Here is a 57671-nt window from a genome sequence, read left to right on the forward strand (position 1 = left end):
ACAGCTACACAATCACCGGAAATGCCGGCTTCCGCGTCAAGTGGTAAATCAATAAAATGCGCAACCGCTCAAGGCGGTTGCGCAATCGTTCAGGCAGGGTCTCGTTGTTTTTTTGGGCAGAACCGCTTGAGACCAAATTTCCTTGAAAGGCGGGCACCGGCTCGCTTCCTCTTGCCCAAAGGCAGGCTTGTTTAGACTTGATCTTCGCCGTTCCTTGTCGCAAGATGTGGCTTCGCAGCTCAATGCCATTATGAACACTCTTTCCGTGAGACGTCGGGAGTATAAGATGCCATTGTTCAGTATAACCAGCCAGATCTATTCCCCGGAAGAAGTCGACGAACTCCGGCACTGTTTCTCGCACGCCGCGATCATGCTTGCAGAGAAAGGCCGGGACTACGATGAAACGACATTGGCCGAGACCATCATCAGGCTTCACAAGAGCGGATTGCGTGATCGCAATCAATTGGCGGAGCTGGCTTGCCGTATGATCGAGAAGAAGCCTGGTCTCCAGTCAGAAGTTGATGGCGATATCGCTGCCAACACAAATAGCGGGACGTGTTAAAATTGGCCCGCGCGCAAAACTAGTGCACGAACTAGCATCGTTTTCCGCCTTTATCCCTGCGCGGAAATATGGAGCGCGTATCACCAGCAAATTTTTACCTTGGGCATCGCCCGCGCCCGGCAGACAGCCGGGCTTTTCTTTTTATCCGGCTTGAACTTTTCACCGCTCTGCGTGTTTAGGCGTCAGAGGACAAAACATGAGCTGGTTCATTGCTGCAATTTCCGCATCCTGGTTGATGGTCATCGCCTTCACGGCATGGACCGAACGTCACCGAAAGTAGGATTTGATCAAACAATGATCAAACCGCGCCTGCTCGAGCGCAGCAGGAAAATCAATGAAAGCAATTTATTCTGAACCAAACCTAAAGTCGTGCGTTGATTTACCAATCGTTAACTTTTTACTTGCTGTGGCAGAGAGGTGGATCGAAATGGATTGGATGAACGCAACTATGCTATGTGCAACACTTCTGGTTGTTGGCGCGGTGTTCTACATCACTTCTTTGGAGATGAGGAACCGATGATCGCCTTGATCTTGATCACCTGAAACCCCGGCTTCGGGTGGGGGCTTTCATTTTGGTGAATGCTCCTCGTCGCTCCGACGTCAGAGCAGCGGTTGAGACTTTTGGAGCCACGGCAGGGCGCCGTTTCGCGCTTTTGTTTAAAGCGTGCGAATAAAGCGAGCGATACCGATCACGGCGATCTCTGCTTGGCCGCATTATAGGTCTCCTCCCCCTGCACAGAACGTTTTGGGCCCTGGCTTGTCTTTTGAAAGCGTTGATAGGCATCGATCGTCTGGATGGCGATCCGCGGCCATGTGTAATTGTCACGCACAAGTTTAAGGCCTGCCTGCCCCATGCGAGCCGCTCGCTCGGAATCGTTTAGGACAGTTGCCAGTCCGGTCGCCACAGCCTGAGCGCTCAGCTGGCAGACAATGCCGGCATTGGCTTCGGCGACCTCAGGAAAATGACACGCATCGGTTATGACGACGGGAACACCGCAGGCCAATGCTTCGGTAATGGCGACGCTGAATCCTTCCTGACGACTGGGCAGGCAGAAACAGAGCGCTTGTCTCAGGGCTGCTATCTTTGTTGGCCCATAAAGAGCGCCGGTGAGGTGGACACGCGACTGCAATCCGGCTTGGCCGATCGCAGTGAGGAATGCGGTCTGGGCACCGCCGTCGGGACCTGCCACCACAAGGTCGATTTGAGGATAGCGGTCTGCAATCTCACAGAAGGCATCGGCCAGGATGTCGAGACCCTTCTTGTAATGCAACCGTGACAAAAACAGAATATAGGGACGATCCGGAAGAGTCTCGGCTTTGCTTCCGGGCGTCTCAACTTCCTCAAGAAATATGCCATTTCCTATGATCACCACAGGTGGTGTCAGGCGCAATGGTCGCATCAGATCGACTTCGTCCTCGTTCAGTGCCTGAATAAAGGCAGCGCCGTTAAGCATCCTGCGAAAGGCCAGATTGAAAGCGATCGCCTTCTTCCATCGTTTCTGTTTCAGGCTCCAAACATCGAGCATGCCACAGCAGCAGATGCAGTACGGGATATGATATTTTCGGCAAAGCATGGAGGCTCTCAGAAGAATGGTTTCCCAGACCCCATGCATATGCACGAAATTGGCGGAAGCAATCATCGCGGACAGAGCTTTTGCAGCCCGACTGCCGGTAAGCGTTTCGTATCGGTCAGGCATCGGCAGCATGAAGGTTTTCACGCGTTGAAAGGCGGGGATCGCTGCGGTTGCTTTCAAAGCGCGATCCTTGATGGCGTCATCACTGTAGCTTATGATTGTCACATCATGGCCCAATGCTGCCTGGGCTGCGGCGAGACGCACCACGACGGCCTGTGGCCCCCCTTTTGCGGGATCGAACGAACCGATGATATGGATGATTTTCATAGCCTGCGTCCGGTTTGATGGTTCGAGAGTGCTTCCAGCAGTCGCTCGCCATAGCGAGCGACGGTGAAATCGCGCGATCGCGCACGGGCATTTTCGCGCATCCCGGCGAGCAGGGACGGATTGCTGGAAAGTTGCTTCAACACATCTGCGGTTTCTGCCACGTCCCGGATTGGCACGATATAGCCATCAATTCCATGCCGCACGACGCTGCCGGTATTGGGCGTGCAAATCACCGGCAATCCGGCTGCCAGTGCCTCATAACAGGCTGTCGCTGACCCCTCGCACAATGAGGGAAGGAAGAAGAGATCCGCCCATTCAAACTGCGCGCGCATTTCGCTGCGCGGGATGGCGCCGATGAGATCGACAGCCTTCGCAAGCTGCGCGCGCACCGGCATTTCCACATCGATCGGTCCAACCATGCGGAACTCGACCTGTCCGGATAGTGCGCGTGCCACCGCGCCCACATAGGGGGATCCTTTTCTCAGCCCCACTGCGCCGACGGTCAGAACCCGCAGCGGACCGCCATGGGTGGCGCGTGCATCAATGCAAAACCGATCATCGACGCCATAGGGAACGACGACCACTTTTTCCGGGCAGCACCCTGCTGCGATGACATGCTCGGCCACAAATTGCGAGGGGCAGATCACCGCATCGGCAAGCGCCCATTCCGCCTGTTCGCGCGCCGCGAACGCCGCCGCGTTTTTATCATCCAGCCTAACCGACTGCCAGCCCGGGTGGAGAATGTCTTCTTCACAGACAAGCTGGTCGACAACCGTGCGCGGCGCGATCATCTGTTCAACCGCAGTCCAAAGTCCCTGGTTCTTTGCAGCAGTGAGCAGCTCAAGCGCTTCGCCACTGAACGCATAGACGCCGCTTGCCCCGTGAAAACCGCGCGAGGCCACAAGTTTACCGAACTTTTCTCCCGCCCAGATTGCATTGGCTGTGGATTGTGGCCCTGTCTGGTGGGCCAGTCTGCGCATGGCGGAGTGAAAGCCAAAGCTGGGAAACGTCGTCATTTTTTCCTTTGGAATACCCTGTGGCCGACGTCCCCCAAGACGCCGAACTGCACCGGGTAGAACGGCTGCAGGAAGAAGCTCGAGCAGCCGTGGCCACCCTTGTTCAGCACAGATGTCGGTATAGAAATGCGCCAGTTTTTGATGTTGCGCGAATATTTGCGGCACGGCGTAATGCATACGCGCGCCGAGCTGGCTAACAACAAAAGAGCCCATCATTGCAGTTTCTCCGCTTGCAATTGGCGATCCAGGACCGGCATGGCGGGGAATGGTTCTTTTCGCAGCAATCGACCCACGGCCGACTGCCAGACTGCGGCTCCAAACTCCCGCGAATAGGCGGTCTCCATGAGATACCGCGCATTGTTGCCCATCATTTTGCGATTGAGCTGCGAATTTCGAAGCAGCAGGATCGCACTGACCAACATCTCCACTTCGCCCGGGCACAGCGAAACACCGCAATGGAAATCCCGTATGACGGTGGCAATCTCGCCATCTGGATCACCGATGAAAATGGTTGGACGCGCGGCAGCGAGCACGCCATAGAATTTACTCGGGACGATGCAATGTTCGAGTTCAGGCTTAAGCGAAACGAGATGGACATCGGCCGCGCCGAGACTTTCGGACAGTTGGTCAACGGGTTGAAACGGCTTGAGGACAATATTGCTCAACCCGCGCCGCCTGGCTTCCTCCTCGACATAGCGACGCTGTTGCCCTTCACCGATCATCAAAAACACAATATCGGGATTGGCTTTCAACTGCTCTGCCGCATCAAGCACGGTCTGGAAGTCGTGCGCGCGGCCAAAATTACCCGAATAGCCGATGACGAACTTGTCCCCGAGCCCCCAGGCGTGACGCAGCGGATTCTCTTGCGGATCGACGGGTAGAATCTCGTTCTTGTCGGCCCAATGATGGACGACCGCCAGATTATCGGCGGCAATGCCTTGTGCGGACAAAAAGCGGGCCATTCTGTCAATCGGGCAGATCGTCAATGCGGATCGGCGCATCGACCAGTTTCGCAAGAAGAGGCTCACTTGTCCCGGCAGGGTCTTGCGCTTGATTAATCCGAGCTCGATGGCCGTCTCCGGAAACAAATCCATAACCCAGTTGACAAGATGGGCTCGGCGCAGGCGGATCGGCAGAATGGTCGATACAGAGAGAAGCGGCGGATCGGTGCACACCACACAAATATCATCTTTCCTTGCATGGGTGGCGAACCAAGCGGCTGCGCTCAGATGAAAGGTGGCGTAGTCGATCCCTCGCCCCAAAAGCTGGTTGCGGCCAAAACCGGAAGTCCGGAGCCGGTGCACATCGATCCCTGCAATCGTCTCGCGCGCCGGCAATCGCGACTTGCCCTTCTCATGATAGCTGCGGCTTGCAAGCACAATGGTCTCAATGCCCTCAGCCACCAATTGATGGGCAAGACTTGTCACCATCCGGCTTGTCGCCGACTGATCGGGATAGAAGTATCGGTTTGCAAGGACCACGCGCATGTCTTTGGCTTTCTATGGCTCGAGCCGGTTTTGCCAAGGATGGCTGCAGGCTGTCGCTCCTTGCAAGGAGTCCATTGGCATAGGGGGGGCGAACAGCGGGCGGGACGCCTACCACTTTGGTTGAAACACCGGCTAACGCGCAGCGACACTGCCTCATCCAAACAGGCATGGCCGGGGTGGTTTTCACCGTTTTGAAGCCGTTTCGATGCCCCGTCAAATCGCTATCATGCGGTGATCGAATTCTGGTCGGAGGGAAGACCTTGCAGGAAAAGACAGCATTGATCATCGGCGTGACAGGGCAGGACGGTGCCTATCTCAGTGAGCTTCTGCTCGCCAAGGGCTACCGTGTGCACGGTCTCAAGCGACGGTCATCCTCGTTCAACACCGCGCGCATTGACCACCTTTATCAAGACCCGCATGAAGAGGATATCCGTTTCAAACTGCATTTCGGCGACCTCACCGATGCGACCAATCTTTGTCGTGTCATCCAGGAAGTTCGACCGGATGAGATCTATAATCTGGGCGCACAGAGCCATGTGCAGGTGAGCTTTGAAACCCCTGAATATACCGCGAATGCCGATGCTCTGGGAACGCTGAGACTGCTTGAATCCATGCGCATTCTCGGCCTTGGCCAAAGCTGCCGCTTTTATCAGGCGTCCACTTCGGAACTGTTTGGCAACAGCTCCCCGCAGGCGCAGAGCGAACAGACGGCCTTTGCACCCCGCAGTCCCTATGCGACCGCGAAACTTTACGCTTATTGGACGACGGTCAATTATCGCCAGGCCTATGGATTTCATGCCTCCAATGGCATTTTATTCAATCATGAGAGCCCGCTGCGCGGGGAAACATTCGTGACACGCAAGATCACCCGCGCGGTCGCTGCAATCGAAAGAGGGCTTCAGGACAAATTGCGGCTGGGCAATTTGAATGCGCGTCGCGACTGGGGGCACGCGCGCGATTATGTCGAGGGCATGTGGCGTATCCTGCAACAAGATATCCCTGATGATTATGTCCTCGCCACCGGTGAAACACACACGGTCCGCGAATTTGTCGAACAGGCGTTCAGAGCCGTCGACAAGCAGATCGAATGGCAAGGCGACGGGATCGAGGAGATTGGATTGGACCGCAAGTCAGGTCACTGTCTCATTGAGATCGATCCGCGCTATTTCCGGCCAAACGAGGTCGATTTCCTGCTCGGCGATGCCTCAAAGGCCAGGGATCGGCTCGGCTGGCACCACACGACCGGATTTGAAAACCTTGTCACAGAAATGGTCGACTGGGATATGCGCAATATCATGCGGGAGGTGGGTCGCAATGACTTTTATGGCTGAAAACCGCCCCTCCCCGCTTTATTCGATCACCGGGAAGAAAATCTTTGTTGCCGGACACACGGGAATGGTGGGCTCTGCCATTCTCAGACGCCTGAAATCAGAGGATTGTGACGTTTTAACGATTGGCCATGCCGCGCTGGATCTCACCCGTCAGGCACCGACCGAAGCTTTCATCCAACAGCACAGGCCCGATATTATCATCGTGGCTGCAGCCAAGGTCGGCGGAATTCTTGCGAATGCGCAATATCCTGCCGAGTTTCTTTATGACAATCTCGCCATAGGGATCAACATCATTCGCGCCGCGCATCTTTGCGCCGTGGAGCGGCTGCTCTGGCTAGGGTCAAGCTGCATTTATCCGCGCGAAGCGCCGCAGCCCATGACAGAGAAGACGTTGTTGACGGGGCCGCTGGAGCCGACCAATGCCGCCTACGCGATTGCCAAGATTGCGGCTCTCAAATATGCGGAGGCCTGCGCGCGGCAATATGATCGTCACTTCATGACGGCAATGCCAACCAACCTCTACGGACCCAACGACAATTTCGATCCGCTCACCTCGCATGTATTGCCGGCGCTGATGCGGCGCATTCACGAAGCAAAGCTTGCCGGCAAGGATCAGGTCACATTATGGGGCAGTGGCACGCCATTGCGTGAATTTCTCCATGTCGATGATCTGGCGGACGCGCTCATTCATTTGCTGCGGTTCAGCAATCGTGTTGAACCGGTCAATATCGGCACCGGAGACGAAGTCTCGATCGGAGAACTGGCGCAGATCATTGCCAGGGTGGTCGGGTTTGAAGGCCGACTGGAGCATGATCTCAGTAAGCCCGATGGGACTCCGCGCAAGCTTCTTGATACCAGGCACATGCAGTCTCTGGGATGGAAGCCGCGGATTGGTCTCAGCGATGGGATCAGGGAGGTTTATCGGGACTGGCTGAAGGAACACACCCAAGATGCAGCAGCCTGAACCGACAGTGGAGCGCTCAAATTGATGACCATCTCATTTGGTGGCTTTCAGACAAACCAATCGGTCACGGAATCGATCGCGACAAGGATCACAGAATAGCCAAGCCGATTAAAAAGGGTGCCTGCATCAAGCAGGCACCCTTTTGGTTGTCGGCTCCCGCGAATAGCTGCTAGGCGGGGGAGCCGGTTAGTTTGCTCATATCGAGTTCGATGCGCAAAATGTCCCCAGGCCTGATCTTCGTGCGTTCATCGGCCTTGATCTCCTCGAATGTCCCGTTGACGTTCCGGCTGATTGTGAACAGGAGTTTCTGGCGCATATCGGAAGACGATATATTTCCGGATGATTTGGCGATTTCGGCCATGGTTTGCAGCTGTGCGTTGCTGCGCAGCTCCATGCGGGCGATATTGAGATCGAGTTCCTGCAGACTGGTTGCAGCTTCACTGCGGCGCGCCTCTTCGAGATTGGCGATCCGCTGCTGCACGGCAAGTTGGTTCTGCCGCGCCCGAGCCAGGAACGATCCCAGTTCAAGCGCGTCGCGCCGCGTGGCAGACAGATCGCGCTCCATGTCGCGGAGATTGGATTTGGCCGCCAGACCACGATCAACCAGCGACTTGCTTGAAGCGACATTTTCCTGAAGCAGTTGGATTTCCGCATCATGCAGTTTAATGCTTTGCTGCAAGGTCTGAATTTCATCACCGTAACTGGCCGATTGAGCATTCAGCGCATCGCGCTCGGCAGCCAGATTGCTGCGGCGGACATTGAACAACGTTTTTTCCCCATCAAGCATGTGCTGGCTGAGCGATGCTGCCTGGGCATTTGCCGGTGTTGACTGTGGCAATTGATAATCGAAGGCTGTGCCATCAAGTTCGGCCTTTAGGCGGACCCTGCGGATATTGGTCGTGGTGATCTGCATTTGCAGATCGGCATATTCCTGCTGTGCGCTGATCATCTGCATGCCGGCCGTAACAGCAGGCGCTTCGCCTTTGCCAGCCCCGCCGCCCAGCGCCATCAGTTCCAAAGCAACCATTCCGGGACGGAAATCGTATTTCCCGGGCGCCTTTACGTCGCCCATCACGAAGACCGGTGCATATTGGCTGATCGACGCTGTGACGGTGAGCCCGGGTATGTGTTGCGACAGCGTGTTGCTGATTTTCTCGCTGATCTGCGCTGTCGTCAGGCCCTTCATGCTGATCGTTCCAATCACCGGATAGCCGATATTGCCATCCACATCGATCGGGTAGACCCCGGTTAGCGAGGGCTGTCCATAGACGGTTATCTGCAGCACATCATTGGGGCCAACCTGATAGGGTTCGCTCTGCGTTTGGGGCAAGGTTTCTGGTTGAGCCTGGGCTGCGGTTTCAGCTGGCAACCTTGATTGTGCTGTGCCGATTGTCGGGCAAAAGGCCACACAGCTTGAGAGCAGCAACATAGCCAATTGGCGCCGAATGCGTGCGGTCGGTGTTTGAAGAACCATTTTAAGCCTCGTGCTGATTATGTCCAGACTGCGAAGCAGTCTGATGACGGCGCTTGAGCACCGCGCGGAACAACTGGCTTGCTTGCCGTGCATTGGGGCGCAACAAGGCGGTCATGCTCTCGAACCAGCTGCGATAGGAGGTCGAAAACTGGCTGACCACGGCGAGTGCCGGCTTTCGTCCCAAGGCAGCCATGGTTTGAATGAGCGCATGGTTTGCCTGCTGTTCGTTGCGATCGGGTTGCGCCACGAGAAGCGCGGTATCGGCGGCGCGCGACAGCAGCACTGACCGCTTATCATCAGCCACGGCCGGCAGGTCAACCAGGATGATTTTATGGTCGGTGCGAAGCTGTGCGATCAACTCTGAAAGCCATTCGCCCTCGACCTGCTGGCCCGGCGTAATAATATCGATCCCCGACCCATGGTCGTGATTAAGGGTGGCACCCGAGAGCTTTCGCCCCGTCGATGCCATCCCCTGTCCCGTCTCGGGCAGGCCGAGGGCTTGAGACAGTCGCGAATGTTGATTGGTGGCATCGATGACAGCGACCGCGACTCCTGATGCTGCAAATTGTTGGGCGAGTGCGGTGATTAGCAGTGCCTTGGTCTCACTGTCGCCGAGCGAAATAATGGCCAGAGAAAGCGAATCCCGGCCTCGGGACAAGAAGCGCAACCTGTCATGGACAGATTTGATCGCCCGCCCAAACGCGCTTGCCGGATCGTGGCCACGATTGACCAGCATGGGGACGGTGAGTTGAGGCGTGAGCGGCAGCAATGTCGCCGCTGGAATACCGGGAAGCATGAATGAGGCGGTCTGCGCGGGTCGGATCTTGTCAAAGGCTTCTCTTGAAACCGTTGCCAACAGCGACACAAGGCCCCCCAATCCCAGACCCAGCAACAACCAGTTTGCAAGATTGGGGCTTGCTTTGGCGGTGGCGGGCTCGGCAGCCGATATCATCTGCGCTTCAGGTATCGCGATCCCGTCCTGCTCAATCAGTTGTTTGTAGCGGGTCAGATAGCTCTCATAGACGGTGCGGCTTGCGTTGGCCTCGCGATCGAGCTGAACCGCCTGGACCTGGGCCTGATTGGCCTGTGCGAGGTCGGCCTCGGCGGCGTTGAGGGCTTGTTCGAGACCCGATCGTCGCTGCCTTGCGATCTTGATTTCATTGCTCAGGCTCTTGATGATTTCATCAACCTGCGCTGTGACTTGCTGCTTGAGCGCATCGCGTTCAGCGATCAGGACCGGGATGTCGGCACTTTTCAGCGCTCCATTGGATCGCAATTCGTCAAGTTGGCGTTCGACACGCGCCTGCTCATTGCGCAGACTCTGAATTGCCGGCGACGCCAGAACCTCGGTGAGTGCCGGTGCTTCATTATTGGACTTCAGCGACTCGGCCGTGCTCAGGCGCGCCTCTGCAAGGGACACCGCTCCAGTCGCGGCCACAATTTCTGTGTTGAGGGCCGCCACTTTTTGCGCCTGAAAACTGATCTGGCCGGGATCTCCGGCAAGCCGAGATTTTTGCCTGAAATCCTCGGCGGCGCGTTCCGCGCCCTCAAGATCACTGCGCAGGCTGACCAATTTCTCGCCCAGCCATTCGCTCACTCGACGGGCTGCAGATTGCTGCACATCAATCTGGTGATCGAGATAGGCGGTCACAAAGGCATTGGCGACCTTTGCTGCATAGACCGGGTCGGGGGCACGGTAGGAAATGAAGATCGTGTAGGAACGGCCATCATTGTTCACCCGCAAGCGCGAGAGCAACAGATCAATGCGTTGTCTTTCGCGCGCCGCCGCATCCACGTCGCGGGCCTCTCGCACTTGTCGTGCATTTTCGGCTGGCGCTGATAGCACTGTACCGGAACGAAAGGCGGTGGGAACGTTGACATTGTCGGCTTGAAGGATATCGATCACCTTGCGCGCCATCATGCGAGAGCTGATGATATCGAGTTCGGAACGAAGCACAGGACTATCCTGAGGCAGGGGTGTGATGGCGCTTTCGTTTGGCAGCGCCTGAACGCGGCGCATATCGAGGACCAGCACCGACTCCGACACATAGCTTAAAGGCGCCATCAGATAGCCGATAACCCCGATCGCTACTCCGGCAAGAAGGGGCGCGATGATCAAGGTTCTTCTGCGTTTGATAATATCGAGCAGGTCAGCCAGCGGCTGCCGCGCGTTTCCGGATGAAACGTCGGAGATAATCACAGAAAGTCTCCCTCATGCGAAAAGTTTCAGCGCGATCAGGCGCAAATTCATGACCCGAGGTTCGGGCTAGTGAATGTCGGAGAACGATGTTTCCGAGGGGAAGAGCTCATTGATAATACAGGCAACCTCTGTGCGGTTGGAGGCCTTGAGCTTCTTCATGATGTTGCGAATGTGAACCTTGACGGTGCTTTCACGCAGCTTGAGTTCATAGGCAATGATTTTGTTGGCCTTGCCGCGACGCAGCGCGTTGACGACTTCGGCCTGACGTTGGGTGAACATTCCGCCCAAAGGCTGCAATCGATGCGAATTCGGATCACTGGCATGGCGCAGAGCCAAGACACTGCTGGCCGGCACGAAGGTCCCCCCGGCCATCGCAAGTCGGAGTGCCTCCACGCAAACATTGACGTTGACCGATGTCGGAATATAGCCCCGGACGCCATAGTCGAGCGCTTTGAGGACTTGTGAAATTTCTTCCTTATCCGCCAGAATGATGACAGGCGACGGCGCGCAATCATTGACAATGCGGTTGAGGTAATTGCCGACCGCTGGGTCCGAAACTTTCTGGCCGCCAATGTTAAAGAGCACGGCACTGACGCTCCGTCCACGACGCTGATGCTGCCATTGCTCAAATGAGCTGAAGGTGGCGATCGACATATCGATACTGTGATTGGTCAGGCCATGCGCCAGACATTCACGATCCAACGCCCGGTTGTCAATTATGACAAGTAGTGGCAGGACTGCATTATTGGGCTCGTCCGACTTGAGTGAAGTATCTTTCGCCGAAATACGATTACTATTATTTATTTCACTGTTTCTGCTGTTGAACTGCGGAGAAATATTCATTTTGTCGCCCTCAAAACCGTCTCTTGCGCAGTTATCGCATTGCGAAACATTCGCAATGACTTAAGCGCAACGGCCGCCTTTTCGCTGTTTTCAGTGATTTTTATTATTAACCCCGTAATCAATGCTTGCTATTGCTTTTGTTGATCAGAAGATTGCCCGAATTTTGTTACAGTGTCATTAACCTAGATTAAGCAGTTGAGGGAAATATGGTTTAGTAAAAACTAAGACATCTACGCAATTAGTGGTAGAGATTACTACCTTGCCAAAATAAAGGGGCTCCCCGACACTCAATGGAGGCAGCGCACGACTGAAAAACCAAGTATCGGGCGCAAGGCACGAGAATCAGATCCATCCCCTTGATCGGGTCCAAAGTCAGGTGAGATGTCCATGGCGGTGAATGCTGACGACGCAAAGACGCTTCGCCATTTTCTGGCGAGTCCGCCGATCGGGGCGATCTTTGATGACGGAGATAATGAGCCCCTCAAGGCGCTGCCGGTCACCATCAAGAACTTTGCGCCCCATAGTGTGGTCAGCAGCCAGGGGGATTGGGCCAACTCGCTGCATATTATCAGAAGCGGCTGGGGATGCACCTATCGAGACCTTGCGGATGGTGACCGTCAAATTCTTGACTTTCCGATGCGTGGCGATTTCCTGGGCTTTCGAACCGGGATCGGTTTTAACTACTATACCCTGATCGCGGTGACGGAGCTCTCCGTTTTCGAACTCTCTCTCGATCATCTCACAGAACGCCTTGCGGCTGCGCCGCGACTGGCCATGACCTTCATCGAATTGATGGCGCGCCAACGCGCCATCCTGGTCGAACATGTCATTTCCATCGGACGGCGCAGCGCTCTGGTGCGGCTGGCGCATCTGCTGCTGGAACTTGGTCATCGCGCCCGAATGGATGGCACCGGTGATGAAGGCCAGTTTTTCTGTCCCTTGACGCAATCCGAGCTCGGGGATGCGCTTGGACTGACGCCCATTCACGTCAATCGCATGTTGCGGCAATTGCGCAGCGAACAACTGCTGATCTTCCGCAACAATATAGTTGAGTTCATAAACCGGCCGGCGCTGGTGCATATTGCGAGCTTTGACGAGGATTATCTGAGCATGGAGATTTTTCCCCGCTTCCCGCACAGCCGTTAAGAGCCTTGCGGCGTCTGTGCGAGAGCGGACGCCCCGCATCACCACCTGTCGAGCCAGGCGATGATTTATGCGGTGACGATATGGGGGATATTCTTGGCTGAGATTTCCTCGAGCGATTCCTCATACCCCGCATCGGCATAGCGAATAACCCCGAGCGCCGTATCATTGGTGAGCGCATGATCAAGACGTTCAGCGCCGGATACTGTTCCGTCGGCAATCACGGTGACACCTGCGCTTGTCATATAGCCGGCGTAACCGCCTCCGCCTGAATGGATGACGACGAGGTCCGCCATTGAGGCGCAGAGCATCATCGCATCGAGCAACGGCCAGTCGGCAATGGCATCAGAACCGTCTTTCATGCCTTCCGTCATGATATTGGGATGGGCCATTGCTCCAGCGTCAAGATGATCCCGTGAGAAGGCTATGGGACCTTTGAGTTCGCGCGATGCGACCAGTTCATTGACGCGCAAGGCGAGTGCGGTGCGTTCGCCGTGACCAAGCCAGGCGATGCGGGCGGGCAGGCCCTCAAACGGGATATGGGCGCGCGCGAGCCTGATCCAGTTGGTGACGATTTCGTTTTGTGGAAACATGTCGAGAAGCAATTCGTCAATGCGGGCGATATCGCTTTCCTCGCCCGATATAGCCATCCAGCGGAAGGGCCCGATGGCGCGTGCAAAGAGCGGGCGCAGGTAAGCCTCGGTAAAGATCGGAATATCAAATGCGTTTTCAACGCCGCCTTCACGGGCTTGGGTGCGGATCAGATTGCCATTATCGAACACTTCCGCACCCTTGCTCTGAAATGACAGCATCGCTTTGACATGGTCGACAATGGAGGCGCGGCTGGCAGCCATCAACTGTCCCTGCCCGTTTTCACGCAATTGCCTGACCTGATGAAGGCTCATGCCTTTGGGCACATAGCCATAGACAAGATCATGGGCTGACGTTTGATCGGTGACGATATCGGGAATGATGCCACGGCGGGCAATTTCCGGATAGATCTCAGCCGCATTGCCGACAAGCCCGACCGAGAGGGCGCGCTTTTCCCTGACCGCTTCGTCGATCATGGCCAGAGCCGCATCGAGATCTGGCGCGATTTCCTGCAGATAGCCAATGTCTTTTCGCATGCGGGCGCGCTCGGGATCGATATCCACACAGAGAATTGCCGCCCCGGCCATTCGCCCGGCCAGTGGCTGGGCTCCGCCCATGCCGCCCAGGCCTGCTGTCAGGATGAAGCGGCCGTCGAGACGACCGTCAAATCGCTTCTGCGCGATGCGCATGAAAATTTCGTAGGTTCCCTGGATGACACCCTGGCCTCCGATATATTGCCAGGCGCCCGCAGTGAGGCCGCCCCAGCAAATAAGGCCTTTGCGCTCAAGCTCGTAGAAATATTCCGCCTTGGCCCATTGTCCCACAATATTGCAGTTGGCCATGATCACCAGCGGCGCTTTGGCATGGGTTTTCAACAGACCGACCGGTTTCCCCGACTGGATCAGCAGGGTCTGGTTTTCGTCCATTTCGATCAGCGCCTTAACGATCGCTTGATGGGCGGGCCAGTTTCGGGCGGCCTTGCCGAGAGCCGCGTAGACAATCAGCTTGTCGGGATCTTCACCGACTGACAACACGTTTTCAAGCAACCGCAGCAGCGCCTCCTGCCGCCAACCGCGGGCACGCATCAGTGGTCCGCCTGGGATCGGAAAATTTGGATGGCGTGGATTTTCCTTGGGCATGGTCAGTTCACTCCGGCAATATATTTTGCAATTTCGATACCCATGGCTTTTTCAACCGGCGGGTAAACAGTCGGATCGAGAACGCTCGCAGACAGGGGTATCACGCGCATCGGCACATGAAGGATGAGGACTTTCATGCCGATGCGCAATTCACCGACGCTCAAAGGCTGCCCCTCCTCCGACAGTGTTGTGATGACGGAAGGGAAAGTGGCGATGCGGGTTCCATCCTTGTCATCCACCGCCATATATTCGTTCATCACATGAAGGGTCACCGCCTTTTGGCCGGCGCCCACTGACACGGTCCCGATGTCAAAGGCTTCCTTGGTGTAGACGACGTCTTTTGCAGTAATCGTGCCTTCCGCGAGAATATGGCCCCCACTCTTCTTGCAGATTGCGTCGATCACGGCGTGACCGCCCTTGGGTTCGGCTGCGAGAATGGCTTCTCCAAGACTGAGAGCCAAGGAAATTCCGCCAAGCGCCGCATGGCTGCGGATATAGGATGCGGGCAGTGGATTGCGGCAGGAGGCGATGAAGCCGCCCGACTGATCGGCGGCGGCCCGCAGGATCGGAGAAACCTTGGCAGTTGCGCCTTTTACGACAAGTTCAATATAGCGATTGTCGGCGCGATTGCCACCGACTGCGGTCTGGATCATCTGTGCCGGTGAACCGGCCATGCCGATCGATCCCATGTCGCCGGTTGGATGGGCGCGGATATCACCAACGGCGTCGACCACCTTGGTGCCCAGAACAGCCGAGGGCAACCAACCATTGAGCGTGGAGGATTTGCCGTTCTGCCCGATGATCAATCCCTTGAGGGGCGCGCCGAGTTCCCTTTGCAAAAGATCCACGGCCTTGACATAATCAACCCCCTGCATTTCCCAGGGCGTTGTCGAGGCGGGAGCCCCAATCGCCGCGGCGGTTGCGACAAAGTCATCATCATTGAGTTCGTCAATTGAAACAAGCTCCGGCCGCCCGATCCTGACGGCGGCATAGCCGAGCATGCGACCGTGGTCGGCCCAGCCTCCGCCTCCGGCTGCGTAAACAGAGCCACCCTTCACCGCAGCTTCAACGTCTTTCTCAACCAGAATACGTCCCATTTTCTTCTCCCTAAATTGATTTCGGTTTCGACAGCGTTTCATCGAGCGCGATCACAGCCTGATAAAGCACGGCTGCACCCAAAGTGATTTCGCTGGTGTCGGTCCATTCTTCGGGCGTGTGACTGCGCCCGCCCCGGCTCGGCACGAAAATCATCGCCGATGGCGTGATTTTTGAGAGCCATGCCGCGTCGTGTCCGGCGCCGGAGGCAAGACGGCAATAGCTGGCGCCCAGATCCTTGCAGGCCTGTTCAAGATGGGCGAGCACCTGATCATCGCTTGGCGAAGCGCTGTTGTCCGAAAGGCGCGTGACGCCAGCACGCATCATGCCATGGCTGCTGGCAATAGAAGCGGTGGCGGCATCGAGCCAATGCGCGAAACGCTGCATATCATCACGATGTTCGGCGCGTGCATCGATCAGAAGTCGCGCCTGCGCGGGCACGACATTGGCCGCATTGGGTTCAATGCCGAATTCACCAACGGTTGCTGTGAAATGGCCGGGCATGGCAGCCCGGCCTATGGCGTATTGGTTGATATCAAGCACCAGTTTGGCAGCAGCGACCAGCGCATCACAGCGTTGCGGCATCGGTGTGGTACCGGCATGATCGGCGCGACCTTCAAGGATGATTTCAAAGCGGCTGATACCGGCGATTGCGGTAACAATTCCAATATCGCTCTGCGCTGTTTCCAACACCGGGCCCTGCTCGATATGCAATTCGAGAAAGGCGGCCAGATCGTCACGACGATGACCGAGAACCGCTTCCGCGTCCCCGCCGACATCTTCCAGAGCCGTTTGCAACATACGCCCGTCACTGACACGGGTGAGCCACTGCTGCGGCAATTGACCGGTCATGCCACGACTGCCGATGCAGGAAACACCAAACGGACTGACTTCCTCCGCCAGAAAATCCACCACTTCCAGGTCGTGCACAAGTTCAATGCCGTGAACAGACAGCGCGCGCGCAACTTCCAGCGCTGCAACGACGCCTGCGACGCCGTCGAAGCGTCCACCGGCGGGGACCGTGTCGGAATGAGAACCCAGCATGATGACGCCGGGGCCCTGTCCCTTGCCCTGTCCCTGTCCCTGGGCGAGACCGCTGCCGCTACGGTGCCCAATCAGATTGCCGGCCACGTCGATGCGTGTCCGCAACCCGGCTTCCCGCATACGTTGTTCAAGATAAGCGCGACCCTGCAGATAGAGAGGCGTGAAGACCCGCCTTGTATAGGGGCGATCGGGCTCGGTCATTCTGGCAAGGGCTTCAAGATCCTGTTCAATACGGCTGGCCTCGACCGGCAGGTTTTTAACCATCACAGATGTCCTTTAAAGACATGGCTGCGCGGCGGGTGTATGAACTGGCCGGATCCGGGGGGCGCAATGACATTCTGGCCATCATAGATCGGATTGCCGCGCAGATAGGTTGCCGCAACTTTGTAGGGCAGTTCTACCCCGTCGAAAGGTGACCAGCCAGCAACATTATTGCCGGTCGATGCCGCATCATAGATATATTTTTGCGGGACAAGGACCACGATATCGGCATCGCGACCCGGCATAAGCGCACCCTTGATATGATCGATCCGAAAATGTCGAGCCGGGTTTTCGGCCATCAGTCTGGCGCCCCACGACAGGGAAATGCCCCGCTCCAGGGCGCCTTTGACAAACAGCGGGATCAGCGTTTCCAGACCCGGCAGACCAGAGGCATTGGCCAGCATATCCGGATTGGACTTGCGATCGAGCGACCAGCTGACATGATCAGTCGAGAGCAAAGTGACATTGCCCATGCTCAGCTGACGCCAAAGTTTCTCAACTTCCGCACGCGGTCTGATCGGCGGGTTGCATTTGGAGCGGCCCCCAAGGCGTTTGGCATCGTTCTCGTCATCGAGCATAAGATAATGGATCAGGCATTCGACGGTTGCCTGATAGCCCTGGGCCCGATAGGAGGCCGCCATTTCATAGCCGCGTGCGAGCGAACAGTGGACAACATGGGCTGGGCATCCGGTCGCCACTCCAATTTCGTAGATCTCGGCCATCGCGAGCAGTTCGGTGAGTGGCGGACGCGACAAGGCGTGGGCGCGATAATCTGTGACGCCTGTGATGCGTACCCTCTCCATGGCCGCCTGCACAAACTCCTCATTCTCATTGTGCACCCCGGCAGTCAGTCCGGTCTTGGCCACTTCGGCAAAACACGCGGCGAGAAGCTGCGGGGTGATGCGCGGGAAGCGTTTCGGGTCGGTACCAAACGTCGAGAATTTAAAAGCGGCCACGCCGGCTTCAACCTGTTCAGCGATCCGTCTGGTTCCTTCCAGCGGATCAATAGTGCCGTAAAGAGCAAAATCAACGAAGGCCTGCTTGCCAGCATGATCGATCTTGCGTGTAACAGCTTCAGCCGAGCAGATAAGGTCACCTTCGTCGTAAGGCATATCGACAATGGTGGTGACACCACCGGCTGCCGCCGAGCGCGTGGACCAGCGGAAATCCTCCTGGTTTATCTGCGACAGCGAGTGCACCTGAGCGTCGATGGCACCGGGCATGATGATCGCTTCACCCAACAGATGCCGTTGCCCGGCTTGTGGCGGCGTGCCGGTTCCCAGCGCAATTATCTTGCCGTCTCGCACCGCGAGATGGCCATGTTCAACGACACGATCGGGAAGGACCAGGGTGCCTTGCAGAACAAGGTCAAAATCGGCCATGTCAATTCTCCTGCGTTGCTTGGTTGCGCCGGACCATCAAGCGTTCAGTTTTCTTTGAAGGCCGGTGTGGCGGCGACGATCCTTGCCCGTGTTGCTTCGGGCGTTCCTTCAGGGGCGGTTCCGAGCGCGAAAAAACTATCAAAACTGTTGATGGGGGCGCGATCGATGATCTGGGCCACGGTCGCATCCGAGCAGATCAGATCCTCAATACATTCGACTTCAGAAGAAAGAGGCCGGTCTTTCCGGTAAAAATGTGAACACAGGCGGACCTGTTGATAGATCAGCCCTGCAACGCCTTGCGGCTTGTCGCCAACGATATCGATGGCTTGCGAAGCCAGCAGGGCCTCAAGCGCTGCCAGCCGCTTCAAGGCTTCGACCTGACGTTCGAAGCGCTCGATCACCAATGGCAGGAAAGCGGCCTCGTCTTCCATGCCACCGGCAACCACCAGCGATTGTGCAGAAACGGGATTGCTGAGCGACAGCACACGCGAGAAGATTTCTCCAGCCAATTTGATGATGGGTCCAAAGCCGGTGGCAATGATGCCATGGGGTACGAGATTGAGCGGCAGACCACGCCGGTGTCCGTTGCCCAGCAGCACGCAGCGGTTAAAGGCGTTGCGCGCGGCATGGGCAATACAAAGGGAAGCTGACTCCACCAGGATTGTCACGTCGAGCGGCAAGGATCCGCCGGAGGTCACCACCCGACCATCGACAACAACCGGGTTGTCATCGGAGCGTCCTGTTGCCTGTAGCACCTTATAGCCGGCACCCAGCAAGCTTTCGATCATTGCACCAAAGACCTGCGGTACCATACGAAGACTCAGCGGATCCTGAACCTGGGTGGATACGGGCCACGGCCAGGCTGCAGCTGCGTCGCAGAACCATTTGCCAACCAGCGCTTCACGCGGGGTTCCGACATGGCAGGCCGCCAGCCAGGGATCGGGCGATGCCCCCAAAGCGCCTGATGCTGTGAGACTGGTCGCCAGCATGACGCGGATTACCGAGGCCGCATCACGCAGAGCGCGGGCAGCGGCGGCAAAACTGACAGCATTGGCGGAGAGCGAAGCCAACGCGTCGCGCGGTGCCATGCGATGGGGGCGAAGACCGGCATAATCGAGCGCTTGACTGGCGGCCATGCGTTGGCCTTTGAATAGTGCCTCCCCCGCCCCGGTCAGCACGGCGCCAATCTGGCCCATCAAGCCAATATCGGCGCAGCCGATGGACCCCGTCCGGCGCACCACCGGGATCACGTCGGCGCGGAGCAAATCGAGATAAGCCTCGACAAGGGCTGGGGAACAGCCGACCTGGCCTGTGAGGATTGTGTTAATGCGAATGGCGATCGCTTTGCGGACGATGGAAGGCGGAAAGGCAGCACCAGTGCCAAAATGATGGGCGCGGACCAGTCCCAGATTGAACTCTTCAAGCTCTTCGGTGGACCAGCTGACATCCTTCATCGCACCCACCCCGGTGGTGCTGCCGTAAACCGGCACCCCCGTGCGGATTGCTTCTTCGACCACGGCGCGTGCTTGCCGAACCCGTTCCATTCCCTCCGCGGAAACACGCAGTTCAGCATTGCCATTGCCGATTTCCATCATATCGGCAAAGCCGAGGGGTTGCCCGTTCAACACGATCTGCACTGTTTTCAATACCGTCATAAGGAGGTCCTTTGCCGAATTGTAGCTGAGAGGACAATGGCATGGCATATCCCATATTGCGAACGGGCGATGTGAAAGGGAAGGCACAATTGATGGTGGGATTGCGCAGCACTTCTGGTCGATGGCATCGTCGAAGTATGGCAAGATGTGGTCTTGTGCGATCTGGTCTGCCGTAAACCGGGTCGGAGCTGGATGAATAGCCTCTAGCATTGAAATCGCCTGGAAATGAAAAGCCCCGCTCAATGGCGGGGCTGAAATGTCGATGTAAATTGTCTGCGAGGCCGGTCCCTCTGGCGCAGTACGCTACACGCGGGGTCATCTTTTCAGACTTGTGCGCTTCGCATTTCTCACAAGCCTAGCCGTAGACAGGGCGGGAATGAATGTCTCCCTCTCGATTTCGGCATTGCTTCAAAGTTGTTCAGACGTCGACCTATTTCTTCGCTGTAGCAACAAATGTGTCGGTATGAACTGTAACTCTATGTTTAGCGATGACGATTTTTGCCTTATCGGTTCTAATCTCTGTGCGCCCCAACCTAACCACGACATTTCCATTCAGCTGAGTTACGGTCTTCGAGATGCTCTCCAGTCGGTCTGCTTTCATTTCCAATGAAGGCCTCTTCATTTCCGCATTCGCGTTACAAATTAGCGAACACATGGCGAAACCGGCTACAATCAATGATGTTTTGATATGCATGTTCATTTCCTTCCTTAATAAGAGGAGTAAATCACACACACTCTAAAACAAAAGCCCCCGAAACTTGCCCCTACAAATGAGGCACTCCGTCAAAAACTGGTTGTAGAAGCGGCAACGGCACCCGTGATCTTTAGGGATTGAACCAGATGAGATAGCGACTTGTTTATCCTGGTGAAACAAAACAGTTCACAAAGATGTTCCCCAAACAGACAAGCCACGTATTGCAGGAAACTGGGCAGGTAGGATCGATACACTGTTCACGTGGCGTTTGGCGGCTTAACAATCGCAATCGGAACGAGTGCCCACAGGTTTGGCATTGGTCCTGGAACGGCACGTGTTGTTGCTGACCTTATAGAGTTGCGCCAACCCATTCACGGAATTAATAGTTTTGCGTTAATCAGGTTTTCGAACTGAATAACCTGCTAAGAGTTTCGATTGTGTAGCTTCATCCGCTGAACACTGTTCCGAGCATGGCGCAGCTTGCATGGTCATGGTGAGCTGGCTCAGGACCTTGGGAAACGTCTCGATCACCTCGCGCGTATAGCCGCGTGCAATTTCGAGACAGCGGGCCTGGCGGGCATCACGCTGGAACAAGTCAACGACGTTGGCGAACGCGATGGCCGTTGCTCCATGCAATCGGAAAGAACTGATACACGTCGTCCCTGTAGCTTCGACCCCATGCGACAGCAGGAGGGCCATCACGGCCTCTGAATATTGAACCGGTACAGTTGGTGTGGTTGCCGCCTCTCCCAGTCGGCACGGTGGCGTGTCAAGATGGCTTGGGCATTCGCACGGGCTCTGCCTTGTCGGGCGATTTCTGCGGAAACATCCTACAGCCGGGCAACAGACCGCGCCGGGGCGGCAGCACAGGCGTGTCACTCCACGCACACCTTGGTTTAATACCTTCCTCTATCGTCCGGCACAGTGCCAAATGGCGATCAAAGTTGCTAATGTACGGTGTCGCCCGCAGCTGCACAGAGCTATCCGGATAGGCTGACTTGAAGGCATGCGTCGATTGCAAGAGCAGGCTGCTCCCAGTCGCTGGTATGGGAGTCCTTGTCGACGGTTTTACCACCCAGCATCATTGCAGCGCGATTTTGTTATCAGGCGATTGATGAAGTCAAGCTTTTCGATGACCGCGACCGGCCAAGACGAATGGATAGATGCCAGCTTGCCCCATTGATCACGGCAAAGGATTCAATGCGCGGCTGATCGGCATCCACGCGTCAACGAACTGTTGCGCAGAGGAGGCCCTATATGGATTAAAACGCACTTGGGTTTCCAGATCCTGATGGGTCTTTGGATCGATCGAAACTCTAAAAGCGCGCGCAGATTCGCCCGCGTCGGCGATATGAAAATAATGGGCCCGGCATTCCGCAAAGTCCTCGGAAAGATGGCAGCTGGCATAGGTTGAAATGAAATGCTCCGGCCAGTTTGATGGTGGCCTATTTTGGAAACTTGTTTTCAAAGCGGTGGCGTAATCATCCCGTTCGTCGCCAAACACTCTCCGGGTTTCTTCAAGCATATCAGACGTTTCGACCAGTTGCTGGAAATAAAAATGATCGATCTCATTGCGGAAGTGACCGAGCAGCGTTCGGTATGGCTTTCGCATTGGGACGCGGACCGCTTGGCGGACGTCATCATTGGCCTCCGCTACGCGCAAACTGATCAGGCCGTCCTCATGACCGTTCATGCTGCGCATCGACGTCGCGACGGGGCAAGGCAGTCCAAGGCGCAGGATTGAATAGAAAAGATGTCTTTGGGATGAGCCGATCATGTGCAATCGCTCACTGTCTTCCGCGCTCAACGTGCTGGGTGTGGCCCGATTATAGCGCGCAGGCATGGCGAAACGGTGGGGATCGTCCGATCAGACCAGCCAGTTGCTCCCGTTGATCGACTGGCTATGACAGAACCGCCAGCTTTCGCCTTTGCGGGAAGCAACTTAGCAAAGCGCGGCGTCGTTTGGTTGCAAACTGTGCAAAGTGAGGGTGTCGCTGACGAAACCCACCGCAGGATCGCCTGCGCCAATACTGACGGTCTTTTCAAAGTAAATGGGCAGGCCAATTTTATCGCATTCAATAGCCGCATTTCGCCGTCCCTTTGTGGTTTGTGCACAAACGCCTGAGCCATGAAAAAGACCCGTCGAAAAATGAGTGGGGAAGAATAATTTGTTTTTTAGCAATCCGGCGGAACAACCGAGCCCTTTCAGGGTTTCGGATTCCAGATTGCAAGGAGATCGGCATGCTTATTCGGGTTGGTTACGAGATCGCAGTGGAGGTCACATCTCCGACAGCTGTCTATGCATATCTCAATGTGCACCCCCAGCATGAAAAGGATATTGTTTGGGCCTGTTCGGAGCAGATTGCCGGCACCAGACATATCGACATCCATGGCAATGCGTTTGTGCGCCAGACCTTGCCGGAAGGAGAGACCGTTCTCACTCACGATGCCATTGTGGAAGTGAGTGGGCTGCCGGATATTTTCGACGACAATGCAGCGCAAGTTGATCCCGCGCATTTGCCGACAGAATGCCTTCCTTATCTACTGGGCAGTCGTTACTGCGAAACAGACCGGATGTCGCAAATTGCCTGGAGCCGTTTCGGCCATTATCAAGGTGGCGCTGAACGGGTACGGGCGATCTGCGATTTCGTGAACGCCCATTTGAGTTTTTCCTATGGCTATGCCCGCTCAACAAGGACAGCGCTGGAAGCCTATAATGAGCGTGTCGGCGTATGCCGAGATTTCGCCCATCTGGTGATCACATTGTGTCGGGCCCTAAATATTCCAGCGCGTTACGCGAATGGCTTCATGGGCGATATTGGCGTGTCAGCCGATCCGTCACCAATGGATTATAATGCCTGGGTCGAGGTCTATCTTGACGGCCAATGGTTTACGGTGGATGCGCGGCACAATCAGCCAAGGATCGGGCGAATTCTCGTCGCGCGTGGTCGCGATGCCAGCGACATTCCGCTTTTCTCGACATTTGGCCCGCATCGCCTGAACAGGTTCGAGGTGTGGACGGAGGAGTATAAGGGGTTGCAGGCGAATGTCAGCAAACATGTCCGCCCGGCAAGACGAACCTCGACGCGCTATGGACCGGCGGGACGTTCGCCGCATGATCTGGGACTAAACCCTTTTGTCAATTGCATGATCTGAATGTAATATCGTTGCAGCCATTGGATGAGATGCTCAGCCATGGTGAGCGTGTTCGCCAACGCGAATCGTCCGCCATGCTGAAAGCGTCTGACGGTGTTTAGGCCTTTGCCCTCCACTTCGCCCCCGACCAACCGCGTTGGCCTTGTTGCTGTTCACTCTGCGCAAAACCGCTCCTATCGCTGCTAAGATTGTTCGGGGGGGCCCTGAAACAGCCTTCGCAGACATCGCAACGCCGCTTGCTCGACAGGGCATTTAGTGGATATCGGGATGGCGGCAGCGATTAGCCATGCAAAATCCCGTCCTTTCGCTCCCTAAAAGATGTTAAACTTTTGCGGGCAGAGCAGACTGCGCGCGGCTGCGACACAATTCGGGGGGACTGTTTTGGATAGTGCGACGATTCTAACCATTCATTCGTTATTATCGACCTGTTCCATTCGAGAAACGGCGCGATTGGAGGGACGGGCCGCTTCCACCGTCAGTGCTGCGCTGGAGCGAATGGAAAGCGCCTTGGCCATCCCGCTTCTGCGGCGCGAGGGCCCGGTTCTCAGTCTGACGCTCGAAGCACAAAAGCGTGTGAAGCTTTTTGAAGAAGCGGCCAATCTCTGTCGTTCTTTGCTTGCCGTTGCCGGAGACACTACCATTCGGCCGACCATTCGCTTTTCCGCGCTTATCCGATTTTTGGTCGCCGCCAAGACCGGAAGCATACGGGCTGCCGCAAAAGAGCTGGGTATGGGCCAGCCGCAACTAACGCGTCAGCTTTCAGAACTCGAACGCAATCTCGACTGCGCGCTGCTTTTGCGAACCCGAACCGGCGTGCGGTGCACGACGACCGGCGAGATGGTGATGACCCTGGTTGAGGCGATTATCCGCACATGGGAAGAATTGTCCCATTCCGCAACCGACCGGTTTCGCCGGGAGCAGCTGACCTGTCGGATCGGTTCGGTGATGCCCCTGGGCCATGAAAGCAGCATCGCCCAGATCCTTGCCAATCTGACGGTCGGTTGGGACCGCCTGCATCCGCGTCAGCCGCTTTCGATCTCGGCCAACACAGCGGAGGAATTGGTTTCCGGCCTTAAAAGCCGGCGATATGACGCGATCCTCATTGATCATGCCGAGTTCTCAAAGGAATTCGACGGCTGTGTGGTGTCCGATGCCCCGCTTGCCTTGATTGGTGATCACCGGATCATGGCGGAGCTGAAAGGCGACATGGCAAAATTCCTGCTAGGGCATCCTCTGGCCCTTCCCAGTGTCAAGAGCGGAATAAGACAGCATGCGATGCGTTATCTGGAAGGGGTTCTCGGTCCACTCAGCCCCTCGAATCTTCGACTGATTGAAATGGATTCAATTCCGGTCATCATCAATCTGGTGACCCGCCATGGTTATCTGTCGATCCTGCCGGAACCCGTGGTGGCACGTCTTCCCTTTCCCATCACTCAGTATCCTTTGGGCGCAGAGCATCGCCAGATACTTTCATTCGTCTGGCGACGGAACACTTTCGCACCAAAAATGTTAAATGAGATGGTCTCGCTGCTCACTGAGGATAGCCTGTAGAAATTTATTTCTCGCGGTGCATTGTTTGAGAGGCCTATAAATGAGGGGATGGCTTGTATTTGCCGGGACATCCTCTGTTCGGAATCTGGGATATATCCTGGCCCGGTGTTTTTAAATAGCCTGAAACGTAAACAGCCAATGACTGTGAGGGAGAACATAGGATGAGGACATCGGTGATTTTGGCGGGCATGCTGGTCGGCATGGTCTTTTCGGCAACGCCTGGCTTTGCGGCTGATGTGGTGGTGGGGTCGAAAATTGACACCGAGGGCGGCGTTCTGGGAAACATTATTTCGCAGGTGCTTAAGGCGAATAATATTGGGGTGGTCGACAAGATCCAGCTTGGCGCAACACCGATCGTCCGTGAGGCGATTACCCAGGGGCAGATTGACATCTATCCCGAATATACCGGAAACGCCGCCTTCTTCTTCAACAAGGGCGATCTGGATGTCTGGAACAAACCGGACGCCGGCTACGAAGAGGCGAAAAAACTCGATTATGACGCCAATAAGATTGTCTGGCTGACCCCGGCCAATGCCAACAATACCTGGGCCATAGCCTTGCGCCGCGATGTCGCAGAGCAAAACAAACTGAAAACGCTGACCGATTTTGGCAAATATGTCAGTGATGGCGGCAGCGTCAAGCTTGCGGCCTCGTCGGAATTCGTCAGTTCCGCCACCGCACTGCCGGCGTTTCAGACGGCCTATCAATTCACCCTCAAACCGGAACAGCTGATTACGCTGTCGGGCGGCGATACGGCCGCAACGATTGCCGCTGCAGCGCAACAGACGTCCGGCGCCAATGCGGCGATGGTGTATGGCACCGATGGTGGCATTGCGCCTGCTGACCTTATCGTTCTTGAGGACGACAAGGGTGTGCAGCCGGTCTATCTGCCAACACCGATCGTTCGGGAGGCCGTCTTGAAAGAGCATCCGCAGATTGCTGATATTCTCAAGCCGGTCTTTGAATCCTTCACGCTGGAAAGCCTGCAGGAACTCAATGGCCGCGTTCAGGTTGGCGGTGAGCCGGCGAGTGATGTCGCCCGTGATTACCTTACCAAGAACGGCTTCATCAAGTAATCCCGGACCTTTTGAGATCAAGATCCGTCAGGATATTGCGAAGGTAGCCCTCCTCCGCGCACCGATCGCAGGGGGGCGCCGCGGATGGCTTTCATGGTTGAACAGGATCCATCATGCAGATGACCGCAGGTCAAAACACTGCAGCCTTTTTACGCTTCAGCATTGATCGACTGGGGGTGGTGATCGCCCTCATCCTTATTCTCTCATTGGTATTGCAGCCCTTTGCTCTCTTGCGGCCCAATCGGGTTGCGGCGACGGCGCCGGTGCAGATTCTCAACGCCCTGCCGCTCGCTCAGGCGCTTTTTCTGATTGGTTTGATCCTGATCACGGTGGCTTTGCTGGTGGTGCGCTCCCCGCTCAAGCTGCGGCTCTGTGCTTTGGTTGCATCCCTTATCGCGGTCGCGATAGCGATCGGCGTCAGTGCGGGCTATCTGACCCCTGCTGGCAACAATTACGCGCGGGTTTCTCCTGGGGGCACGGTGTGGCTGATCGCCTTTGCACTGGCGCTTGCGATCGGCGACACCCTGGTGCGCATGCGCCTGTCGCCGCTGTCGCGACTTGCCGCATTGTTCATCTTCGTGGCGCTGCTGGGGCTGTTCCTTTATAGTGGTGTGTGGCGGGATATTTCCATCTTGAAGGAATATGCCTCTCGGCGGGACGCCTTTACCAGCGCCCTTAGGATCCATGCGCTGCTGGCCATTGGATCACTGATCGCAGCCTTCCTCATTGCAACGCCGATTGGCATCCTCATCCACCGCTTCAAACGGTTGCGCGACGGCATCATCTCGTTTTTCAATGTGATCCAGACCATTCCCTCCATGGCCTTGTTCGGCGTGCTGATTGCTCCTTTGGCCTGGGTCGGTGCCCATATGCCTGGGGCTGCCGCGCTCGGTATTGCCGGCATCGGTCCCGCTCCTGCCTTTATTGCTCTGGTTGCCTATGCGCTGCTGCCAATCGTTTCTGCGACGGTAACCGGACTTGATAATGTCTCGCCTTTTGTGGTGGATGCGGCACGCGGTGTGGGAATGACCCGCCGGCAACGGCTGGCGTCGATTGAGCTGCCCCTGGCCTTTCCGGTCATACTGACCGGCATCCGCGTGGTGCTGGTGCAAAATATAGGCCTTGCCGTCATTGCCGGACTGGTTGGCGGCGGTGGCCTTGGAATGTTCGTCTTTCAAGGCATTGCCCAGACGGCGACCGACCTGGTCTTGCTCGGCGCCTTGCCGACGGTCGCCATGGCTTTCATTGCCGCTATCCTGCTTGACGCGCTTGTGGAAATCAGCCGTGCGCCGCAGCACAAGGAACAGACCCGATGATTGAGATTTCCAACCTCACCCGACTTTATGGCGCACAAAAAGCGGTTGATGACGTCTCCTTGACCATCAATGCGGGAGAAATTGTGGCCATTGTCGGCACATCCGGTTCTGGCAAGACTACATTGATGCGGATGATCAATCGCCTGGTGGAACCGAGTGCCGGCGTGATCAAGATCGACGGCAAGGACAATCGGCAGGTGCGTGCGCATATTCTGCGTCGCGGCATCGGTTATGCCATTCAAGGTCATGGCCTGTTTCCACATCGCAGCATTGCCGAGAATATCGCCACTGTGCCGGTCCTGCTTGGTTGGGACCGCGCCCGGATTGCCGCTCGTGTCGACGAATTGCTGTCGCTGTTCCGTCTCGACCCGGCGGTCTATCGCGACCGCATGCCTCATGAACTTTCCGGTGGCCAGCAACAGCGGATCGGGGTGGCGCGGGCATTGGCCTCCAATCCGACGATATTGTTGATGGATGAACCCTTTGGTGCGCTGGACCCGATTATCCGTGACAAAGCGCAGGAGGATCTTCTGGCGATCCAGAAACATTATCGGACGACGATCGTGCTCGTCACCCATGACATGGAGGAGGCAATCCGTCTGGGGACCCGAATTGGAGTGATGGATAAGGGCCGCCTTTTGCAATATGCCACACCGCAAGAGATTATCGCCCGTCCCGCAACCCAATTTGTGCATGACCTGCTGGGTGGCGGCAGCGACCGGGTGTTCCGCCTGCTGTCGCTTGTCACCGTCGATGGCCTCGTCGAGCCCGGCGATGCACAAGGCGATCCAATCGCAAGTGATATGTCTTTGCGCGAGGCGCTGGGTGCAAGCCTATGGTCAGGACGCAGTGCCTTACCAGTGAGCCGCGACGGCGCGATTATTGGCCGTGTGACGCGACTGGCAATTGAAGACCATGCCCGGAGCATGGCATGAAACTGGGTGGGTTTTTGAAAACTTTATTGCTGGTCGTTGTTGCATGCTTCGTTGTGAAGCCTGAATGGTTTGCAGGCGCTTTAGCGCCCTTCACACGCAACGATGCGCCCGCCATCTATACGCAGAATTCGCTGCTGGCGCTCACGATCAATCATTTGGTGCTGGTGGGACTGGCGACACTGATTGCGAGCATCATTGCGGTGACGCTGGGCGTTCTAACCACGCGGCCCGGTGGACGGGAATTTCTGCCGCTTTCCCGTGCCATCGCCAATATTGGCCAGACCTTTCCCCCGGTGGCGGTTCTGGCGATCGCGGTTCCGATCTTTGGTTTCGGCTCGATTCCCGCTTTCATTGCGCTGTTGCTCTATGGTTTGTTGCCGATTTTTGAGAATACGCTGACTGGTCTGACTGAACTCGAACCCGCCGTGGTGGATGCGGGACGCGGAATGGGCATGACGGACCGCCAATTGCTGCTCAAGGTTGAATTGCCGCTGGCTCTTCCGGTGATCTTATCGGGCGTGCGTCTGGCGGCGATCATCTCGCTGTCCACGGCAACGATCGGCTCGACGGTGGCTGCAAGCACATTGGGCGAAGTGATTGTCGCGGGCCTTTTGACTGGCAACACCGCCTTCGTCCTGCAGGGCGGCTTCATTGTCGCGGGCCTGGCCATCCTGATCAATGCGGGTTTCGTGGCGCTGGAAACGCTATTTCGACGTAAGACCGCCCAATAAAGGGTGGAAAGTCGACGGTACCGATGGCCCTTTCGTCCCGGAAGCAGGTCCCAGGACGTTCAAAGGTGGCGCAGTGGCAAGCGCAAGCGCCGTATAGTTGTCGAAAAACGTCATCATTCGCACGGGAAAGCGCGCGGCCCGCTTTGGCGACAGAGACTAGAGAGCCCGCTTCGCCGGGAGGAGGAGTGAGACTGAACCTGTTGTCACTCCGCATTGTCGTGCGCTCGCACAACACGCAAAATTGCATGGCTGTTATGAGCAGAGTGTGAAAATGGAAACCCACACGGCAGCGACAAGCGCTTGACACGGTCTTTTCCTCTTTAGTGTGATCATAGGCATTGCGCGGCTGCGAAAAGTCTCTTGAAGGAGAAATCCGGCCCGTATCGCGGTTGTGGGGCGGGGGCCTGGGGTCCGCGATACGGGGTTGCGTCCTGCGAACAGGGTGCACGACAAAGGTAAGGATATTTCGGAGAAACCGAAATGACAGATTGTTGCGGTTGCAAATTGTAAGTGCGGCAACCATGCCCGAGCGAGCGATGGCCTCAGCCCGAGCCGGTGACACCCTTGCTTTCTGTCGCGTTGGTCGCATGACGATCGAACGTCAGACAGATGCGCTTGCCCCGCGCGACTGTACCGAAGCGCGAAAGCAACAGGATCGAGAGTTTTGCAGTGCAGTTACTGGAATTTAAGTTCATCTCTTTCATACCAGCGGTAATTTTCAGCCGTTACTCGAACTTTTTTCTGATCAGCGAGCTGTCGGTTAGCGTTGCAGCGGGTCTGTAGTGGATTTTTACTTTATTTTTGCTAATCTCGTGGTCTGATCCCGACATTTGCATCGATCGGTTACAGGCGTCGGACACGTGTTGGAAACAAAAGACCAAGACCGAGTCGATGTAACGAGTGGATTTTTCGAATTTGACGTTTGAAACAGCATTGGTGTCGGCAGGCATTTAAACGTCAAATTCAATCCACTCGCAAGCCAAGCAATGCCAAAGCTCTCAGATCAAGCGTTGTGGGACGCGCGTGGAGAGAAAGGGAATGATGGTGAATGCCGTGCTGCTCGCCTCAGGCATTTTTCTCGCTCTCGGTGTTGCGACCGTGATCGGAATGGTGTTGCGTCGCCGACTGCCACCGCACCATTTGAATGCGGAATCCAAGGATGTTATCCGCCTGGCGACCGCCATCGTTGCGACGCTTTCAGCCTTGGCGCTTGGCCTGCTGATCGCCTCGGCAAAGTCCGATTATGACGATGCGCAACGCGAGCTTGCCAGCACGGCGGCGCGCATCATGCTGCTGGATCGGCTGATGGCGCAATACGGGTCCGAGACGCGGGAGGCGCGGCAGCAGTTGCGGGATCTGGTCGGCGTTCGTCTCAAACAGGGCTGGAGCGTTGAATCCGCGCAATTACACCCGACAGGACCCGAAGCGGTTTCGCTCGACATCGAAAGGGTTCAAAAGACACTGCGCGCTTTGCTACCCTCTCGTCCGACCGAGGCGCTGATAAAGAACCGCGCGCTCGAGGTCAGTGGGACGCTGGCGGAGGCGCAGTGGCTCCGGGTCGAGTCATCCGACGAGGGACTGCCGTTCGGATTTCTCCTGGTTCTGATCTACTGGCTTGCGCTGCTGTTTGGAACATTCGGACTGCAGGCGCCGGCCAATCCGACGGTCCTCACAATCCTTGTGGTCTGCGCGCTCTCTGTAGCGGGGGCGATCTTCGCCATCGTGGATATGGCGAACCCCTATGCGGGGTTCATCCGTATTTCAGATGCACCGCTGAGGACGGCACTGACGCGTCTGGGCAACCAGGTTCCATAGCGCAGCGGGTGGCGCTTATTGCTGGCCGACCCCAAGACCTTTGCGCGACTGCATTTTTAACCCGGCAGACACATGTCAAGGCGTCAAACTATTTCGCCAGATCGCTCAGATATTTCAAAATCACCTGCACATCCTGTGTGGCACAGGCGATGTAACCATCGGGTCTCACAAGATAGCAAATCTCAGTGGTGTCATTGTCCTGAATTTGAGGCTGAACGAGAGTGTTGAAGGACGATAGGGTTTCCGCTGTTATCCGGAGTTTGCCACCATACAACATAAAACGGCCGTCCATCGAAGGCTGCGCTGCCTGCCGCGTGCCCGGCCTGAGGAAACGCGCCCCCGGCCGCGGCCCCGAAGCTGCAGCCGGCCCGTTCAGCGGACTCTGCGGGTAATGCACGGACAGTTCGGTAATTGCGCTGCTGATCCGACGCTGGACAGGAGCCGTGCCCAGGATGTGATAGGCGGCAAAGTTGCGCAACGCCTGGAGAACGGGGCTCTTCAAGGTGGCAATTCTGGTCAACCGTCCCGACGCCCTGAGCACATCATCGCCGACAAGGCTTCGCTCTGCAGAATAGCTGTCGAGCAAATCCTCTCTGCATATGCCCTTTATGACCAGGGCCAGTTTCCAGGCCAGATTAAAAGCATCCTGCATACCGGTGTTCATCCCCTGCCCGCCGGCAGGACTGTGAATATGAGCGGCATCGCCGGCCAGAAAAAATCGTCCGTATCGATAGGAGCGCAGCTTGCGATCATTAATCCGAAAACCAGCAAGCCAGACCGGATCACTCAGCGCGCAGGTCAAGCCGGTTCTCTCATCGATCAAACGCTGCAAATCGGCAAGCGACGGCGACACCGGTTCGCCGCTCTCTTTTTTGTCAATATTGGCAATGACGCGGAACCGTTGTCGGCCAATGGGGAACACAACCAATATACCAGTCCGGTGCCAATGCACCGAAACCTCGGAGGCAAGCGAAGCATCCGGGATATGGACATCGCCCAGCACCCAATGACTATCCAGCGTCTGACCCGCAAAGTCTCCGCCGGTTGTTTTGCGCAGCAACGAATGGGCGCCGTCACACCCCACCAGCCACTGGCCATGCAGCGTTTCGTGCGCGCCCATTGCGCTGATTGTGTCGAGCTGGACACCTGCATCCTGTTGTCGCGCCGCCACCACTTCGACACCGCGTTCAACCCAGACACCTTGCTTGTTGAGCATGTCTTCGAGAAGGCGCTGGGGTTCAGATTGCGGGATCATCAGGGCAAATGGATAGGCGGAGGCGACCGCGCTGACATCAAGGCGACCGATAAGGCTTTGCTGATTGAAGATCGATATCTGGGTCACCACAAGGCCGGCCTCAATGAAGGCTTGCGCACGCCCTCCCAGCAATTCAAGTGTCCTGCTCCAGATCACCAGCGCTTTTGACTGCTGCGTTGGTGCAATTGCCTTGTCGATAATGCGGACAGCAATATTCAGCCGGGTCAGTTCAAGAGCAAGGGTCAGCCCGACCGGGCCGGCTCCGACGATCAGAACAGGTCGTTCGCTGCTATGGCCCATCAGGCAAGCTCCTTCCGGCATGACCCCCACGTTTCGCGTTTCGCATCCTACCATCTTTGCGAGAGACCGGCAGCCTTGGCGGTTGAGCACAAGGGGCTAGCGCGCAATATTGGACTGCATCGCGCAGGTCTTGCAAGCCCCTATGCCGCGCGCCTGGCTTGGACGCTATTAGCATGATCAAGGCGGGAAATTGCTTTGGCCTCGCCGCAGAGCGTCAGCAAGGCCGATTAGCGCGAGGCGCGTTCCCCCGCAGCAACAGACAACGGGGAGCGTTGCGCGCTCATCCTTTCTGACTGGACAAGAGCGCATGGATAAGATCGGCCTCCAGATCCGCGGGGTCTTCGAGGCCCACGGAAATCCTTATCAATTGCGGACCAATGCCAAGGTCATTTTTCTGGTCCGCAGGAACCACGGCGTGGGTGAGCGAAAACGGATGCTGAATAAGGCTTTCGACGCTGCCGAGGCTGACGGCAAAGTGGAAATAGCGGGTCGCAGTCAGAATACGCTCGACCCTTGCCACATCGCCTTCGACATCGATGGAAACCACACAACCAAAATTGAACATCTGCCGCCTGGCGAGGACATGTTGCGGATGACTGGCCAATCCCGGATAAATGATCTTGCGCAATCCCAGTTCACGCCCGCGTTGTTGCAGGGTCTGCGCCAATTTAAGCGCGGTGTCCGCTTGCCGGATGCAGCGGATCTCCAGCGTTTTAAGCGAGCGATGCAGAAGCGCGCAATCGGGAGGCGACATCACGGCACCAAGGGCATTCTGAAGATATTGCAGGCGTTCAGCCAATTGGGCCGGCGCGCGTGCTGACACGGCCACCACACCGCCCAGCAGATCGGAATGTCCATTGAGCATCTTGGTCGCCGAATGGACAACAACGTCGATCCCGTGTTCGATGGGACGCTGTCCTGCCGGAGAAGAAAATGTGCTGTCGCAGACGGTGACAGCGCCGGCATTTCTGCCCAATTGTGCCACCATCGATAGATCAACAATCCGCAGGGTCGGATTGGAGGGTGTTTCGAACCACAACAGGGCTGGCTTGTGATCCTGCACGGCTTTGACAAGCGCGGCCTCGTCGGAAAAATCGACAAAATGGACCTTATGGCCTGCCGTGAGCGGTCGTACATCGGCAAGCAGGCGATAGACACCGCCATAAAGATCGTTATGTGCGAGGATCGACGAGGCTGCGGGCAGCGCCTCCAGCAAGGTTGCAGCGGCGGAAAGGCCGCTTGGAAATGCAAAGGCCAGTTCCGCGCCCTCAAGATCAGCCAGGCAGGTTTCAAGCGCGTTGCGCGTCGGGTTACCACTGCGGCTATAGTCAAACCCTTTGCTGGATCCGATGCCATCCTGAACATAGGTTGTGGCGTGATAGACCGGCGGGATCACCGCGCCTGTCAACGGGTCGGGCTCCTGACCGACATGCACCGCGCGTGTTGCAAATTGCGCCTGGTTGTGAAGAAGCGTGTTGGTCACGTTTTTGTCTTTCCATTCTTGCCGCATGCGAGCGGGCTCGCGGCTTGTCGCGCGCTAATAATCGATCAGCTCGCTGGTATCCTTGAGATAGAGCGGATGGCCGGGGGAACCATTATTGGTGATCTTGAGCGCTTTCAGTTTCACGCCCGCAGCCCGCAGCGCATCCGTGACTGCCTGGCCGTGATGCGCCAGCTTCTTGTGCAGGGATCCATAAGCCATGACCACGATCTCTGCGCCCAGCGCCTGTTCGACAATGGTTTGCAGATTTTCTGCGGTGCAAGGTGTGACGCCGTCTGCAAGCAACATCTTGGGATTGGTTGCGCGATAGTCCATGACATTGCATTTCACAAAGCGCCCGTAGCCCCATCGGCGTGTGAACTTCTGCTCTTTGAACACGGTAGGATCATCGACATTGAAATCGGCTGTACTTGGATTCATGCCGATCCACAGCACGTAGCCCGCTTTCTCAGCGCCATCCCATTCCCGCTTCAGAAGCCGGCGATAGCGACCACAGGAGGAAAACAAAGCATCGCTCCTGATCTCGGATTTGACTTTGAGGCGGACCTTGCCGCCAGGATCATGGAGTTGGTGACTCATTGCTGCTTGATCTTTCCTGTCTTCATCGCTTGTCGGTGCCCCTTTTAAACACAACACCCCCTTTTGACGACAACAATTCACCTGGATTAACAGGCATCGTGGCAGCCGCTTTTTTCACATCCTATGCCAGCCCGACACATGCGGGTGCCGCGACAACGGGATGGGTTTGGCGATACGCTGCTTCCTTATTCTTAAACCGCGTGTTTTTACCAGCGCTGGAGCGTCTTCAGGCGCCGATCACCCGTTCAATCTTTCTGTTATCCTTGTGGGTTGCTTGAGCAACAGATCGGCGCAAGCTTGGCGGGCTTCAACTGGATTCCTTAATGTTTTCGGGCTAAAACGGCGCGGATCAACCACCATCAGCTGTGAGCGACCTTTGGAACTCGATCAGAACACTCTTTTCTTTGCCGCAGGCGTTTGCTCGCTCGCTGTAGCGCTGACGATTTTGACCGTCTGGTATCAGAACAGATGGGACCGTTTTTTGTTGTGGGGCTGTCTGGGCATGATTGTGCTCGGGGTCGGGTCTGTGTTTTATTATTCCTCCCATCTGGCGCTGGCTCCCTCCTCAATGATCGCTTTCAGCGTCATGACCTGCGGCTTCATGCTGCTACTTGTCGGTGCCAACACGGTTTCAAAGAACCATATCCATTCAAGCCTGCTTCTGCTCGCGACAGTGCTGATGACCGGCGTCGTCATCACGCCGATCATGATCGGTTATGCTGGAATAGGCATTGCTATATTTAATATTTTTGCTGCTATCATCCTTATCAAAATCGGCACCGTGTTTATGTCGGTTTATCCGGAAGCGCCGGTACCGGTTTTTGGCATGGTGACGCTTTATTTCTTGACCGCACTTTCCTTTCTCCTGTGTGCTATGGTTATTGTGGCAGAGCGGCAATGGACCCTTCGCACCATTCCAAGCAACTGGGCCGAAGATCTCAATGCCATCATGGCGATCATCGGCATTACCGGCATCGGTGCGTTATCGTTGAGTTTTACGCAGGCGCGAATTTCAAAGCGACATGCCAATGAAGCGCGGATCGATAGCCTGACGGGATTGTTGAACAGACGAGCGGTGTTCAGTCTGCTTGCAACCACGCCGCTTAAAGCTGGCGATGCGGCCATTGCCTTTGATCTCGACCGCTTTAAAGCCATCAATGACACCCATGGCCATGCGGCGGGTGATCGTGTTTTGGAAGAATTCGCCACTATTCTGCGCAACCTGGTGGGAGAGAGCGGGCTGACGGCGCGACTTGGCGGGGAAGAATTTCTCGTGGTTATGCGAGATATAACCCATTTCCGCGCATTGACTATTGCCGATGCGATCCGCGACCGCTTGTCCGCCTGCACGTTTATCGGCAATGCCGGACCTTTTCAGACAACAACAAGCGCTGGGATTGGCTTCTTCACGCTTGCAGACCGTGAATTTGATGTGGTTTTCCAGCGCGCCGACGCGGCTCTTTACCGGGCCAAGGGACTGGGACGCAACCGGGTTTGCACCGAATTGCAGGTCGTGGCCTGAGTGTTGTTTTTGACCGCCAACGCCGTCCAGCAGCAAATGTAGAAGGCCACGCTCACAAGATATTCCAACCGTTAGCAGAGTTGAGCGTCAGCGCGGGAACTCGCCTGCCGTGCGAGCGTTTTAGTGCGGGTGGCGTAACTTGTCAGAAGGAATAGGCGTCATGGTGAAATATGCGAGGATAGCTGCGGTGATGGCATCGGTTTTGATATCGCCCCTGCCCGTTTATGCGCAGAGCATCGAGATTGGTCCAAACGGCATTCAGGTCAACCCGGATGGCGAGCGCCGCGTGATGCGGGACCGCCGGCCCGATCCTGGTGCGATTAGCGAGCGGCGCGCGGCGCGCATTGCGCGTGATGAAGGCATGGATGAGGTGGAAAGCATTGCGCGACGCCGGGGCGTCTTTGTTGTGCGCGGCGTCGATCGCCGCGACAATGATATGCGTGTGGTGATTGACCGCCTTACCGGCGACGTTCTCGAGGTTCGATAGCGGCAGCAGCGCGCAAAAAGCAAGTGCATCTCGTTGCGACCGCACATTGTGCATCTAAACTGGTCTATCAGACCAGAGGTTTCCCGCTTGGGGCTAGGTGATCGGTTGACCTTTGTCGTATTCGACCTAGATTTGCATGCTTCATGGTTTCGAAGAGGTTTTTCATAGAAGCCATGAACCCCCGGTCGTGACCTCATCCGACCGGGGACTTTTTGCATGGAAAATACGGACTGGGTCGACGGGTTCCAGCGCAATTTGCGCGCCCGCTGCGGCGCGGCAGCGAATACGAGGTTGGCGATGACCGTAGACAGCGGCAGGCGCATTCAGCCACGCGAGTTTGCGCACACAGTGAGGCGAAACCCATCCTGTTTGGCGCGCCGCTGGGAAGAAGACGCCGCAAGGTGACAGTGGGATGCGGCGAAATTCTGTGCGTCGCGCCATCGGCCCAATTCCCCTTTATCGAACAAAGCGCAGTATTGGCGGGGTGTATCCCTGTCGAACAGGTTGCCAAACGGCACTAATTGCTTCAAGTAGTTTGCTCAAGCGATGCTGAAGCACCAATAGCGGGACAAAAGTTTGCGTACTGGTTTTATCTCTCTCTTTCTCCTTCTGGCGATTGTTTCCCCGGTAAAAGCACTCGAGACAAGCAGTGCGCCTGTCCTCAAACCCACACAGCAACAGGCCGAAGCCGCGCAATTGACGGCGGAGTTTCTTCAGCGTTTTCATTACAAACCGGTCAGCCTCGACGATAAGCTGTCGGCGCGCATCATGGACCGTTTCATTGATGATCTCGACCCTGATCGTCTGATTTTCTTACAGGCTGATGTTGAGAGTTTCAAAACGCGCAGCAAAGAGATCGACGATGGGATCAAGAACCAGGACTTGAGCATTCCCTTCGCGATCTACAACATTTATGGCGAGCGCGTTGATGAGCGGATGACGTTTGCGCGTCAATTGCTCAATGAGAAGTTCGATTTCAGTTCGAACGAGACTTATTCTATTGCGCGCGACAAGAAGCCTTGGCCGGCCTCGGCTGCGGAGCGTGACGAACTGTGGCGCAAGCGGATCAAGAATGACTGGCTGCGGCTCAAGCTGGCCGGAAAAGACGACGCTGCCATTCGCGACACTTTGACAAAGCGCTATGAAAACACGCTCGCCCGCGCCAACAAGTCCAAGGCCGACGATGTTTTCCAATTGTTCATGGCCGCCTACACGACATCGGTCGACCCCCACACCGATTATTTTGGCGCCAATGCGTCGGCTGAGTTCGACATATCAATGAAACTCTCTCTGGTGGGCATCGGCGCGGTGCTGCAGGAGCGAGATGAATTCACCACGATCCGGGAACTCACAGCGGGTGGACCGGCACAACTATCGGGCAAATTATCGGTGGGCGATCGGATCGTGGGCGTTGGCCAGGGCAAGGACGGAGCGATCAAGGAAGTTGTCGGAATGCGCCTTGATGAGGTTGTGCAACTGATCCGCGGCGACAAGGACTCGGTCGTGCGTCTTGAAATCTTGCCGGCAGACGCTGGGCCAGATGGTCAGCACAGGATCATAAGCCTAGTGCGTGACAAGATCAGCCTCGACAAGCAGGCGGCACAGAAATCGGTGTTTACGCTGCAACAGGGGGAGAAGACCCGGAAGATTGGTATCATCAAACTTCCGGCCTTTTACGAGGATATCGAAGCCCGGCGCAAAGGCGACAATAATTACCGCAGTGCAAGTCGGGATGTTGCGCGGTTGCTTGCCGAACTTGCGCAGGAAAAGGTTGACGGAGTGCTGCTGGACCTGCGCAACAATGGTGGCGGTTCGTTAAGCGAAGCGATCGACCTTACCGGTCTATTTGTCGGCAAGGGGCCGGTGGTTCAGCAGCGCAATGCCAAGGGTGAGATTCAGGTGGAAAACGACAAGCTGCCGTCGGCCGCCTGGACCGGACCGCTTGGCGTCCTCATCAATCGTGGATCGGCGTCAGCCTCGGAGATTTTTGCGGCCGCAATTCAGGACTATGACCGCGGTGTGGTCATCGGAGAGCCGAGCTTTGGCAAGGGGACCGTGCAGACGGTGGTCAATCTCGATGAAGTCGCCCAGAGTCCGACACCGAAATTTGGCGAATTGAAGCTCACCATCGCTCAGTTCTTCCGCGTCAATGGCGGGACCACGCAATTGCGGGGTGTCACGCCCGATATCCGCTTGCCCGGACTGTTCAATCTGAAGACCGTTGGCGAGGAAAGTTTTGATAACGCCCTGCCATGGACGGAAATCAAAGCGACAAAATATCGGAACTTTGGTGCTGCAAAGGCACTGCTTCCCCAATTGCAGCAACGCCATGAAGAGCGGGTGAAGACCAATCCGGAGTTTCAACGCTTCGTCGAAGATGTCGACGCACTGGCCAAACAACGCGACAAGGCGTCAATATCACTCAATGAGAATGAGCGGCGTGCAGAAATCGAGGCTGCAGCCAAGCGCGCGCGGGCCGAAGGTGAGAATGGCGATGGCGGCAGCGTTGATGATGGCCTACAGGCCAATGAACGCAGCTTGAGCGACGAACTTGCGCGTGAAAAAGCCCGTAAATCGGCGAAGGACGCCTTGCAGGACGAGGCAGCATCGATCGTGATTGATCTGGCCGACCTTCAAAAAACCCGTCCTCAATCCAAAAAATAAACCTGCGCGACCGGGATCAGCGCAGCTGCTTCATAGGCCTTGAACCATGGGATGCAGACGAGAATTGAACGTCTTGTCCGCGATGCGGCGGTGAGACGCGGTCGCCCCCACGCCTTGCAGGATATCAAGCAAGGATGGGGCGGATTTTCTGTTAGAACTGAAACGAGCGGCAACAGGCTTCGGCATGGGCATTGCGCCGCGAGACAATCACACCCTCAACAAACACTCCGGTAAATCCGGAAGAATTCCGGGCTCAATCAGGTGCCCTTTGCCCAGGCTGCGGAATGTGCTCGAACTGGTGACTTGAGGTTGTATGAGCCTGTTGAGATATGAGAATAGAGCTCGGCATGACGCAAGAGGAGGTCGCCAAGACGCACTCGCTCGCTCGGCGGCAAGTTGCGAAGCTCGAAGCCGGCACCGCGAAACCGACTAGAACCTTAGAATGGATAGGTCGGCTGTTCGGATTTGCTGTGGGATTTGTGCCAGCGCATCAAGCAGAATAAGGCTGTTGGGGCCGAGAAGCAACATGCGTAGACCCACACGATGAAGGAGCTGATGCTTGCCATCTGACAATTCCTTCAGCGTCACAGGGCCGCCTGCAATTGTGCCCGACGCCATTTTGCGCTGGACCTGAAACCATGCTCTGATCTCACCGTCACGTGCGACAGGCTGAATGGTTGTGACGCTCATGCCGGTCGCTTCGGCAATCATTTGATAGAACGGCCACGCCTTTTCGGGGTGGCCGTTCGGATAAGTAGTGAAGATAGCAAGGGCCAGATCGCGCGGTGTCGCTCCATCTTTGTCGCAATTCAATTGTTGAAGCACTTATAGCCTCACGTGCCGCAAACGCCGCACCCCGCTCATGGGCGCGTCCCTGGGCGCGTCCCTGGGCGCGGTACGGCCAAGAAAGAAAGGACGAAACCGACCGGAAAAAGCGCAACTGCGGATTTGTCAAACCCTGGCTTTTATGGAGCCGTGCTATCGTCCTGCCCGGGGTTGAGCGGTTGATTTTGCTCGCGGTCGCTCGGCGCTGGCCCCTTCAAACCGGCCCGGTCGCGTAAGCCCAGTCACCATCAGGAAGCGCGGGCAAACAGCCACACGCTCTCGCGGGGAATATCGACCCAGACTGGCCCTTCCGGCAATTCCTTGGCTCCAAAGGCCTTGGCTGCGAATGCGCCCGAACGCAGGCGATACTCCCAGCGATCGCCAAGATAGAGACAGGCGTCGAGCTGCATTGGCTGGCGCGCCTCTCCGGGCTTGTCATGCACGGCAATCTGTTCGACACGGATGACCGCTTTGTCGCGTGCCTCGTCGGATTGCCCGATCATCACGCCTTCGAGCTGCCAGTCGCTGCCATGAATGGCGGCATTGTCGCCGGCCCGGCGAATTTCACCATGCGCGACATTGTTTGCGCCCAGGAAATCTGCGGCATAGAAACTTTTTGGCCGTTGATAGATTTCCTGCGGGCTACCTTCCTGGACAATCGCGCCATTGCGCAACAACAGGATATTGTCGGAGGCTGCAAGCGCTTCCGACTGATCATGGGTGACAAGAACGCCACAGATCTCGAGATCAAGGATGAGCTTGCGGATCCAGTAGCGGGCTTCTTCCCGTAGTTTGGCGTCCAGGTTGGACAGGGGCTCGTCCATCAGCAGCACGCGGGGTTCATAGACGAGCGCGCGACAGATGGCGACACGTTGCTGCTGACCACCGGAAAGCTGGTCGGGGAAGCGTTCCGCGAGATGACCAAGGCCGATTTTCTCCAATGTTGCCTGAACGCGCTTGCCGGCTTCAACCTTGCCGACGCCGCGCAGCTTGAGCCCATAGGCGACGTTTTCCATCACCGTGCGGTGCGGCCAGAGCGCATAGGACTGGAACACCAGTCCTATATTGCGGTTTTCGGGGGCGACAGTCAGACCGATGGCTCCATCGAGAACGGGTTTGCCAGCGATGCTGATGCGGCCCTGTTCCGGCTGTTCCAGACCGGCAATGCAGCGCAGCAAGGTGGTCTTGCCGCTGCCTGATGCGCCGAGCAGCGAGACGATGGATCCGCGTTCGGCAGTAAACGACGCGCCCTGGAGGATATGCAGGCCACCGAGAAATTTATGAACATTTTGGACAGTCAGTTCAGTCATGGATTTTGGCTCCCAGACGAAGGGCGAGACCGAGGCCTGCGCCGGTAAGAACGATACTCACAAAGGCAAGTGCGGCAATGGTATCCATAGCGCCCGACTGGATCATCGAGACCATCAGCGATCCGATCACTTCAGTGCCGGCGCTCATCAGGTAGATACCGGTTGCATAGTCACGCAGGAACACGATCATGATGAGCGCCCAAGCGCCGACCAGCCCGGGACGGACGATCGGGATGACCACATCGCGCCAGGTCTGGGTGATTGTTGCGCCCGTGGTGCGCGCCGCTTCCTCAAGCTCCGGGCTGACCTGGATGAGGGTGCCCTGAAGAAGACGCAAGCCATAGGAAAGCCCGACAATCAGATAGGCGATGAACAAGCTTACCAGCGTGGTTCTAAGCGGGACCAGGAAAGGAATGAACAGAAACAACCAGAAGAAGGCCAGACCGATGATCAGGCTTGGCATGGAGCGGGGAAGCAGGATCATATAGTCGAGAACGGTGTTTGAAACATCGCGATTGCGATGACCTGCGAGACCGATGATCAAGTAGAATGCGACCGCCAGCGCACCTCCGACCACAGCCAGGATGATGGTGTTGAGCACGCCGCGATAAAGACTTGGCACCTCAAACAGCGCGTTGAAATGCCGGGTGGTCAGATGCGCGAAGGGATTGACGCCCTGGCCCCAGGCATCGACAAATGCCCGCAGCACAATGCCACCGATCGGTAGGATTACCGATAGCAACAACCAGAATCCGATCATCGAGAGGGCGATGACCTGACCGGTACGACCCAGTCGCATCACGGTGGTGCGCGCGCCTTTCCCCCCCAAAGCGGCGTAGCGGCGGCTGTGGCGCAACAGGCGACGCTGGTACCAGACCAGCGGCAATGTGAGCAGAACGAGAAGCACCACGACGACCGCCATCAACTGATAGGTCGGCACACCGAACAAGGTGGTGAGCTTATAGATATAGGTGGTGAGAACATTGATGCCACTGGGTTCGCCGAGCACCAGAGGAACGCCGAACATCTCGAAGCCAATCAGCAGATTAAGCGCAGTGGCGAAGATCAGGGCTGGCAGCACCATCGGCACGGTGACATCGCAGCAAACACGCCAGATCGGAGCGCCGCTGATGCGCGCCGCCTCTTCTAGATCCGATGGCAGGTTGCGCATCGCGGCAGAGACGTAGAGATAGACATGCGGCACATGGGCGAGACCGGTGACCAAGACGATGCCGCTCAGCGAATAGATATTCCAGGGCACAAATCCAAAAATTTCCCGTGCCAGGATCGACAGGAAACCGGACGGCCCGATCGCCACCGTGTAACCAAAGGCAAGCACCAGTGCCGAGATGAACATGGGCACCAGCACGATCACTTCGAGAGCCTTGCGAAACCGCACATCGGTGCGGGTCAGCAGGAAGGAGAGGGCCGCGCCCAGCGGGACAGCGATCGCCACCATCCCCACGGCCATGATGACCGTATTCCAAAGCGCCTCATAAAACATTGGATCGACGAGAATATATTGATAGGCGCTCAGGCCGATCGTCGCGCTGGCGCTGAAGAACGGCCCATCGAGAAAGCTCTGATAGACGATCAGAGTGATTGGGGTGAGGACGCTCAGTGTCAGCAGCCCGATAACGAGCCGGCGGAATAGCAGCGCCTCGCCTGGCGCCCGCAATGTCTTGTGCCGACCGCCGCGGGCGGTGGCTTGGGTGAGATTTTGGGTAGAACTATCCGCCGGCATGGATTGACCTCCGGGAAAACGGGCGATGAATGGGAAGCCAGCCAGCCTCCCCTTTGCGACAGGCCCCTATGCGGGTTTGCGACGCGCCGAAGGATGGTTGTGACCTTGAGGGGTCTGCCCGGCCTGACTGCCGTGATTGGCCGCCGGTCGGACAAGGCTGGCTCAGCGGTGGCTGATCAGCCTTTCAGAGCAGCCCGCCATTGCGTGAGAAACTTGATCCGCTTTTGCGGATCCATGAAGTTGAGCAGGGTTTCGTCCAGCGCAATGGGTTTGAGATTGCCGCCGACAAGGGTGTTGAGGCTGTCAATATTATAGCCCTCGGTCACGTCCTTGCGCAGTGCGGGCATTCCCTTGGAAGCCAGCGCTGTCTGGCCTTCCTGTGAAAGCAGGAAATCGATAAATAGCTTGCCGGCATTGGGGTGCGGGGCGTCCTTGAGCAGGCCGGTCACGCGAGAGAAGGCAGGCGTATAATCCTTGCCGAAGGCCACGCCGAGATTGGGGGCGCTCTTGACCCAGTCAAGAGCGTAAGAGCCAATCACATTATAGGCCAGGACGTTTTCACCAGAAACCACGGTTTCACGCATCGAGCCGGTCGAGGAATAGGACTTGCCTTTTGCCTTCCCCAGAGCATTGGTGAGGTCCCAAAAATTCGACGTCTGGTCAAGATCATTGGTCTGGATCAAAAAGCCGACGCCGGATTTTTCCGGATCAAAGGTCGCCAGTCGGCCATCATACGCACCGCTGGCAATGAAATCGATCAGCGCCTGGCGGGTTTGTGGGACCTTGTCCTCTGCCAGCGCGGTCTTGTTGTAGATCATGCCGATGGGCTCGATCGAGGTTGCATACACGACGTCTTTATAGACAGCCCAGCCCGGCAGAGCGGCAGTTTCCGTCGATTGGTAGGGTGCGAGATAGCCGTCAACCGCGAGCTTGACGCCCTGATCCATCGCCGATGTCCAGAAAAGGTCTCCCCCTACCTGCCCCGCCGCCGCCTCGGAGATCACGCGATTATAGACACCATTGGTGCCGATATCATTATAGTCGACGCGAATGCCGGGATATTTTTTGGCAAAAGCGTCGAGCGCCGCCTGGGCCTGGGCCTGGTCGGTGGCGGCATAGATGGTCACCGACCCTTCCTGGCGCGCCGCTTCAACAAGCGCGGCGGTCGCAGCAAGACCAGGCGCGGCCGACAGGATGAGTGCCGTCGCGGTGATCAAGCCATAGGATAAATTGCGTTTCACTGTGCAGGACCTCCCAAAGTGATTGCGATTGCCTGGGAGATGGCCGCGCCAGAAGAGTAAACTATACTTCCTCTTTAACGCATTTTACCGATTTTTTCTGGTCGCAATAAAGTATTCCCGCATTTACTCGTGCAGGTTAAAGCTTTCAGTTAATCGATATCCTCCCAAGGATATAGAAAAACCATTCTCTCCTACGAATAGCCTTTCTGAATACATTGAATCTACGATGAAACTGTCAGGAACCTGTCATGAATGGACAGGTTTTAGTTGCCCTACAATATTTTCTATGCAATCTATCCGCAATGCGCATCCTTTTGGTTGAAGACACCCGGGATGTCGGGGAGGCAATCAATCAACGGCTGGAGCGAGTGGGGCATTCAGTCGATTGGGAGACGGACGGGCTCGCTGCCGCCGAGATTCTCGACTTCACCGATTATGATCTGATCATTCTTGACGTCATGCTCCCCGGGCTTGGCGGCTTTGACATCCTGCGGCGGCTGCGCGCCGCGAAGAAGATGGTTCCAGTTCTTGTGCTCACCGCACGCTCCGAGATTGAGGACCGGGTCAGCGCGCTTGATCTGGGTGCCGATGACTATCTGGTCAAACCCTTTGATTTTCGCGAACTGGAGGCGCGGGTCCGGGTTTTGTTGCGTCGCAACAGCGGCGAGACCACCAACATCATCGTCTGCGGGAAGCTTCAGCTCGACCGGCACAGCCGCAATGTGCGGATCGGCAATCGCGAGGTCCAGCTCAAGCGGCGTGAAATCGCCATTCTGGAGGTTTTTGCCAGTCGGCCCGGCAGGCTGTTCAGCAAGGATGAGCTGATGGACACGCTGTTCGGCTTTGATGACGGGGTCAACCAAAATGCGGTGGAGCTTTACGTCAGCAGGATTCGCAAAAAGATCGAGGGATCGGGCGTTTCGATCATGACACAACGCGGGATGGGTTATCAGTTGGTGATCGATGAAAGCGCATGAACCTTCGCTGTTCTCGCGGCTCTTTATCCGGGTCGGCCTTGTTCTGGTAGTCGGGGCGAGCATTCTGATCACTGCGGCTTGGTTTTATGGCCAGACGGCTGCCAACAAGACCTATGACCAGCTGCTGCGGGGCGCGGCCATGCAAATTGCCGAGGGCGTCACGCAGATTGATGGCCAGTTGATTGTCAATCTGCCTTCCTCTGCCTTTGAACTGTTGGGATTTGCGGAACGAGACAGGATCTTCTATCGCATTGTCGGGCCGGATGGCGCCGTGGTGAGCGGATATCCGGATTTGAATATCCATGATGATCTTGGCGCCGCGCGCCATGCGCCGAGACTTGCGACGGAGATCTATCGCGGTGCCGAGGTGCGGGTGATCACGGTCGCGCGGGCGCTGGCCGATCAGGCCGAGGCAGGCTGGGTCTATGTGGTGCTGGCGCAAACCACCGAGGCGCGGCGCGCTCTGGCCAGTGAAGTCACACAAGGGGCGATGCTGCTGGTCGGCGTCATGGTTGCGCTCGGACTTGCCGGGACATTCCTTGCGGTGCGATATGCGTTGCAGCCCGTCACCAGCCTTGCCGATGCGCTCCGACAGCGCAATCCGGAGGATCTGACGCCGATGCAGACACCGGCACCCGATGAGTTGCGGCCTTTTGTCGGTGCGATCAATTCCTTCATGACGCGACTGGATCTACGGGTGGTGCGTCTGCAGCAATTCATTGCCGATGCAGCGCATCAGATCCGCACCCCGCTGACGGCTCTTGCCGCCCAGGTCGAATTGCTTGATGCCAATGCCATGAGCGACGCTGATCGCGAACGCACCCGACGCATCAAACACAGAACCGGCGAGTTGGCACGATTGACCAACCAGTTGCTTAGCCATGCCATGGTCATTCACCGTGCTGGGGCGGTCCAACTGGAGGTCATCAATCTGGTGGAGATCAGCCGCGCGGCGTTTCACCATGCGATCCCGCTGACGATCGACCCTGACATGGTGATCTCATTTGAAGCCGGCGAGACCGGACTGATGGTCAGAGGGGATCCTGTCAGCCTGCGCGAAGCCATTGCCAATATCATCAGCAATGCGCTTAGCCACGGTGCCATCTCGCGGCTGGACGTGCGCGTCAGGCGGATTGATGGGCGTATCTGTGTCGAAGTTGAGGATGACGGGCCGGGCATCTCACCCGAAAACTGGGATCAGATGGCACGCCGGTTCAATGCAGCATTGCCCAAAGCAGGCGCCGCCTCGGGGCTTGGCTTCGCCATCGCCGCAGAGGTTGCATCGGCCCATGACGGGATCATCCGCTTTCGCGAGAAGGGTGAGACCGGCTTCATGGTGATACTGGATTTGCCGAGCGCTGGGGAGGACGAATGATGAGATTTTATGTTTCCGCTTTGCTGCTTTTAGGACTGACAAGCCTTGCGCTGGCGCAGTCGGATGAGGGAACGACCACCCATTTTCCGGCGCTCGGGACGGAAAGCGCCCGCCTGGTGATCCATGGCGCGGCCGACACCTCGGCGCTCAAGCCCCTGTTGCGCGACTTTCAGAGCAGCGAGCCGCATGTGGCGATCGATTATACCGACTTCGTCACCAATGAGCTGTATCGGGAGGCAGACAGAGCCTGTCGTGAAGGCAGCAACTTTGGTGATTTGTTGTTGTCTTCCTCGGTTGATCAGATGGTGAAGCTTGCCAATGACGGCTGCGCTGTGGCCCATATCTCCGCGCATACGCGCGCCGCTGAAAATCATGCCAGCAACTGGCGCAACGAGGTTTATGGCTTCACTTTCGAGCCCTCGGTCATTGTCTATCACAGCGATTATGTCGATCCGCAGGAGGTGCCGCACACCCGGGCTGAACTCGCCGATCTGTTGCGGCGCAAACAGGAATTTTTTCGCCGTCATGTTGCCACCTACGACCTGCGGGAATCGGGGGTTGGCTATCTGCTGGCCTTTCTCGACGCCGAACAGAATTCGACTGCCTATGGGCGCTTGCTGGAGAGCATGAGTCGTGTGGACACACAATTGCGGTGCTGCAACAACTCGATTCTGAGCGATCTGGAAGAGCGCAAGATCTACATCGGCTATAATATCATCGGATCCTATGCCTATGCCGCAAGCCTGCGCAATCCCAAGCTCAGAATCGTGCTGCCGCGTGATTATACGCTGGTCTTAAGTCGTGCCGCTTTCATTCCAAAACAGGCCCGTCAGCCGGCGCTGGCCGCACGTTTTCTCGATTATCTGCTGTCGGAGCGCGGGCGGCGGGTGGCGCGTGAACAGGCATTTTTCTTTTCGCGCGACGGCAGCCTGCCCGTAGGCGTCGATGGACCGCCTTCGCTGATGGAAAGCGGGGTGGGACGCCCGGTGCGCATTGGCCCTGCCCTGCTCGCAACCCAGGACGGCGCACAGCGCAAGCGCTTCATTGACGACTGGACCGAGGTCATGGCGGCGAAGGACGCGCCCGTCGCTGAATGAGGGGCGGCCGAAAATGGCTGCAGTTCGGTCGGCGTTGCGCATCAACTTCATGGCAGCGCGGCCGGGTCGTCTCGAATGAAGCCGGTTGGTGACGAACAAGCGCCCTGGCAAAGGTGGCGTCGGGCAGAACCATGATCAGGGCGGCAAGCCTGCTTGCATGGGCAGCGTTTTCACTGTCTTTGAGAAGGCAACCGGTGTTCAACCCGCTTCTTATGCGCCCGTCGCGCAATCAGTGCCGGATGACCCGGCAAGGCGACGCGTTTGACCGCTCTGCGCGCAAACCCGCAGTCTTTGCAGCCTTTACGGCGGGCGGCACGTGTGCGCTCCGAGACAATGCAGATTGGGCGTGTCGCGCGCCTCGAGGCAGGCGGCGATCAGACCGGCCTTGCTGCGGAGATGGCATCCTGTGATTGCGTGATGGACAAAATCCCTGCCGCGCGTCGATGTTTGACGGGGCCGGGCATGAAAATCGATCGCAAAAGCCATGCGGTCGGAGACGGCGGTGAGCGTTGAAACAATGCGCTGCGATCATTTGCATCCAGTGGCCGCTCAGCCAGATCATAGCGGCTGAGACGGCGCTATTCTGGCTTGCTGCGTCATTCCCTCAAGTTCAAGTGGGCGCTGGATGCTCTAATGCCGCGGCGGCAGCACGGGGAGCGGTTCCGCAGGCCCCACGATAAAGGCATAGGAAAAGGCGCCGACCACGGCCATGATCGCTGCCACCAGGAAGGAGGGTGTGTAGCTACCCCCGAATTGATCGAGCAGGAAGCCGAACAGGAACGGGCTGATGATCCCGGCAATATTGGAGGCAAAATTCTGGATGCCACCAATCGAGGCGACGTGGTGCGAGCTTGGTGCGACATCCGCCGGCAGCGACCAGATCGCGGTCGCGGCAATGGCCAGACTGCTATAGGAGACCGCAAGGAAGAACAGCGCGGCATAGAGCGATTCCACTATGGCGGCGGGCAGAATGGCGGCACCGCCCAGCATGCCGCCGACCATCACCGTCTTGCGCACGGTGGTGACATTGGCACCGCTGCGGATCGCCCGGTCGGCCAGAAGACCGGCGATCCAGGCGGTGACGACCGCCGCAAGGCCAGGCAACATGCCGTAGAGCCCGAGCTCGGTGAGATTGAGACCACGGGCGGTCTTCAGATAGGTCGGAAACCAGGTGAGGAAGAAATAGATGACGAAGTTGAGGCAGAAGAAGCCGAGCATCATCCCCCAGACTGTGCGGTAGCGAAACAGATCGATCCAGCGGATTTTGCGCGCTTCCAGATCGTCATTGTCATCGGTACGAGCGCCATTCTGGATGATATATTGACGCTCGAGATCATTGGCGCGCGGATGGTCGTTGGGATCCCGATAGGTTTTATACCACAGCAGCGCCCAGACGATACCGATGGCGCCCAGGATGATGAAGGAATAATGCCATGTCGCAAATGCGATGATCGAGGTGACGATGGGCAATGCCAACACTGTGCCGACGCGCGAGCCGGAATCGATGACGGCTGTTGCGAAGGCGCGTTCGTTTCTCGGAAACCAGCGCGATGCCGCTTTGGTTGCTGCGGGATAGGCCGGCGCCTCGCCGGCGCCGAGAAAGAAGCGGACGGTGAAAAAGCTCCAGAAGCTGTTGGCAAGCGGCGTCAGCGCCGTGAAGACCGACCACCACACGGCGGCAAGTGAAAAGCTTTTGCGCGCGCCCAGCTTGTCGGTGATCCAGCCGGCAAACAGCATCATGCCGTCATAGGCCCAGAAAAACGCACCCAGGATCAGCCCCTTTTGGGTATTTGTGAGGTTGAGGCCAAGTTCCTGATCGATGAACGGCAGAGCAACGCTCATATTGGCACGGTCAAGATAATTGATCGCAATGCCGATAAAGCACATGAAAAGAATGAAATAGCGAAAGCGTGTGGCACCGAAAGGCGCTTTTGAAGTGTCCATTCCCAATTTCCTCCCGGGATGTATCTTCGCTCAGCAATGAGGGGCAGCGGGCGCCGATCAGCGCGTTTGTTCAAGCCTGGCGGGCGGAGCGACCCGAAAACGCGCCGCCAGATCGGCAAATGACGTGAGCGTCACCGGATCGATCTTCACGCCCTGCTGTTCCCGCTGTTCTGCGACCCGCCATTCGCGATCGCCCGGTGCCATGACAGTTAGGGACTCTCGAGCCGGCGACGTGCGCAGCATGTCAAGATAGCGGGTCATGCCGGCATCAAACACCGCAGGGTCAATGAAGGCCTCCGGCTTCAGCGCAAGGACAAAAGCCCCCATTTTGCGGGGGGTGGAAAAATCCGGTCCGCCCATTGGCGCGATATCGAAACTCAACGTCATTCCGGTGAGAACGGCACTGAGAATTTCGGCAAGCCCGGCCAGCGCTGCCCCCTTGAAGCCGAATTCGCCACCCAGGGGCGCCAGCATTGCGGCATTTGTAGCCTCAAGCGTGTCGACGCCATCCCTATCGGAGGCGACGCCGTGGGGCAGCGGGATGCCAAGGCTCTGATAGAGCATGACGCGGTTATAGGGGATTGAACTTGTGGCCATATCGAGCAACCAGGGCTGGGCGCCGGGGGTGGGAACGCCGACGGCGATAGGGTTGGTGCCGTGAAATCGCATGGCACCATCATGCAGCCGCACGAAGCTGTCGGAATTGCAGACCGCGATACCGATATAGCCCTGGCGTGCAGCCTCAAGGGCATAGGCGCCGGCGGCGGCAAAATGCGAGCTGTTCTGAATGGCGACAGCGCCGATACCAAACTGATCGGCGAGCGTGGTGGCCCGCGCCATGGCGGTAAAAGCGGCAAGGGCGCCATGGGCATCATCGGCATCGAGCGTTTCGATGGCGCCGAAACTGCGGACAGCCCGAAGCATTGGGGTCTTGTTCACACGCCCCCCAACCAGTGCGGTGACATAATGCGACAGAAGCCGGACGCCATGACTGTCTACGCCCAGCCGAGTGCCGTGCATCATGGCGCGGGTTGCGGCATCTGCGGTCGCGTCATCAGCGCCACAGGCCGAAAAAATTGCCATGCAAAACCGCTCAAGCGCGGCGAGGGAAAAGGCGGTCTCGTCGTCTGACTGCTGCACTATGATACTCCTCCAGCTCATAATGTACTATGCATGCACTATACGATATTCTCTGTCAACGCAAGCCACCGGCAAATCCTTCGAAGGAGTGCGGCCACCGAAGATTGCGTCTTGACTTGCACCGTCATCAGCGGCTGACCACTGGAAATGTCAGAAAAGCGACTTTACGCAATGGGTTGAACGTGGTCTTTCTTGAAAGGAAACTGGCTGCAGTCCTGGCTTGGACAAATGCGCATGTGCGGATAGCGCCATTGCTGCGGTCGATCAGCGGAAGGAAAATTTAATGCGAGGCGCTGCGCCCAAGCTTTATCAGAGTGCGCGCGACAGGCTTGCGGTCGACATTGCCAATGGTGATCTGGCCGAAGGCCAGCGCCTGTCCGAAACCTGGGTGGCGCAGCATTTCGGTATCAGTCGCGCTCCCGCGCGCCAGGCACTTGTCGAACTTGCAGCGCAGGGCCTGCTTGCGAAGGAGCAGGGCCGCCGCGGTTATGTGGTGTCAGCAGCGGCGGGCGGGAGAGGCTATCATGAGGGCGGCATTGCCAAGCGCGGCCCCATTCAGTTCCTGCCCAGCTGGCAACGCATCTATAGCGAGATTGAGCGGGAGATTTTCGCCCGCACGTCAATTGCCAGCTGGCGGGTCAATGAACTGGCGCTGGCCAAGCATTATGGTGTTAGTCGCACGGTGGCGCGTGACGTGGTGGCACGGTTGCAGCAGCGGGGCATCATCGATAAGGCGGAAGGCGGTCGCTGGCTTGCACCTGCACTGACCGACAAGCGCCTGCATGATCTTTTCGAACTCCGCTGGGTCCTGGAGCCGCTGGCGCTTGAAAAGGCGTTGCCGCGCCTGCCCGAGGGTCTGCTCATCAGGCTGCGCGCCAATCTCAACGCGGCCGTGCTCGCCGCGCGGGTGAGCGCGGCGACGCTGGACGCGCTGGAACAGGAGCTCCATGTCGAGCTGCTTGGATATTGTGACAACCGGGCGCTTTTGGAAGCGGTGCGACTGCCGCAGACCTTGTTGGTCGCCCACCACTTCCTGTATCAGTGGACCTCGGGACTGTTTGCGACAGAGCCATTTCTACCAGAGCATCTGGCGATTGTCGGCGCCTTGCAATCCGGGGATCTCAAGGGCGCACAGGCGGCACTGGTTTATCATCTGCAGATTTCGCATGAACGGGCGATGCTGCGCGTTCAAACCATTGCCGGCACGATAGAGCCTGATGAATTGCCCTATCTGGAGCGCCACGACGGCTAGAAATAAGGCTCGAAGCATGGCTGGAGAAGCAGGCAAGCCATTGGGCTTTGCTGCGCGCGGACAATTTCGTGCAGGGCTAAAAGTCTGCGCATATCCGCGGTACCCAGCGGGTCTTTCTTGCCATGGTGACGCGCCTTAGCAGGCGCGGCTGGTGGCGCGATCGCGGGCTTTCACAGGGCCCGGCCTTTTCGCCGTGCGAGAGCGATGAACTGCAGCGCGACGCCCAGGATCAGAAGCACCAGCAAGCCCGCCTGGGCGCCCAGCAACAGCGGCGCCTTCAGGTCGGTCACCAGCGGGTGACCATCGGGAACACGGCGCAGGATCTCGCTCACCGTCGGCACCATCAGCAGAAAGGCCGACAGGCTGAGCAGCAGCGTTTCAATATAGCGCGCCGCAGCGCGCGAAAATGGGAGACGGTGAACACCATACCCGGCGATCAGCACTGACAGCGTCGCGGCACCAATCAAGAAGCTCACCGCCTGTCGCGCGACGAGAAAGGTCGTCAATGCGCCAATCAGCATGAACAACAGATAGAGCCTGCCGGCCAGCGACCCAGGCACGATGCGCCCATAGCGCAGGAACATGTAAAAGGCCAGCGGGATTGCCGGTAGACTGCCGAGCGTATGCAACCAACCAAGGGGGGAAATTCCAAACATCTCAAAACTCCGGACAGAAGCGGTTTATGGAACGAATATACCTACTAGAAGGTAGATTTCTAGGCAAAGCTGACGCCGCTTTGCGCCATAGGGATTGGCACGCGATCATCGCGCAATCAGGCGCTGCAAAAGCGGTTCGGTAATTTTTGAAAACATGGTCGGATCGCCATAGGCGCGTGCCGAGAGCATAGCGCCATGCACGCCAGCCATGAAGGCTTCAGCCTCGATTTGCGGCGAATGCTGCAGATTAAACACGCCATCCGCCACTCCGCGTTTCAGCACGGCGGTCAACCAGCGCGACAAGGACTTGAAATAGGCCTTGATCTCGCCAATCAGCGGCGCAGGCAGAACCGGCAATTCGCTTGCCAGCAATGCACAGACACAAAACGGCGTTTGACCGCCCTCGATACAGTCGCGCCAATAATGGCTATAGGCGCGCAATTGTCCGTCTGGCTCTGCGATCGCAGCCTCAAGATGGGCGAAGCTCGCTTCCGTTTCCGTGTGGTGCCGACGGATGAGAGCGGTGACCAGATCGCGCTTGCTGGGGAAATGGTGATGAATGCTGGCCTTGCGGATCAGCACCACTTCGGCGATGTCGGCATAACTGAACCCGTTATAGCCGCCCTTCAGGAGGAGGCTTTTCGCACAGGCCAGAATATCGTCGGCGGTTGTTGAATAAATGTTCATGCCTCAGCCTACCTTCTAGTAGGTTGCTTGTCAACTCCCCGCCTCACCCTTTCTCTTTGCCACGCCGCCCGCCCTGCCCCGGTCGGATCTGTGCGCCATCGCCGGTTTTCCGGCGGTCAACCCATTTTTCGCAAATGGCGCCTGGGACAGGCGCGCGCCTCGATCAGCCCGCCACGTGGTCTCACCCCCAAATCCGATCCCAACGGGATCCTTGGACCCTGATTGCAGAAACCGGCAGAGCACCCGCCCGGCGCGAAACGGAAAATGATATGGGTTGCGCGCGCGTGCCGGGCTTGTGCACAAACTGGAAATAATGCGGGATCGAATTACATAAGCACGTGAATATATAAGCAAAATGTGCCATCTTCACATTGATTTAGGCAATTCTCTTTACTGATCTTCACTATCATGGAGAAATGCGATGAAACTCTTTCGATCTTTTTTTTGCCTGTGCTTTTGCCTATGCTTTTGCTTGTCTTTGTCGCTGTTGTGGAATGGCGACGCCCAGGCCGAGCCGCTTGCCAAGCCGGCAGGAAAACCCATTCTGGTGATATCCGGCAAGATTACCAATACCAATGTTGGCGAAACCGCCCAGTTTGACCGCGACATGCTGGAAGCGCTCGGCCTGCAGACCGTTGAGACTGCCAATCCCTGGTATGATGGTCGCGTGCGTTTTGAGGGCGTATCCATTGATAAGTTGATGCGTTTGGTCGGTGCCAAGGGAACAAAGGTTACAGCGGTGGCGTTGAACGATTATGTTAGTTCGCTGCCGATGGAGGATTTCAAGAAGTTCAACGTGATTCTCGCAATGAAGCGCGATGGCACTTACATGGCGGTCCGTGACAAGGGACCGCTTTTCATCATTTACCCATATGACAGCGACCCGCAGCTCCAGACACAGACCTATTACACGCGCTCGGCGTGGCAGGTTGCCAAGCTCATCGTTGAATAGAGGCAAAATGTGAGACGTATCCTGGGCGTGATTATATTCTGTTTCGTGCTGGCAACGGCCTATATTGCCTATGTCATTGCCGAGCGACAGACCGCGCTTCAGAAATTCGCGCGTTATAATGATTCCTGGTCGATTGGTCAGACCGTGTCGGAATATCTGCGGCTTGAGCATGTCTTGGCCGCCTATGCGCTTGATCCAAACGATGAGCGACGTGAGGAGGCGCGTCTGCGGCTCGATATCATGCTGGGACGCCTTGAATTGCTGCGGCAGGGCAACCTGCGCGCCTTCATCCAGGACGATCCGCAGCGCCGGGCGCTGTTCCTCGCGCTCAATAGCACGCTGGACGGCCTCGACACAGGATTTGACCAGTTGGATGGCGAGAGCATCAGGCCGCAGTTGCGGGCGATGGCGATGCTTGACGGCCCGATGACTGCCCTTGCATCGACAGCCGTCGAATATGATGTCGGCCTCATCGACACCGCCCAGGCGGAAGTGCGCCAACTGCATCTCATCTATACGGGCCTTGCAGCAGGGCTGATCCTGTGTGGCATTGTGCTTGTGCTGCTGTTGTTGCGCCACAACAAGTTGCTGGATCGCGCGCATGGCAAGATGCAGCGGCTGACCAATGATCTTCAACAAGCGACCGGGGAGTTGCAGTCGCAGAATTACCGCCTTGAACATGACGCCCATCACGATGCGCTGACCGGCCTGCCCAATCGCGTTCTGTTTCGTCAGGATCTGGAGGAACGGTTGCGTACAGCGCAGACCAGTCGACGATCGGCCATGATCCTGCTTCTTGATCTCGATGGTTTCAAGGATGTCAACGACACACTCGGCCATGATGTCGGCGATGCCTTGCTGCAGGCGGTTGCCAGGCGATTGGCAAAGATTGGCTCGGATGGCGACGTGGTCTGCCGGCTGGGCGGCGATGAATTTGCGCTTCTGACCACTGGCCTTGCGGAAGCAGACGCGCTCCTGCTCGCTGCCGATTTGATGGAGGCCATCAGCCGCCCCTATCTTATCGGCGAGCTGGAAATCAAGATAGGCACCTGCGTTGGCGTCGCCATCTCGCAGGGCGAACCCAATACGGAAGAACTGTTCAAGCATGCCGATCTGGCGCTTTATGAAGCCAAGGCGCTGGGGCCCGGCCATGCCAGTCTTTTCCGCTCGCAGATGCAAACACGGCTGCGCGAGAAGAAGTCGTTTGAAGCGGATCTTCAGAAGGCGCTGGTCAATGGGGAAATGGCCGTCTTCTATCAGCCCCAGGCGCGGACAGACACAAGGGAAATCTGTGGCTATGAAGCGTTGGTTCGCTGGGACCATCCGGTGCGTGGCGCGGTGCCACCGATGGAGTTCATCCCGGTCGCCGAGCGGATAGGCTTTATCAATCTGCTGGGAGAATGGGTGCTCATGACGGCGTGCCTTGAAGCGGTGAAATGGACCAAACCCTTAAAGATTGCCGTCAATCTTTCACCGGTCCAGTTTCGCAGCCTTGGCCTGATTGAGAGTGTCACGCAGGCGCTTGCGCAAACTGGTCTGGCAGCCGATCGGCTGGAACTGGAGATCACAGAATCTGTCTTGCTGGACAAGAATGAGCAGACGCTCAATACGCTGCGACAGTTGAAGGCGCTTGGCATCCAGATTGCCATGGATGATTTCGGCACCGGCTACTCCTCGCTGGGCAGTCTGAGTGGTTTTCCGTTCGACAAGATCAAAATCGACCGGTCCTTTGTTCGTGACGTCACCACGCGTCTGGATGCACTGGCGATCGTCGAACTTGTGACCGGGGTCGGGCGCAGTCTCAAGATGATTACCATTGCCGAAGGCATCGAGACCGAAGAACAGTTTGAATGTCTCAAGCGGCTGGGGTGTGATCAGGTGCAGGGCTATTTGATCGGCAAACCCGTTCCGGCATCGGAGCTCCGCGTCAGGCATGAAAGTGACAGCTACGATCTGAAAGCGGCGATCTGATCCTCGCATCGGTCTTGTCGCATAGCGCTGGCGGTGGCCCTGCAAATCAGCTAGGTCAGGGGCCATCGCAAACTCGACTGCGGCATCACGCAGGCAACCCAGGCAAAGACGTGTTGAACGTACATGGCATTCGTGTGCCGATCACCTCGCAGGAGGTGTCTCGGGTCATCTGGCAGGCTCTTGAAAGCCAGTCTTATGAGGCCAAGGAGGCGCGGTCGGTGTTCAAGGCGGTCAAACCCGGCGATCGGGTGTTGGAACTGGGCGCGGGCATCGGTATTATCACCGCGGTCATCGCCGGCATTGCCAATGTAACCATCTGGGCGTTTGAGGCAAACCCGGCCACAGCGGCGCTGGCTGCACGGGTGATTGCGGCCAATGAAATTCACAACGTCGTCTTAAACCAGGGTATTCTCACTGCGGGCCAACCGCGTTCGCATGCTTTTTATGTCCGGCAGGATCTGTGGATGTCGTCGATGGATGAAACCCAGGGGCCCTATCAGAGCTGCATTGAACTGCCATCCGCCAATATTGACGACTTCATCACCGCGCACGCCATCAACGTCCTGGTCATGGACATCGAGGGGGCCGAGCGTGATTTGCTTTGCAATGCCGAGCTTGCGGGTATTGAGCGAATTTTTCTTGAATTGCACGACCACCTTTATGGGCTTGCCGGCATCCGCGACATCACCCAAGCCCTGACCGGCAAGGGCTTTGCCTATGATCCGCGCGGTTCGCAGGGACCCTGCGTGCTGTTTGCAAAAGATGACGGCGCGCGCCTTTATTGTCCCGACTAAGATTGGCCCGCGCCCAAGCTGCGGCCTCGGCTTAGT

General features: G+C 57.1%; 49 protein-coding genes and 1 pseudogene. 25 read left to right on the top strand and 25 right to left on the bottom strand.

Features of this window, described 5'->3' with window-relative positions:
- Positions 1–286 precede the first annotated feature (286 nt).
- Both QBD00_RS19495 and QBD00_RS19500 read left to right on the top strand, forming a co-directional pair.
- Complete coding sequence (locus QBD00_RS19495) at positions 287–562, top strand: hypothetical protein (protein WP_151094294.1); 276 nt, start codon at positions 287–289, stop codon at positions 560–562.
- Positions 563–661: 99 nt separating this feature from the next.
- Positions 662–916, top strand: coding sequence for a hypothetical protein (locus QBD00_RS19500; RefSeq protein ID WP_151094296.1), 255 nt, complete (start codon positions 662–664; stop codon positions 914–916).
- 335 nt (positions 917–1251) lie between these two features.
- Here the strand turns inward: QBD00_RS19500 and QBD00_RS19505 are convergent, their stop codons facing one another.
- Genes QBD00_RS19505 through QBD00_RS19515 form a run of 3 tightly spaced genes read right to left on the bottom strand, consistent with a single transcriptional unit; the run spans position 1252 to position 4966 of the window.
- Complete coding sequence (locus QBD00_RS19505; protein WP_318580315.1) at positions 1252–2463, bottom strand: glycosyltransferase; 1212 nt, start codon at positions 2461–2463, stop codon at positions 1252–1254.
- Positions 2460–3695, bottom strand: coding sequence for a glycosyltransferase family 4 protein (locus QBD00_RS19510; RefSeq protein ID WP_318580316.1), 1236 nt, complete (start codon positions 3693–3695; stop codon positions 2460–2462). The genes QBD00_RS19505 and QBD00_RS19510 overlap by 4 nt, the downstream gene beginning before the upstream one ends.
- Positions 3692–4966, bottom strand: coding sequence for a glycosyltransferase family 4 protein (locus QBD00_RS19515; RefSeq protein ID WP_318580317.1), 1275 nt, complete (start codon positions 4964–4966; stop codon positions 3692–3694). The genes QBD00_RS19510 and QBD00_RS19515 overlap by 4 nt, the downstream gene beginning before the upstream one ends.
- 260 nt (positions 4967–5226) lie before the next feature.
- On the opposite strand from QBD00_RS19515, the gene gmd reads away from it, so the two are divergent.
- Together gmd and QBD00_RS19525 are read left to right on the top strand one after the other, a co-directional pair.
- Positions 5227–6297 carry a GDP-mannose 4,6-dehydratase gene (gene gmd, locus QBD00_RS19520; protein WP_151094304.1) on the top strand — a complete coding sequence of 357 codons (1071 nt, stop codon included), beginning with the start codon at positions 5227–5229 and terminating at the stop codon, positions 6295–6297.
- Complete coding sequence (locus QBD00_RS19525; protein ID WP_151094306.1) at positions 6281–7261, top strand: GDP-L-fucose synthase family protein; 981 nt, start codon at positions 6281–6283, stop codon at positions 7259–7261. Before gmd ends, QBD00_RS19525 begins: the two co-directional genes overlap by 17 nt.
- A gap of 169 nt (positions 7262–7430) precedes the next feature.
- Here QBD00_RS19525 and QBD00_RS19530 read toward each other — a convergent pair whose 3' ends face one another.
- The 3 genes from QBD00_RS19530 to QBD00_RS19540 form a co-directional block, all read right to left on the bottom strand.
- On the bottom strand, positions 7431–8735 hold the full coding sequence (locus QBD00_RS19530) for a polysaccharide biosynthesis/export family protein (protein ID WP_318580318.1): 1305 nt from the start codon (positions 8733–8735) through the stop codon (positions 7431–7433).
- 1 nt (position 8736) lies between these two features.
- A complete protein-coding gene (locus QBD00_RS19535; RefSeq protein WP_318580319.1) occupies positions 8737–10935 on the bottom strand; it encodes an exopolysaccharide transport family protein in 2199 nt (732 codons plus the stop codon).
- Positions 10936–11001: 66 nt separating this feature from the next.
- Entirely contained in the window at positions 11002–11778 is a 777-nt protein-coding gene (locus QBD00_RS19540) for a response regulator transcription factor (RefSeq protein ID WP_151094312.1), read from the bottom strand.
- Between the two features lie 387 nt (positions 11779–12165).
- Between QBD00_RS19540 and QBD00_RS19545 the strand changes: the two genes are divergently transcribed.
- Positions 12166–12924 (top strand): Crp/Fnr family transcriptional regulator, encoded by a 759-nt coding sequence (locus QBD00_RS19545; protein WP_318580320.1) that lies wholly within the window; start codon positions 12166–12168, stop codon positions 12922–12924.
- Positions 12925–12989: 65 nt separating this feature from the next.
- Here QBD00_RS19545 and QBD00_RS19550 read toward each other — a convergent pair whose 3' ends face one another.
- The 7 genes from QBD00_RS19550 to QBD00_RS19580 form a co-directional block, all read right to left on the bottom strand.
- On the bottom strand, positions 12990–14651 hold the full coding sequence (locus QBD00_RS19550) for a urocanate hydratase (RefSeq protein WP_318580321.1): 1662 nt from the start codon (positions 14649–14651) through the stop codon (positions 12990–12992).
- A 2-nt stretch (positions 14652–14653) separates the two neighbouring features.
- Entirely contained in the window at positions 14654–15748 is a 1095-nt protein-coding gene (locus QBD00_RS19555) for a DUF917 domain-containing protein (RefSeq protein WP_318580322.1), read from the bottom strand.
- Between the two features lie 10 nt (positions 15749–15758).
- Positions 15759–17054: a Zn-dependent hydrolase gene (locus QBD00_RS19560; RefSeq protein ID WP_318580323.1), complete on the bottom strand. Its 1296-nt coding sequence runs from the start codon at positions 17052–17054 to the stop codon at positions 15759–15761.
- The gene (locus QBD00_RS19565; protein WP_151094322.1) at positions 17054–18433 is read right to left on the bottom strand and encodes a dihydroorotase; all 1380 of its coding nucleotides are present in this window, start codon (positions 18431–18433) and stop codon (positions 17054–17056) included. The genes QBD00_RS19560 and QBD00_RS19565 overlap by 1 nt, the downstream gene beginning before the upstream one ends.
- A gap of 44 nt (positions 18434–18477) precedes the next feature.
- A complete protein-coding gene (locus tag QBD00_RS19570; RefSeq protein WP_191793769.1) occupies positions 18478–20088 on the bottom strand; it encodes an aromatic amino acid lyase in 1611 nt (536 codons plus the stop codon).
- Positions 20089–21175: 1087 nt separating this feature from the next.
- Complete coding sequence (locus QBD00_RS19575; protein WP_151094328.1) at positions 21176–21481, bottom strand: hypothetical protein; 306 nt, start codon at positions 21479–21481, stop codon at positions 21176–21178.
- Positions 21482–21965: 484 nt separating this feature from the next.
- Positions 21966–22625, bottom strand: a complete 660-nt coding sequence (locus QBD00_RS19580) for a putative zinc-binding metallopeptidase (RefSeq protein ID WP_318285407.1) — start codon at positions 22623–22625, stop codon at positions 21966–21968.
- 398 nt (positions 22626–23023) lie between these two features.
- Here QBD00_RS19580 and QBD00_RS19585 point away from each other — a divergent pair, with 398 nt between their 5' ends.
- The 6 genes from QBD00_RS19585 to QBD00_RS19610 all read left to right on the top strand — a co-directional run bounded on the left by QBD00_RS19585 (position 23024) and on the right by QBD00_RS19610 (position 29547).
- The gene (locus QBD00_RS19585; RefSeq protein WP_151094330.1) at positions 23024–23938 is read left to right on the top strand and encodes a transglutaminase-like domain-containing protein; all 915 of its coding nucleotides are present in this window, start codon (positions 23024–23026) and stop codon (positions 23936–23938) included.
- A gap of 507 nt (positions 23939–24445) precedes the next feature.
- A complete protein-coding gene (locus QBD00_RS19590; protein WP_191793771.1) occupies positions 24446–25489 on the top strand; it encodes a LysR family transcriptional regulator in 1044 nt (347 codons plus the stop codon).
- A gap of 188 nt (positions 25490–25677) precedes the next feature.
- Positions 25678–26565, top strand: coding sequence for an ABC transporter substrate-binding protein (locus QBD00_RS19595; RefSeq protein WP_412535050.1), 888 nt, complete (start codon positions 25678–25680; stop codon positions 26563–26565).
- Between the two features lie 113 nt (positions 26566–26678).
- Complete coding sequence (locus QBD00_RS19600; protein ID WP_151094336.1) at positions 26679–27881, top strand: ABC transporter permease; 1203 nt, start codon at positions 26679–26681, stop codon at positions 27879–27881.
- The gene (locus tag QBD00_RS19605; RefSeq protein WP_318580324.1) at positions 27878–28816 is read left to right on the top strand and encodes an ABC transporter ATP-binding protein; all 939 of its coding nucleotides are present in this window, start codon (positions 27878–27880) and stop codon (positions 28814–28816) included. Before QBD00_RS19600 ends, QBD00_RS19605 begins: the two co-directional genes overlap by 4 nt.
- Positions 28813–29547, top strand: a complete 735-nt coding sequence (locus QBD00_RS19610; RefSeq protein ID WP_151094340.1) for an ABC transporter permease — start codon at positions 28813–28815, stop codon at positions 29545–29547. Before QBD00_RS19605 ends, QBD00_RS19610 begins: the two co-directional genes overlap by 4 nt.
- Positions 29548–30089: 542 nt before the next feature.
- On the opposite strand, the gene QBD00_RS19615 is transcribed toward QBD00_RS19610, so the two are convergent.
- Positions 30090–30242 (bottom strand): hypothetical protein, encoded by a 153-nt coding sequence (locus tag QBD00_RS19615; RefSeq protein WP_191793773.1) that lies wholly within the window; start codon positions 30240–30242, stop codon positions 30090–30092.
- 349 nt (positions 30243–30591) lie between these two features.
- Between QBD00_RS19615 and QBD00_RS19620 the strand changes: the two genes are divergently transcribed.
- The gene (locus tag QBD00_RS19620) at positions 30592–31362 is read left to right on the top strand and encodes a DUF4239 domain-containing protein (protein ID WP_318580367.1); all 771 of its coding nucleotides are present in this window, start codon (positions 30592–30594) and stop codon (positions 31360–31362) included.
- 88 nt (positions 31363–31450) lie between these two features.
- Here the strand turns inward: QBD00_RS19620 and QBD00_RS19625 are convergent, their stop codons facing one another.
- The 3 genes from QBD00_RS19625 to QBD00_RS19635 form a co-directional block, all read right to left on the bottom strand.
- Positions 31451–32917, bottom strand: coding sequence for an FAD-dependent monooxygenase (locus QBD00_RS19625; RefSeq protein ID WP_318580325.1), 1467 nt, complete (start codon positions 32915–32917; stop codon positions 31451–31453).
- A gap of 280 nt (positions 32918–33197) precedes the next feature.
- Entirely contained in the window at positions 33198–34427 is a 1230-nt protein-coding gene (locus tag QBD00_RS19630; protein ID WP_151094344.1) for a trans-sulfuration enzyme family protein, read from the bottom strand.
- A gap of 27 nt (positions 34428–34454) precedes the next feature.
- Positions 34455–34997, bottom strand: coding sequence for a DUF1643 domain-containing protein (locus QBD00_RS19635; RefSeq protein ID WP_151094346.1), 543 nt, complete (start codon positions 34995–34997; stop codon positions 34455–34457).
- Positions 34998–35373: 376 nt separating this feature from the next.
- On the opposite strand from QBD00_RS19635, the gene QBD00_RS19640 reads away from it, so the two are divergent.
- The 4 genes and pseudogenes from QBD00_RS19640 (at position 35374) to QBD00_RS19655 (ending at position 40173) form a co-directional block, all read left to right on the top strand.
- Complete coding sequence (locus QBD00_RS19640) at positions 35374–36519, top strand: GGDEF domain-containing protein (protein WP_151094348.1); 1146 nt, start codon at positions 35374–35376, stop codon at positions 36517–36519.
- Between the two features lie 160 nt (positions 36520–36679).
- Positions 36680–37006: a PepSY domain-containing protein gene (locus tag QBD00_RS19645; protein ID WP_151094532.1), complete on the top strand. Its 327-nt coding sequence runs from the start codon at positions 36680–36682 to the stop codon at positions 37004–37006.
- 576 nt (positions 37007–37582) lie between these two features.
- A complete protein-coding gene (locus QBD00_RS19650) occupies positions 37583–39670 on the top strand; it encodes a carboxy terminal-processing peptidase (RefSeq protein ID WP_151094350.1) in 2088 nt (695 codons plus the stop codon).
- A 234-nt stretch (positions 39671–39904) separates the two neighbouring features.
- Positions 39905–40173 (top strand): annotated as a pseudogene (locus QBD00_RS19655) (helix-turn-helix domain-containing protein).
- Here QBD00_RS19655 and QBD00_RS19660 read toward each other — a convergent pair.
- The 4 genes from QBD00_RS19660 to QBD00_RS19675 all read right to left on the bottom strand — a co-directional run bounded on the left by QBD00_RS19660 (position 40100) and on the right by QBD00_RS19675 (position 44790).
- Positions 40100–40495, bottom strand: a complete 396-nt coding sequence (locus QBD00_RS19660; RefSeq protein ID WP_318580326.1) for a hypothetical protein — start codon at positions 40493–40495, stop codon at positions 40100–40102. The pseudogene QBD00_RS19655 and the gene QBD00_RS19660 sit on opposite strands and share 74 nt — an antisense overlap.
- A 248-nt stretch (positions 40496–40743) precedes the next feature.
- Positions 40744–41805 (bottom strand): ABC transporter ATP-binding protein, encoded by a 1062-nt coding sequence (locus tag QBD00_RS19665; RefSeq protein ID WP_151094356.1) that lies wholly within the window; start codon positions 41803–41805, stop codon positions 40744–40746.
- Positions 41798–43483 carry an ABC transporter permease gene (locus QBD00_RS19670; RefSeq protein WP_151094535.1) on the bottom strand — a complete coding sequence of 562 codons (1686 nt, stop codon included), beginning with the start codon at positions 43481–43483 and terminating at the stop codon, positions 41798–41800. Before QBD00_RS19670 ends, QBD00_RS19665 begins: the two co-directional genes overlap by 8 nt.
- Before the next feature lie 242 nt (positions 43484–43725).
- A complete protein-coding gene (locus QBD00_RS19675) occupies positions 43726–44790 on the bottom strand; it encodes an ABC transporter substrate-binding protein (protein WP_318580327.1) in 1065 nt (354 codons plus the stop codon).
- A 302-nt stretch (positions 44791–45092) separates the two neighbouring features.
- Between QBD00_RS19675 and QBD00_RS19680 the strand changes: the two genes are divergently transcribed.
- The 5 genes from QBD00_RS19680 (at position 45093) to QBD00_RS19700 (ending at position 48752) form a co-directional block, all read left to right on the top strand.
- A complete protein-coding gene (locus QBD00_RS19680) occupies positions 45093–45767 on the top strand; it encodes a response regulator transcription factor (RefSeq protein ID WP_151094538.1) in 675 nt (224 codons plus the stop codon).
- Entirely contained in the window at positions 45754–47142 is a 1389-nt protein-coding gene (locus QBD00_RS19685; protein ID WP_318580328.1) for a sensor histidine kinase, read from the top strand. Before QBD00_RS19680 ends, QBD00_RS19685 begins: the two co-directional genes overlap by 14 nt.
- A complete protein-coding gene (locus QBD00_RS19690) occupies positions 47139–48239 on the top strand; it encodes an ABC transporter substrate-binding protein (RefSeq protein WP_318580329.1) in 1101 nt (366 codons plus the stop codon). The genes QBD00_RS19685 and QBD00_RS19690 overlap by 4 nt, the downstream gene beginning before the upstream one ends.
- A gap of 88 nt (positions 48240–48327) precedes the next feature.
- Complete coding sequence (locus tag QBD00_RS19695) at positions 48328–48504, top strand: hypothetical protein (RefSeq protein WP_318580330.1); 177 nt, start codon at positions 48328–48330, stop codon at positions 48502–48504.
- The gene (locus tag QBD00_RS19700) at positions 48501–48752 is read left to right on the top strand and encodes a hypothetical protein (protein ID WP_151094362.1); all 252 of its coding nucleotides are present in this window, start codon (positions 48501–48503) and stop codon (positions 48750–48752) included. Before QBD00_RS19695 ends, QBD00_RS19700 begins: the two co-directional genes overlap by 4 nt.
- Positions 48753–48869: 117 nt before the next feature.
- Here the strand turns inward: QBD00_RS19700 and QBD00_RS19705 are convergent, their stop codons facing one another.
- Positions 48870–50183, bottom strand: a complete 1314-nt coding sequence (locus tag QBD00_RS19705) for an MFS transporter (RefSeq protein ID WP_151094364.1) — start codon at positions 50181–50183, stop codon at positions 48870–48872.
- A 57-nt stretch (positions 50184–50240) separates the two neighbouring features.
- Positions 50241–51323, bottom strand: coding sequence for an Ldh family oxidoreductase (locus QBD00_RS19710; RefSeq protein ID WP_412535049.1), 1083 nt, complete (start codon positions 51321–51323; stop codon positions 50241–50243).
- 283 nt (positions 51324–51606) lie between these two features.
- On the opposite strand from QBD00_RS19710, the gene QBD00_RS19715 reads away from it, so the two are divergent.
- Positions 51607–52575: a GntR family transcriptional regulator gene (locus QBD00_RS19715; RefSeq protein WP_318580331.1), complete on the top strand. Its 969-nt coding sequence runs from the start codon at positions 51607–51609 to the stop codon at positions 52573–52575.
- Positions 52576–52745: 170 nt separating this feature from the next.
- Here QBD00_RS19715 and QBD00_RS19720 read toward each other — a convergent pair whose 3' ends face one another.
- Entirely contained in the window at positions 52746–53231 is a 486-nt protein-coding gene (locus QBD00_RS19720; protein WP_151094370.1) for a hypothetical protein, read from the bottom strand.
- A gap of 105 nt (positions 53232–53336) precedes the next feature.
- The gene (locus QBD00_RS19725) at positions 53337–53918 is read right to left on the bottom strand and encodes a TetR/AcrR family transcriptional regulator (protein WP_318580332.1); all 582 of its coding nucleotides are present in this window, start codon (positions 53916–53918) and stop codon (positions 53337–53339) included.
- A 421-nt stretch (positions 53919–54339) separates the two neighbouring features.
- On the opposite strand from QBD00_RS19725, the gene QBD00_RS19730 reads away from it, so the two are divergent.
- From QBD00_RS19730 to QBD00_RS19740, 3 genes are all read left to right on the top strand, one after another.
- Entirely contained in the window at positions 54340–54870 is a 531-nt protein-coding gene (locus tag QBD00_RS19730; RefSeq protein ID WP_151094374.1) for an oxidoreductase, read from the top strand.
- Between the two features lie 9 nt (positions 54871–54879).
- The gene (locus QBD00_RS19735) at positions 54880–56841 is read left to right on the top strand and encodes a putative bifunctional diguanylate cyclase/phosphodiesterase (RefSeq protein ID WP_151094376.1); all 1962 of its coding nucleotides are present in this window, start codon (positions 54880–54882) and stop codon (positions 56839–56841) included.
- 110 nt (positions 56842–56951) lie between these two features.
- Positions 56952–57635, top strand: a complete 684-nt coding sequence (locus tag QBD00_RS19740; RefSeq protein ID WP_191793783.1) for an FkbM family methyltransferase — start codon at positions 56952–56954, stop codon at positions 57633–57635.
- Positions 57636–57671 lie beyond the last annotated feature (36 nt).

This window comes from Ochrobactrum sp. AN78 (assembly GCF_029909885.1).
GTDB lineage: Bacteria > Pseudomonadota > Alphaproteobacteria > Rhizobiales > Rhizobiaceae > Brucella > Brucella quorumnocens.

Bases quoted from the DNA above. Each gene is read 5' to 3' on its own strand.
- QBD00_RS19495 (WP_151094294.1), top strand. From the start codon at position 287: ATGCCATTGTTCAGTATAACCAGCCAGATCTATTCCCCGGAAGAAGTC.
- QBD00_RS19505 (WP_318580315.1), bottom strand. From the start codon at position 2,463: ATGAAAATCATCCATATCATCGGTTCGTTCGATCCCGCAAAAGGGGGG.
- QBD00_RS19510 (WP_318580316.1), bottom strand. From the start codon at position 3,695: ATGATGGGCTCTTTTGTTGTTAGCCAGCTCGGCGCGCGTATGCATTAC.
- QBD00_RS19515 (WP_318580317.1), bottom strand. From the start codon at position 4,966: ATGCGCGTGGTCCTTGCAAACCGATACTTCTATCCCGATCAGTCGGCG.
- QBD00_RS19525 (WP_151094306.1), top strand. From the start codon at position 6,281: ATGACTTTTATGGCTGAAAACCGCCCCTCCCCGCTTTATTCGATCACC.
- QBD00_RS19530 (WP_318580318.1), bottom strand. From the start codon at position 8,735: ATGGTTCTTCAAACACCGACCGCACGCATTCGGCGCCAATTGGCTATG.
- QBD00_RS19540 (WP_151094312.1), bottom strand. From the start codon at position 11,778: ATGAATATTTCTCCGCAGTTCAACAGCAGAAACAGTGAAATAAATAAT.
- QBD00_RS19545 (WP_318580320.1), top strand. From the start codon at position 12,166: ATGGCGGTGAATGCTGACGACGCAAAGACGCTTCGCCATTTTCTGGCG.
- QBD00_RS19550 (WP_318580321.1), bottom strand. From the start codon at position 14,651: ATGCCCAAGGAAAATCCACGCCATCCAAATTTTCCGATCCCAGGCGGA.
- QBD00_RS19555 (WP_318580322.1), bottom strand. From the start codon at position 15,748: ATGGGACGTATTCTGGTTGAGAAAGACGTTGAAGCTGCGGTGAAGGGT.
- QBD00_RS19560 (WP_318580323.1), bottom strand. From the start codon at position 17,054: ATGGTTAAAAACCTGCCGGTCGAGGCCAGCCGTATTGAACAGGATCTT.
- QBD00_RS19565 (WP_151094322.1), bottom strand. From the start codon at position 18,433: ATGGCCGATTTTGACCTTGTTCTGCAAGGCACCCTGGTCCTTCCCGAT.
- QBD00_RS19570 (WP_191793769.1), bottom strand. From the start codon at position 20,088: ATGACGGTATTGAAAACAGTGCAGATCGTGTTGAACGGGCAACCCCTC.
- QBD00_RS19575 (WP_151094328.1), bottom strand. From the start codon at position 21,481: ATGGCCCTCCTGCTGTCGCATGGGGTCGAAGCTACAGGGACGACGTGT.
- QBD00_RS19580 (WP_318285407.1), bottom strand. From the start codon at position 22,625: ATGCCTGCGCGCTATAATCGGGCCACACCCAGCACGTTGAGCGCGGAA.
- QBD00_RS19585 (WP_151094330.1), top strand. From the start codon at position 23,024: ATGCTTATTCGGGTTGGTTACGAGATCGCAGTGGAGGTCACATCTCCG.
- QBD00_RS19595 (WP_412535050.1), top strand. From the start codon at position 25,678: ATGCTGGTCGGCATGGTCTTTTCGGCAACGCCTGGCTTTGCGGCTGAT.
- QBD00_RS19600 (WP_151094336.1), top strand. From the start codon at position 26,679: ATGCAGATGACCGCAGGTCAAAACACTGCAGCCTTTTTACGCTTCAGC.
- QBD00_RS19605 (WP_318580324.1), top strand. From the start codon at position 27,878: ATGATTGAGATTTCCAACCTCACCCGACTTTATGGCGCACAAAAAGCG.
- QBD00_RS19610 (WP_151094340.1), top strand. From the start codon at position 28,813: ATGAAACTGGGTGGGTTTTTGAAAACTTTATTGCTGGTCGTTGTTGCA.
- QBD00_RS19615 (WP_191793773.1), bottom strand. From the start codon at position 30,242: ATGAACTTAAATTCCAGTAACTGCACTGCAAAACTCTCGATCCTGTTG.
- QBD00_RS19625 (WP_318580325.1), bottom strand. From the start codon at position 32,917: ATGGGCCATAGCAGCGAACGACCTGTTCTGATCGTCGGAGCCGGCCCG.
- QBD00_RS19630 (WP_151094344.1), bottom strand. From the start codon at position 34,427: ATGCGGCAAGAATGGAAAGACAAAAACGTGACCAACACGCTTCTTCAC.
- QBD00_RS19635 (WP_151094346.1), bottom strand. From the start codon at position 34,997: ATGAGTCACCAACTCCATGATCCTGGCGGCAAGGTCCGCCTCAAAGTC.
- QBD00_RS19645 (WP_151094532.1), top strand. From the start codon at position 36,680: ATGGTGAAATATGCGAGGATAGCTGCGGTGATGGCATCGGTTTTGATA.
- QBD00_RS19665 (WP_151094356.1), bottom strand. From the start codon at position 41,805: ATGACTGAACTGACTGTCCAAAATGTTCATAAATTTCTCGGTGGCCTG.
- QBD00_RS19680 (WP_151094538.1), top strand. From the start codon at position 45,093: ATGCGCATCCTTTTGGTTGAAGACACCCGGGATGTCGGGGAGGCAATC.
- QBD00_RS19685 (WP_318580328.1), top strand. From the start codon at position 45,754: ATGAAAGCGCATGAACCTTCGCTGTTCTCGCGGCTCTTTATCCGGGTC.
- QBD00_RS19690 (WP_318580329.1), top strand. From the start codon at position 47,139: ATGATGAGATTTTATGTTTCCGCTTTGCTGCTTTTAGGACTGACAAGC.
- QBD00_RS19705 (WP_151094364.1), bottom strand. From the start codon at position 50,183: ATGGACACTTCAAAAGCGCCTTTCGGTGCCACACGCTTTCGCTATTTC.
- QBD00_RS19715 (WP_318580331.1), top strand. From the start codon at position 51,607: ATGCGAGGCGCTGCGCCCAAGCTTTATCAGAGTGCGCGCGACAGGCTT.
- QBD00_RS19720 (WP_151094370.1), bottom strand. From the start codon at position 53,231: ATGTTTGGAATTTCCCCCCTTGGTTGGTTGCATACGCTCGGCAGTCTA.
- QBD00_RS19725 (WP_318580332.1), bottom strand. From the start codon at position 53,918: ATGAACATTTATTCAACAACCGCCGACGATATTCTGGCCTGTGCGAAA.
- QBD00_RS19730 (WP_151094374.1), top strand. From the start codon at position 54,340: ATGAAACTCTTTCGATCTTTTTTTTGCCTGTGCTTTTGCCTATGCTTT.